We start from the raw sequence: 56365 nt of genomic DNA on the forward strand, positions 1-56365 counted from the left end.
GCAGCACCGGCGGCAACTTCCGACGCGACGACAACCGGCCCAGCAGCGGTGGCGGCAACTTCCGTCGCGACGAAAACCGTGGTGGTTCCTCCGGCGGCGGCTTCCGTCGTGATGACCGGGCTCCGCGTCGGGACGATGACCGTGGTGGGCGTTCCGGTGGTGGGTTCGAGCGTCGTGACGACCGGCCCCGTGGGCCGCGTCGCGACGACGACAACCGTGGCGGCTTCCGCCGCGACGACAGCCGTGGTGGTTCCTCGGGTGGTGGCTTCCGTCGGGACGACAGCCGGCCCAGCAGTGGTGGCGGCAACTTCCGTCGGGACGACAACCGTGGCGGCCGGGACCGTGCGCCTCGCCGTGACGACAGCCGGGGAGGCCCTTCCGGCGGTTTCCGTGGCCGGCGTGACGAGGGCGACCGGGGTGGCTACCGCGGCCGCGACGACCGTGGGGGGTACGAGCGTCGGGACGAGCGTGAGCGCGAGCCGATCAAGCGGCTTCCCATCCCCGACGAGGTCACCGGCCACGAGATCGACAAGGACGTCCGGCAGGAGCTGATGAGCCTGCCCAAGACCCTGGCCGAGGACGTCGCCCGGAACCTGGTCATGGTGGCCCGGCTGCTCGACGAGGACCCTGAGCAGGCGTACGCGTACTCACGCATCGCCCTGCGACTGGCCTCGCGGGTCGCCGCCGTTCGTGAGGCGGCGGGCTTCGCCGCCTACGCGACGCAGAAGTACGCCGAGGCGCTCGCGGAGTTCCGGGCGTCGCGTCGGATGACCGGTTCCGTCGAGCTGTGGCCGGTCATGGCCGACTGCGAGCGCGGACTCGGGCGGCCGGAGCGGGCGATGGCGATGGCCGGTGAGCCCGAGGTGCAGAAGCTGGACAAGGCCGGGCAGGTCGAGATGCGGCTGGTCGCTGCCGGTGCCCGTCGTGACATGGGGCAGATCGATGCCGCCATCGTGACGCTCCAGAGCTCCGAGCTGGCCTCCAGCGCCGTCCACCCGTGGACGCCGCGACTGCGCTACGCGTACGCGGACGCGCTGCTGGCCGCCGGTCGCGAGGATGAGGCGCGCGAGTGGTTCGGGAAGGCCCTGGAGGCCGACAAGGACGGCTCGACCGATGCGTCGGACCGCCTTGCCGAGCTGGACGGTGTCGAGTTCGTCGATGCTCTCGGCGACGATGACGAGGACGGCGCCCCTGCGGCCCCCGCCGCCGTCTCGGACGACCTCGGTGAAGAGGACGACGAGGACGACGAGGACGGTCCGGTCAAGGCGTAACGCTTGAGAAGAGGGCGGCACCCCGGTCGGGGTGCCGCCCTCTTCTGTGTGCCGGGGCCGGGGTCAGCCGAGGGGGAGACTGCGCAGGACGAGACCCGTGGCCGGCTTCGGGCCGAAGGATGTCGACTTGCGGGGCATGGTGACGCCCTGGCGGGCCAGGTCCCGGACGACTTCCTCGCGTACCGGATGCATCAGCACCGCCGTGGCGTTGTGGCGTTCGGCCTGTTCGACGGCGGCCGCGGTGTCGTGGATGTACGCGATGTGCGCCGGGTCGTCCGGGATGTGCCAGACATGGTCGAGCAGCGCCGAGTGCAGGACCGTCGCGTCGAGGGTGCGCCATGCCTCCGGCCGGTCGGCCGGGACTGTGCGGGCCAGCAGGGCCTCGTCGGGGCGGTCGACCAGATGGAATCCGCCGTCGCCCGCGAGTAGGAAAGCATTGCTCTCGGCCGCCGCCCCGGCCAGGGCGTCCAGGGCACGGGGGAGCGGACCTTCGACCGGGCGGACGCGGAAGAGGCCGGCCAGGGCGGCGAGTGCGTCGGTGACGGGCAGTCCGTGCAGCAGCCGGTGGATGGACCGTACCCGGAGCGGATACCTGGCCGTGTCGACCAGCAGGACCAGGCCGAAGTCCCACGGGCCGGGGTCCGTGTGTTCCCGCTGGAGTCTGAGATAGGTGGCCCAGCGGTGGTGGCCGTCGGCGATCAGGGCCTGGCGACGGGCCAGATCCGCCTGCACCACCGACCGTTCGGCCGCGTCCGTGAGCGCCCAGAGCCGGTGGCTGAAGCCGTCCTCCGTGGTGGTGGCGAGCAGCGGCGGGCGTTGGATCGTCCGCTCGATGACGCCGGCCGCCCCGGTGGCGTGGCCGTCGCTGCGGTAGGTCAGGAGCAGGGGTTCGAGATGGGCCTCGGCGGTCCGCATCAGGTCGGCGCGGTCCTCGACGACATCGGCCATCACGTCCTCGTGCGGGAGCACGATGCCGTCGGCAGGGGCGGAGAGGGCGAGGGCGCCGATCACGCCGCGCTGGAGCATGTCGCCGTTGCGCTGCTCGTACACGTAGAGCGCGGGTTCGGCATCGGGGGCGAGGATTCCCTCGGCCAGCCACCGGTTCAGGGTCGCGGCGGCCTGTTCGTGGCGGGCGGCCGGGGTGTCGGCCTGCGGGAGGATCAGGCGCACGATGTTGTGCGGATCCGCCGATTCCAGATGGAGCAGCCCGTCGGGCCGTACGACGACGTCGTACGGGGGCGAGGTCACCGCGGAGAGACTGCCGACCAGCTCGGGGACGTAGCGCAGTCCACGGAACGGAATCAGCCGCAGTCCCTGGTCCGCGGGGCCTCGTGAGTTCATTTCTGCATCGTAAGTGGGGTTCGCGGATGCGCGATGATCGGGGGAGACCCAGGCATTGAGGAGCGCAGGATATGAGTCAGGCGAGCAGGACCAGGCCGAGCGGGACCGGCACCGCGTTGAGTGAGGCGTACGACACGGCTCTGCTCGATCTCGACGGGGTGGTGTACGCGGGCGGGGAGGCGATCGACCATGCGGTCGAGGCGCTCGGCACCGCGCGGGACGGCGGGATGCACCTGGCGTACGTCACCAACAACGCGCTGCGGACACCCGACGCGGTGGCGGAGCATCTGACCGAGCTGGGAGTGCCGGCCGAGCCCGCCGACGTGATCACTTCGGCGCAGGCGGTGGCCCGGCTGATCGCTGATCAGCTGCCGGCCGGGGCCCGCGTGCTGGTGATCGGGGGCGAGGGCCTGCGGGTGGCGTTGCGGGAGCGCGGGCTGCTGCCGGTGGAGTCGGCGGATGACGAGCCGGTGGCGGTCGCGCAGGGATACGGCGGGCCCGATATGACGTGGGGGCGGTTCGCGGAGGCCGCCCACGCGGTCAATCGCGGGTTGCCGTGGTTCGCGTCCAACACGGATCTGACCATTCCGAGCGCCCGGGGCATCGCGCCCGGCAACGGGGCGGCCGTGGAGGTCGTGCGGATCGCGACCGGCGCCGAGCCGCAGGTGGCCGGGAAGCCGCTGCCGCCGATGCACCGGGAGACGGTGCTGCGGACCGGTGCCGAGCGGCCGTTGGTCGTTGGGGACCGCCTGGACACGGACATCGAGGGGGCGTTCAACGGCGGTGTCGACTCGCTGCTGGTGCTGACCGGGGTGGCGGACGCGGCCCAGCTGCTGGCCGCGAAGCCGGAGCACCGGCCGACCTATGTGGCCGCCGACCTGCGGGGGCTGCTGACCGGGCAGCCCGAGGTGACGCCGGTCGGCGAGGGCTTCGGCTGCGGCGGCTGGACGGCGTCCGTCCGGGACGAGCAGTTCGTGCTGGAGGGTGACGGTGAGGCGCTCGACGGTCTGCGGGCGCTGTGCGGGGCGGCGTGGTCGCACGCCGGAGCGGGTTCGTGCGGGCTGGACGCGGGGAAGGCCGTGGCCAGGCTCGGGCTGTAGCGGCTGTGCTTCGGCCGGTGGTCTGTTGCGCGTCAGCCGAGGTCGGCGAGGACCGCGAGGTCGAGGCGGCGCAGGCGTGCCGGGTCCGCGATGACGTCGTACTCGGTGATCAGGTCGTCCTCGATGGTGAAGGTGAGCGCGAACAGCAGGCGGCCGCGCGGGGCCACGACGACTCCGACCATGCCGTTGACCAGGGCGGGTTCGGCCAGTCGTGAGCGGTGGGCCAGGGCCGCCGTGCCCTCCGCGACGGCTCGCGCGCCGCGGGCCTCCGCCGAGCCGCCCGGCGGTACCGCGACCGGATCGGCGCGCCGCACCACATCGGGGGCCAGTACCGCGAGGACCGCGGTGAGGTCACCGGCCCGCGCGGCGGCCAGGAACGCCGAGACGACCCGTTGCTGCCGGGCGAGTTCGGCCGCCGGGACCACGGGCGTGCCCCGTACCTTGTGACGCGCACGGCTGGCGATCTTCTTCGTGGCGCCCGGCGTGCGTTCCACGACGGTCGCGATCTCGCTGAACGGTACGGCGAACATGTCGTGCAGCACGAACGCGATCCGCTCGACGGGGTCCAGGGTGTCCAGCACCACGAGCAGCGCCCGGCTCACCGAGTCGGCCAGCAGCGCCTCGTCCTCCGGCGGACGGCCCTGGGCGGAACCGGCGACCTGGTCGAGCACCTCCTGCTCGGCCAGGTCCTCCCGGCGCGACCTTCGGGTACGCAGCATGTCGAGGCAGATGCGGGTCACCACCGTCCGCAGCCAGCCGGTCAGGTTGTCCAGCTCGCCGGCGTCGACCCGGCACAGGCGCAGCCAGGTCTCCTGGACCGCGTCCTCCGCCTCGTCCAGCGAACCGAGCATGCGGTGGGCCACCGCGCGCAGCAGGGCGCGCTGTGCCTCGAAGCGTTCCGCCAGTGCCTCGCGCTCGTCCACCGGTCACCTTTCGCCGTGCTGTTCCGTCACCCCTCCTGACGAACGCAACGTAACCGAAGTGACAGGAGAGCAGCCGATGACGTCCTTGCTGCATCTGGATTGCGGTGCCAACCGCTCGGAGGAGTCGGTCAGCAGGCAGCTGACCGCACTGTTCGCCCGTACCTGGCGGACCGCGCACGGACCGGACGGATACCGCTACCGGGACTTGGCCGCAGACCCCGTGCCCCCGCTGGACACCGCCTATTGCACACTCGGCCGGAGAGCGGAGCGGACCGGGCTCGTACCGCCGGAGGGAGTGGACGCGCTGGTCGGGAGCGAGGCCGAGCGGCGGGAGTGGTCGCTGACCCGCCCGCTGATCACCGAACTGCTGGCGGCCGACACCGTGCTGGTCGGCGCCCCGATGTACAACTACTCGCTCTCCGCCTCGCTGAAGGCGTGGATCGACCGGGTCGGATTCCCCGGCGCGCTCACGGACCCGGACACGGGGGAGGGGCTGCTCCGGGGGAAGCGCGTCGTGGTGATCAGCGCGCGGGGCGGCGCCTACGGGCCGGGGACCCCTCGGGAGGGCTGGGACTTCCAGACGCCCTACCTGCGGGCGTACTTCGGTGAGAAGGGGGTGGCGGCGGAGGACCTGTGTTTCGTCAGCGCCGAGCTGACCATGGCCGGGCTGGTGCCCGCACTGGCCCCCTTCCGTTCGCAGGCGGCCGGTTCGCTGGCCGAGGCGCGGGCGGAGGTGATCGCGGCGGCGTCCCGCCCGGAGCCCGTGGGAGCCCGGATCAAGGGCACAGCAGGGTAGGCTAACCTAACCGGCGTGTTCGTTCAGAGTCCCCCGGAACCGAGTGCAGGCCCGACAGCCGCACCGGCCAAAACCGCGTCCCCCAGGCGCCATGCGGTTCGCGCCGCAGGGCTCCTGGTGGCCCTGGCGCTGCTGGTACTGGTGTGCCTGGCGAGTATCGGGATCGGCGCCAAGGCGCTGCCCCTCGCCGACGTCTGGCACGGCCTGTTCCACTACTCGGGCAGCGGCGACGACGTCCTGGTACGGAAGGTGCGGATTCCGCGCACCGTCCTCGGGCTGATCGTCGGCAGCGCGCTCGGCCTCGCCGGGGCGGTGATGCAGGCGCTGACCCGTAACCCGCTTGCCGAGCCCGGACTGCTGGGGGTCAACGCGGGGGCGTCGGCGGCGGTCGTCTCCGCGATCAGCTTCTTCGGCGTCACCTCGCTGACCGGGTACGTCTGGTTCGCCTTCGCGGGCGCCGCGATCGTCTCGGTGGCCGTGTACCTGCTCGGGGGCAGCCGGTCCGCCACCCCGGTACGGCTCGCGCTCGCCGGGACGGCGGTCACCGCCGCCCTGTACGGGTACGTCAACGCCGTACAGCTGCTGGACTCGGCGGCGCTGGACCGGCTGAGGTTCTGGACCGTCGGGTCGCTGGCCTCCGCGAACACGGAGACCGTCGGCAAGGTGTGGCCGTTCATCGCGATCGGCGTCCTGCTGACCCTGCTCATCGCCCGTCCGCTCAACGCCCTGGAGATGGGCGACGACACCGCGCGGGCCCTCGGCGCCCATCTGACCAGGACCCGGGTGCTGGCCATGCTCGCCGTCACCCTGCTGTGCGGGGCGGCGACCGCCGCGTGCGGGCCGATCGTCTTCATCGGGCTGATGATCCCGCACCTGGTGCGCACGATCACCGGGCCCGACATGCGGTGGATCCTGCCGTACGCGGCCGTGCTCTCCCCGGTGCTGCTGCTCGGCGCGGACGTGGTGGGCCGGATCGTCGCCCGGCCGTCCGAACTCCAGGTCGGCATCGTCACCGCGCTGATCGGCGGGCCGGTCTTCATCCACCTCGTACGACGCAAGAGGATGTCCCAGCTGTGAAGGCCACGCAGGAGACGACGGCAGCGGCGGGGACCGCGCGATCGGTGAAGGCCGTGCGGACGGCCGGCGGGTACTCGTTCCGGATGAACGTCCGGTCCTTCCTGGTGGTGGTGCTGCTCGCCGCCGTCGTGGCGGCGGCCGGGGTCGTCCTCATCGGCAGCGGCGACTTCTCCATGACCCCGGGCGAGGTCGTCACGACGCTCTTCGGACACGGCACCTTCCAGCAGGAGTTCATCGTCACGGACCTGCGGCTGCCGAGGGTGCTGGTGGGGCTCCTGGTGGGCGCGGCGCTCGGGGCCGGCGGCGCCGTCTTCCAGACCATCTCGCGCAACCCCCTCGGCAGCCCCGATGTGCTGGGCTTCGGCCAGGGCGCGACGGTCGGCGCGCTGACCGTGATCGTGGTGTTCCAGGGCGGGGCGACGGCGGTCGCGGGCGGTGCGGTGGCCGGCGGTCTGCTGACCGGGGTCGCCGTCTATCTGCTGGCGTGGAAGCGCGGCGTGCACGGCTTCCGGCTCGTGCTCGTCGGGATCGGCGCCGCCGCCATGCTGACCGCCGTGACCCAGTACCTCATCACCAAGGCCGACCTGGTGGACGCCACCCGCGCCGTCGTCTGGATGACCGGATCGCTCGACGGACGGGACTGGGCCCAGGTCTGGCCGCTGCTGGCGGTCTGCGCGGTGCTGCTGCCGCTGGTGTTCGGCCACGGCCGCGCCCTGCGGGTGATGGAGATGGGCGACGACGCCGCGTACGCGCTCGGGGTACGGGTCGAACGCACCCGGCTCGTCCTGATGGGAGCCGCGGTGCTGCTCGTCGCCGTCGCCACGGCCGCCGCCGGGCCGATCGCCTTCGTCTCGCTCAGCGCCCCGCAGGTGGCCCGCCGGCTGACCCGCTCGACCGGTCCCAACCTGGTGGCCGCGACCTTCATGGGCGCCGCCCTGCTGCTCGTCGCGGACTGGGTCGCGCTCGACGCCTTCGGCGACCGGCAGCTGCCCGTGGGCGTGGTGACCGGCGTCCTCGGCGGCTGCTACCTGCTGTGGCTCCTGGTGTCAGAGCGCAAGGCGGGCCGCATATGACATCCGGCACCGGGCTCCCGAAGCCCTCACCCGCCCCGCATTCCCCCAGCACCCCGACCGACCCACGGAGTACGACCATGCAGCGCCTCACCGCGGACTCGGTGACCCTCGGCTACGACCAGCGGGTCATCGCGGAGAACCTCTCGGTCGAGATACCCGACCACTCGTTCACCGTGATCGTCGGCCCGAACGCCTGCGGCAAGTCGACATTGCTGCGCGCGCTGTCCCGGATGCTCAGGCCGAGCCGGGGCCAGGTGCTGCTGGACGGACAGGACATTCACCGGATGCCCGCGAAGAAGGTCGCCAGGACGCTGGGGCTGCTGCCCCAGTCCTCGATCGCCCCGGACGGCATCACCGTGGCGGATCTGGTGGCCAGGGGGCGCTACCCGCACCAGGGGCTGCTGCGGCAGTGGTCACCGGAAGACGAACGCATTGTCGAGGAATCGATGGCCGCGACCGGCGTCGGTGAGCTCGGTGATCGCTATGTCGACGAATTGTCCGGCGGGCAGCGTCAGCGGGTCTGGATCGCGATGGCGCTCGCGCAGCAGACGCCGCTGCTGCTGCTCGACGAGCCGACGACGTACCTCGACATCCAGCACCAGATCGATGTGCTCGACCTGTGCGCGGAGCTGCACGAGACGCAGGGGCGCACGCTGGTCGCGGTCCTGCACGACCTGAATCACGCCGCGCGGTACGCCACGCACCTCATCGCGATGCGGGAGGGCGAGATCGTCGCGGAGGGCGCGCCCGAGGAGATCGTCAACGCGGGGCTGGTGGAGCGGGTGTTCGGGCTGCGGTGCCAGGTGATCCCCGATCCGGAGACGGGGACGCCGCTGGTGGTGCCGGCCGCGCGGGTGCGGGGGGCGCGGGTCGCGCCGGTTTAAGGGGTGCGGTGCGGTGCAGAGGGGCGCGTGACCTTCGGCCACGTTTTGTCCTCAATCGCCGGACAGGCTTGAAAGACGTCCTCAAGCGCCGGACGGGCTTGATTCGGCCCGGGCCGGCTACAGCAGGGATCTGAGTTTCAGGAGGTCGCGGAAGCCGGCTTCCAGGCGTACCCGGCCGGAGCCCCACGCCTTCGCGAAGTTCAGCTCGCCGTCGACCAGGGCCACCAGATCGTCCCCGGTCATCGCGAGACGTATCTCCGCCTTTTCCGCGGGCGGCCCCTCGACGGTGTCCAGGACCTGGATCCGGCCGCCGGCCAGCCGGCCGGTGAACGTGACGTCGAGGTCCTTGATGTGGCAGCTCAGCGAACGGTCCAGGGACGCCGCGCTGCGCACGTCGCCGTCGGCCCCCGCGAGGTTGTCCGAAAGTCTGTCGAGTGCGCTGCGGCACTCCGCCATGGTCGCCATCGTGATCGACGGTACCGCAGCGCCTCGGGGTAGCGTTTCCCGCATGAGCGACTCGACGCCGGGGCCGGGGACGGCCGCCGGAACCGCGCCCGGGGAGATCCCGCAGGACGCGCCGCAGGAGCCGCCCCGGGCTGCCCCGCACGATCCGGCGGCCCCCGCGCCCCTCGGCGTCGTCCGCGCGCCCACCGGGGACGCCGGGGTGGACGCGCGACTGGACCGGCTGGCCGACGCCGACCACCTCCCGGCGGACGGCCACATCGAGGTGTACGAGGATGTACACCGTGGCCTGCGCGACACGCTGACCGCGCTGGACGCGGCACCCGCACCCGTCCCGGGGGCCGCGCACAGCAAGCCGCACAACATTCCGTACAACGACTCGTCCAACAACAGGAGCTGAACCGAACGTGGCAGGAGTGGCCCGTCGCCGCCTCGACGCCGAGCTGGTACGCAGAAAGCTCGCCCGCTCACGCGAGCATGCCAGCCAGCTGATCGCCGCAGGACGGGTGACCGTCGGCGGCAACACCGCGGCCAAACCGGCCACCCAGGTCGAGACGAGCGCCGCGGTCGTCGTCACCAAGGACGACAGCGACCCCGAGTACGTATCGCGGGGCGGCCACAAGCTGTCCGGTGCCCTCGCCGCCTTCACGCCGCTGGGGCTGAAGGTGGAGGGGCGGCGCGCGCTGGACGCCGGGGCGTCCACCGGCGGGTTCACCGACGTCCTGCTGCGGGCCGGAGCGGCACACGTCGTCGCCGTGGACGTCGGCTACGGGCAGCTCGCCTGGTCGCTCCAGTCCGACGAGCGCGTCACCGTCAAGGACCGCACCAACGTGCGGGAGCTGACGCTCGACGCGATCGACGGCGAGGCCGTCGACCTGGTGGTGGGCGATCTGTCGTTCATCCCGCTGGGACTCGTCATGCCCGCCCTGGCGCGCTGCGCCGCAGCCGACGCGGACCTGGTCCTCATGGTCAAGCCGCAGTTCGAGGTGGGCAAGGAGCGGCTCGGCAGCGGCGGGGTGGTGCGCAGCCCCGAGCTGCGGGCCGAGGCGGTACGTGAGGTGGCGCGCCGGGCGTGGGCGCTCGGCCTGGGGGTCCGGGGCGTGACGGCGAGCCCGCTGCCCGGACCGTCGGGGAACGTCGAGTACTTTCTGTGGCTGCGGGCCGGAGCACCTGAGCTGGATCCCGCGGATGTCGACCGTGCAGTGGCGGAGGGGCCCCGTTGACGACGAATACGGCACGAACTGTCTTTCTACTGGCGCACACCGGCCGCCCGGCCGCGATCCGCAGCGCCGAGCTGGTGGTCCAGGGGCTGCTGCGCAACGGTCTGGGCGTACGGGTGCTGGCGACGGAGGCGGCCGATCTGCCGCTGCCGCCGTCCGTCGAGACCGTCACCGACGCCACCCTGGAGCCGGTGAACGGCTGTGAGCTGCTCATCGTGCTCGGCGGGGACGGGACGCTGCTGCGCGGCGCGGAGCTCTCACGCGCCTCCGGGGTGCCGATGCTCGGCGTCAACCTGGGCAGGGTCGGCTTCCTCGCGGAGGCGGAGCGCGACGACCTGGACAAGGTCGTCGACCGGGTCGTCACCCGGGCGTACACCGTCGAGGAACGCATGACGATCGATGTCGTCGTGCACAGCAACGGCAATGTCGTGCACACCGACTGGGCGCTCAACGAGGCGGCCGTGCAGAAGGTGTCGCCCGAGCGGATGCTGGAGGTCGTGCTGGAGATCGACGGCCGTCCGGTGACCGGGTTTGGCTGCGACGGCATCGTCTGCGCGACGCCCACCGGCTCGACCGCGTACGCCTTCTCGGCCGGCGGGCCCGTCGTGTGGCCCGAGGTGGAGGCGCTGCTGATGGTCCCGATCGGTGCGCACGCGCTGTTCGCCAAGCCGCTGGTGACCTCGCCCACGTCGGTGCTGGCCGTGGAGGTCCAGCCGCACACCCCGCAGGGGGTGCTCTGGTGCGACGGGCGCAGGACGGTCGAGCTGCCCCCCGGCGCCCGGGTCGAGGTGCGGCGCGGCACGGTTCCCGTCCGGCTGGCCCGGCTGCACCAGGCCTCCTTCACGGACCGGCTGGTGGCCAAGTTCGCGCTGCCGGTGTCGGGCTGGCGGGGCGCGCCGCACTGACGCCGGACCGGGCGCCGGGAAACTCCGCCGCACCCACCCGATCCGGTGCCCCGGCGGCGGCCCGTGTGCGCGGGGACCACGAAACCTCGTATGGTCATGTCCGTGTTGGAGGAGATGCGGATACGGTCGCTCGGAGTCATCGACGACGCGGTGGTGGAGCTGTCACCCGGTTTCACCGCCGTGACCGGTGAGACCGGCGCGGGCAAGACCATGGTCGTCACCAGCCTCGGGCTGCTGCTCGGCGGACGCGCCGACCCCGCCCTCGTACGGATCGGCGCGAAGGCGGCGGTCGTCGAGGGCCGGATCACGGTGTCCGAGGGCGACGCGGCGGCGCTGCGGGCCGAGGAGGCCGGTGCGGAGATCGAGGACGGTGCGCTGCTGATCAGCCGTACCGTTTCCGCGGAGGGGCGCTCGCGTGCGCACCTCGGCGGCAGATCCGTGCCGGTGGGCGTGCTGGCGGAGCTCGCCGACGAACTCGTCGCCGTGCACGGCCAGACCGACCAGCAGGGGCTGCTCAAGCCGGCCAGGCAGCGGCAGGCCCTCGACCGGTACGCGGGCGACGGCGTCGCCGTACCGCACACCACCTACGCGGCGGCCTACCGGCGGCTGCGCGAGGTCGCCGGTGAACTCGACGAGCTGACCACGCGCGCCCGCGAACGGGCCCAGGAAGCCGACCTGCTGCGCTTCGGGCTGAACGAGATCGCCGCCGTCGAACCGTTGCCCGGTGAGGACACCGAACTCGCGGCCGAGGCCCAGCGGCTCGGCCACGCGGACGCCCTCGCCTCCGCCGCCGCCCTCGCGCACACCGCGCTGGCCGGCAACCCGGAGGACCAGGAGGCGGTGGACGCGACGACCATCGTGGCAGCGGCCGGCCAGGCGCTGGAAGGGGTACGGGCCCACGACCCGGCACTCGCCGCACTCGCCGACCGGGTCGGCGAGATCTCCATCCTGCTCTCCGACGTCGCCGGCGAACTCGCGGGCTACGCCGATCAGCTGGACTCCGACCCGCTGCGGCTCGCCGCGGTCGAGGAGCGGCGCGCCGCGCTCACCGGACTCACCCGCAAGTACGGCGACGACATCACCGCCGTACTGGCCTGGGCGGAGGACGGGGCCGCGCGCCTCACGGAGCTGGAGAGCGACGACGACCGGATCGCCGAACTGACCGAGGAACGGGACGCGCTGCGCGGCGAACTCTCCGGACTCGGCCAGGCGCTGACCGACGCCCGGACGGCGGCGGCGGCGCTCTTCGCGGAGGCGGTCACCGCCGAGCTCGCCTCCCTCGCGATGCCGCACGCCCGGGTCTCCTTCGACATCCGGCAGACCGAGGCGCCCGACGAGGCGTCAGGCATCGACATCGGCGGGCGCAGTGTGGCCTACGGGCCGTCCGGCGCCGACGAGGTCGAACTGCTGCTGGCCCCGCACCCCGGCGCCCAGCCCCGGCCGATCGCCAAGGGCGCCTCCGGCGGCGAGCTGTCCCGGGTGATGCTCGCCGTCGAGGTGGTCTTCGCCGGTTCCGACCCCGTACCCACTTACCTCTTCGACGAGGTCGACGCGGGCGTCGGCGGCAAGGCGGCCGTCGAGGTCGGCCGGCGGCTGGCCAAGCTCGCGAGGTCCGCGCAGGTGGTGGTCGTCACCCACCTGCCCCAGGTCGCCGCGTTCGCGGACCGGCAGCTGCTGGTCGAGAAGACCGTGGACGGCTCGGTGACCCGGAGCGGTGTCACCGTCCTGGAGGGCGAGGAGCGGGTACGGGAGCTGTCCCGGATGCTCGCGGGCCAGGAGGACTCCGAGACGGCCCGCGCCCACGCGGAGGAACTGCTCGCCACGGCACGGTCGGACGGGTAGCGGCGGGTCGCGGGGCCCGGCCGCCGATCGCCGTGACCCCGCGATCTTCACCCGTGCGAGTGGTGCGCCACGCCCGGTTTGTCGCGGTGCGCACCGGAGTTACGGTCCGGTCGTGCCGGAACGTGCGTACGGACTGGCATCCTTGGCGGTGTACATACCGCCGACTCGGCAGCACCGGGAGCCATTCAACGTGTCACAGCTGCGTACGGTCCAAGTGCTGGGCGGAGGCAGTGCGGGAAGCAGCGCCCACGTCGGTTCGCTGGCCGCCGGACTGGTCGCGCGAGGCGTGCACGTCACGGTCTGCGCGCCCGCCGGGCTGGACCGCGCCTACGACTTCTCCGCGACCGGGGCGCACTTCGCGCCCGTGCCCAGGCGCGGCGACCCCGCCGCCGTCGCCGCGCTGCGCGGTGCCTGCGCGGGCGCCGACGTGGTCCACGCGCACGGGCTCAACGCCGCCGTACGGGCCGCCCTGGCGCTCGGCGGCCGCCGCGTTCCGCTGGTCGTCACCTGGCACACCCGGTCCCACGCCGAGGGCGCCCGCCGTCGGCTGCTGCACCTGCTGGAGCGAAGGGCCGTCCGCGCGGCGGCCGTTGTGCTCGGCGCCTCCTCCGAGCTGGTCGACCGGGCCCGCCGGCGCGGGGCGCGCGACGCCCGGCTCGCGCCCGTCGCCACCCCGCCGCCGCTGACCCCCGCCGCGCTGCCCGACGGTAAGGTCCGGGCCGAACTCGGCGCCGTGGAACGGCCGTTGATCGTGGCGGTCGGCAGCCTGGTGCCGCACCACGGATTCGGCACGCTGCTCGACGCGGCGCGCGCCTGGCGGCGGCTCGACACCGTGCCCCTGCTGGTCATCGCGGGCGAGGGGCGCGAGCGGGCGGCTCTGCAGCGCCGGATCAAGGCCGAGGACCTGCCCGTCGCGCTGATCGGCAGCCGGGCCGATGTCACCGAGCTGCTGGCCGCCGCCGACCTGGCCGTGCTGCCCAGCCGCTGGGAGGCCCGCTCGCTGCTGGCCCAGGACGCGCTGCGGATCGGCGTGCCGCTGGTGGCCACCGCGGTCGGCGGAGTGCCCGAACTCGTGGGTGAGGCCGCGGAGCTCGTGCCGTACGGGAACGCGGAGGCGCTCGCCCGCGCGGTCGCCCGGCTGCTCGGGGACCCGGCGGAACGGGATCGGCTGGCCGCCGCGGGGATCGCGCAGGCCGCGAGCTGGCCGACCGAGGACGACACGATCGCCCAAGTGCTCAGCGTGTACGACGAGTTGGCGCAGCCGCTGGCGGTGGCCAGGAACCGCTGAGGCGGTGGCGGTGCGGGCCGGGACCGCTGAGCAGGTGGTGGTGCGGGCCGGATCTCAGGCCGTGTGGCGGCGGGCACGCAGGGCCAGGCTGAGGGCCAGGACCGCCTGCGGGTCGTCCAGGTCGGTGCCGAGAAGTTCACCGATACGAGCGAGCCGGTTGTAGAGCGTCTGACGGTTCAGATGCAGTTCGCGAGCCGTCTCCGCCTTGCGGCCCGCGTGTGCGAGATAGGTCTCAAGGGTGGGCAGCAGCGGCGGGCGCGAGGTGCGGTCGTGGTCGCGCAGCGGGCCGATCGCCCGCTCGACGAACGCCGCCAGATCCGGGTGGTCCCGCAGCCGCCAGAGCAGCAGATCGATATCGAGGCGCCGGGCGTCGTACCAGGGCCGGTCGTCGAGCCCCTGTGCCGCCGTGGCCGTCTCCGCCGCGTGCCGGAGCCCCGCGCCGGCCGTCGCCCAGCTGCCCGCCACCCCGACCACCACGACCGGGGGATGGGAGCCGGCCCGTTCGAGCCCGGCCCGCTCCACCCCGGCCCGCAGCGCCGCGGCGACCCGGTCGGCCACCGCCGTGCGCTCCGTCTCGGTCCGCAGCGCCAGCAGCAGCGGCACCCGGCCCTCCACCGGCCGCACCCCGAGCAGCACCGGCACCCCCACGGAGGACAGCTCCTCCAGGACCGCGCGGGCCAGCAGCGCCCAGTTGCCGGACGGGGACAGCTCGGGGGCCAGTCGCATCACCACGGGCAGCAGCGGCATCTCGCCCGGTTTGAAGCCGAGCACCCGGGCCTGGGCCGGGGCGTCCTCCGGGGCGATCCGGCCCTCCGCCAGATCCGTCAGGAAGTCACCGCGGCCGCGTGCGGCGAGCTCCTCCTCCTGCCGGGCCTGCATCAGCACCACGGCGAGCAGCCCCGCCGCGCGCTCCGCCGCCATCCGGTGCACCGTTACCAGCGGACCGTCCACGGCCAGCAGCACCAGCCTGGCCCGTACAGAACCGGTCCCGGGACCGCCGCCCGGCACATCCGCCAGCACCGCGCCGACGGGCGGCGACTCCCGGGCCGCCCGTCCGCCGCGCATCCCGTCCCAGACCTGGAGCGGATCGGCGGAGACCGGTCCCGACTCGGTGCCGGCCGCGTACAGCAGCTGGCCGTCGGCCGTCTCCAGGAACACCGGATTGGCCGTGAAGTCCGCCAGGATGCCCAGCACCTGGGGCACCCCGCCGCCGCCGAGCAGCGCCTGGGTGCAGCGCCGGTGGACCTCCTCCGCCTGCTGGAGCAGCGCGTAGTGGCCGTTGACGATCTCGGTGTGGATCTCCTCGGTCACCGTCACGAACGGCACCTCGCGGTGCAGCTGGACCAGCGGAAGCCCGGCGGCGCGGGCGGCGTCCACTATCGAGGCGGGCAGCCTGCTGAAACGCGGACCGAGCTCCACCACCAGGGCGGCGATGCCCCGCTCCGCGAGTCTGCGGACGAACGCGCGCTGTTCGGCCGGGCGGGTGCCGAGCCCCAGGCCGGTGGTCAGGAGCAGCTCGCCGCCCTTCAGCAGCGAGGCGATGTTGGGGACCTCGCCCGCGTGCACCCAGCGCACCGTACGGCTGAGCCGGTCGGCGCCGGACACCACCTCGGGGAGCCCGCCGCGCAGCCCCGGCAGCTCCAGGGCACGCTGCACGGTGATACCGCCTTGGGTCTCCATCGACTCGGGCCTCGCGCTTCGCTTCGTTCGGACCGGGCGCGCGTACTCGCCGACGCCCTGGTCAGGAAGGTACCGGCCCGGAGCACCGGAGGCACCGCCGGGGCGGCGGGCCGTTGACAGGCCGGGGCCCCGCTGCGATCTTGACCCTTCGGCACCGGCACGGGGGAGGACCCGCCATGGACGACGCGGCACCTGCGTACGAGGACGGACCGCCCGGCCCGCTCGTGGGCCCGGACTGGCTCGCCGCCCGGCTCGGCCGGCCCGGACTGCGGGTCTTCGACGCCTCGGTCGGCGCCCACCGGGAAACCCCTGTACGGATCCCCGGAGCCCGCTCCTTCGACCTCGACGGCGCCCTGTCGGAGCCCGGTGGACCGCTGCCGCACACCATGCCCGGCGCGGCCCGGTTCACCGAGGAGATGCGCGCGCTGGGCCTCCGTGACGGCGACACGGTCGTGGTCTACGACGCGGTGGGCCTCTACTCCGCCGCACGGGCCTGGTGGATGCTCCGGGCGATGGGCCTGGACCGGGTCGCGGTGCTCGACGGCGGGCTGCCCGGCTGGACGGCCGCCGGACTGCCGATCCGGGAGGGCGCCCCCGACGGCATCCCCGCGCGCGGGGACTTCACAGCGAGGCCGCGCCCCGGAATGTTCGTGGACGCCGACGAGGTGGCGGCCGCGCTCACCGATCCGGCGGCCGTGGTGTTCGACGCCCGGTCCAGGGAGCGCTTCGGCGGCACGGCGCCGGAACCACGGCCGGGGCTGCGCGGCGGCCATATGCCCGGGGCGGTGAACCTGCCCTTCACCGAGGTCCAGCACGAGGGCCGGATGCGCCCGGCGGCCGAGCTGCGGGCCCTGTTCGACGCGCTCGCTCCGGGCCGGGACCGGCTGCTGTTCAGCTGCGGTTCCGGCGTGACCGCCTGTGTGCCCGCGCTGGCCGCCGCCCTGGCCGGCCGCGGGGCGGCCGCGGTCTACGACGGCTCCTGGAGCGAATGGGGACTGCCCTCGGGGAACCGTCCGGTCGTCACGGGCGGCTGAACGGGACCGGGTGCGGCGAGCCCACGCGGGGCCCGCCGCTGCCCGGACCGTCAGCCCACGTACGCCCCGCTCGCGGTCAGCCGCAGTGCCGTGTCGATCAGCGGCACGTGGCTGAAGGCCTGCGGGAAGTTCCCCACCTGGCGCTGCAGCCGGGAGTCCCACTCCTCGGCCAGCAGGCCCAGGTCGTTGCGCAGGGACAGCAGCCGTTCGAAGAGCTGGCGGGCCTCGTCTACCCGGCCGATCATCGCCAGGTCGTCGGCCAGCCAGAACGAGCACGCCAGGAACGCGCCCTCGTCGCCCTCCAGACCGTCCACCCCGGCGTCGCCGCCCGTGGTGGGGTAGCGGAGCACGAAGCCGTCCTCCGTGGACAGCTCCCGCTGGATCGCCTCGATCGTGCCGATGACCCGCTTGTCGTCGGGCGGCAGGAACCCCATCTGGGGGATCAGCAGGAGGGAGGCGTCCAGCTCCTTCGACCCGTACGACTGGGTGAAGGTGTTGCGCTCCTTGTCGTACCCGCGTTCGCAGACGTCGCGGTGGATGTCGTCGCGCAGATCGCGCCACTTCTCCAGCGGCCCCTCCGCGTCCCCGGCCTCGATCAGTTTGATCGTCCGGTCGACCGCCACCCAGGCCATCACCTTGGAGTGCACGAAGTGCCGGCGCGGCCCGCGCACCTCCCAGATGCCCTCGTCCGGCTCCTCCCAGTGCTTCTCCAGGTACTCGATCAGCTTGAGCTGGAGGCCGGTGGCGTAGTCGTTGCGGGTCAGCCCGGTCATGTGCGCGAGGTGCAGTGCCTCCGTGACCTCGCCGTACACGTCCAGCTGGAGCTGGCCCGCGGCGCCGTTGCCGACCCGGACCGGGCCGGACTGCTCGTAACCCGGCAGCCACTCCAGCTCGGCCTCGCCCAGCTCCCGCTCGCCCGCGATCCCGTACATGATCTGCAGGTTCTCCGGGTCGCCCGCGACCGCCCTGAGCAGCCACTCGCGCCAGGCACGGGCCTCCTCGCGGTAGCCGGTGCGCAGCAGCGAGGACAGGGTGATCGCGGCGTCGCGCAGCCAGGTGTAGCGGTAGTCCCAGTTGCGGGAGCCGCCGATGTCCTCGGGCAGCGAGGTGGTGGGCGCGGCGACGATGCCGCCGGTCGGGGCGTAGGTCAGCGCCTTCAGGGTGATCAGCGAGCGGACCACGGCCTCGCGGTAGGGACCGTGGTACGTGCACTGCTCGACCCACTCGCGCCAGAAGTCCGCGGTCGCCTCCAGCGAACCCTCGGGGTCCGGGAGCGCGGGCGGTTCGCGGTGCGAGGGCTGCCAGCTGATGGTGAACGCGATCCGGTCACCGGGGGCGACGGTGAAGTCCGAGTACGTCGTGAGGTTCTCGCCGAAGGTCTCGGCCGTGGTGTCCAGCCAGACCGAGTCGGGGCCCGCGACGGCGACCGTGCGGCCGTCCACCTTGTGCACCCACGGGGTGACCCGCCCGTAGCTGAACCGCATGCGCAGCTCCGAGCGCATCGGCACCCGGCCGCTGACGCCCTCCACGATCCTGATCAGCTGCGGGGCGCCGTCACGCGGCGGCATGAAATCGGTCACCCGGACCGTGCCGCGCGGGGTGTCCCACTCCGATTCCAGGATCAGTGAGTCCCCGCGGTAGCGGCGGCGGTCGGCCGAGGGCGGTTCCTCGCCCTCGGTGCGCGGCCCGAGGCGCCAGAAGCCGTGCTCCTCGGTGCCCAGAAGGCCGGCGAACACGGCGTGTGAATCGAAGCGGGGCAGGCACAGCCAGTCGGCTGTACCGTCCCGGCAGACCAGGGCGGCGGTCTGCATGTCTCCGATGAGTGCGTAATCCTCGATGCGCCCGGCCACGTGCATCTCCAGTCGAACGGCCATGTCGCCCCGTAGGGCGCTTACTGCGGGTCAAGAGGTCGTTGCTAGGGGTTGAGGTGGGGGAATCTGCGCGTCCATACCTCGCCCGGAGCGAGTGTCCGAGCAGGATACGACGCACCTGGGTGATCCGCGCGACGGTCCCGGCAAGAGAGATGAGCCGAACGGGTGGGGCGTGAGGGACCTGCGGGGAACATGTGTGGTGACTGTGCCGGGAGTGGCCGGAAGCAGGCTCCCCTGGTCGCTGATACCCTGGTAGCCCGTGGACCGGTGGTCGTCTGGCAACAGCAGACGAGGCCCCCGAACCGCAGCGACGGCGCCTCCGGAATCTCCGGACGGCAAAGCCGGTACGCACCTCACGATCGCGACCACGGGAGCCCCCTTTGGCTATGCAGCCCACATCCACGACGACCAAGCACATCTTCGTCACCGGGGGTGTCGCCTCTTCCCTCGGCAAGGGTCTGACTGCCTCCAGCCTCGGTGCCCTGCTCAAGGCGCGCGGCCTTCGGGTCACCATGCAGAAGCTCGACCCGTACCTGAACGTCGACCCGGGCACGATGAACCCCTTCCAGCACGGTGAGGTGTTCGTCACCAACGACGGCGCCGAGACCGACCTGGACATCGGACACTACGAGCGCTTCCTCGACGTCGACTTGGACGGCTCCGCCAACGTCACTACAGGCCAGGTGTACTCGCAGGTCATCGCCAAGGAGCGGCGAGGCGAATACCTCGGTGACACCGTGCAGGTCATCCCGCACATCACCAACGAGATCAAGCACCGCATCCGCCGGATGGCCACCGACGACGTGGACGTCGTCATCACCGAGGTCGGCGGCACGGTCGGCGACATCGAGTCGCTGCCGTTCCTGGAGACCGTCCGCCAGGTCCGCCACGAGGTGGGCCGGGACAACGTCTTCGTCGTCCACATCTCGCTGCTGCCCTACATCGGCCCGTCCGGCGAGCTGAAGACCAAGCCGACCCAGCACTCGGTGGCGGCGCTGCGCAACATCGGTATCCAGCCGGACGCGATCGTGCTGCGGGCCGACCGCGAGGTGCCGACCGCGATCAAGCGCAAGATCTCGCTGATGTGCGACGTCGACGAGTCCGCCGTGGTGGCCTGCCCGGACGCCAAGTCGATCTACGACATCCCCAAGGTGCTGCACTCCGAGGGCCTGGACGCCTACGTCGTGCGCAAGCTCGACCTGCCCTTCCGGGACGTCGACTGGACGACCTGGGGGGATCTGCTGGACCGCGTCCACAACCCCGACCACGAGGTCACCGTCGCCCTGGTCGGCAAGTACATCGACCTGCCCGACGCCTACCTCTCGGTCACCGAGGCCATCCGGGCCGGCGGCTTCGCCAACAAGGCCCGCGTCAAGGTCAAGTGGGTCGCCTCCGACGACTGCAAGACCCCGGCGGGCGCCAAGAAGCAGCTCGGTGACGTCGACGCCATCTGCATCCCCGGCGGCTTCGGCGAGCGCGGTGTGATCGGCAAGGTCGGCGCCATCCAGTACGCCCGTGAGAACAAGGTGCCGCTGCTCGGCCTCTGCCTCGGTCTCCAGTGCATCGTGATCGAGGCCGCGCGCAACCTCGCGGAGATCCCCGACGCCAACTCCACCGAGTTCGACGCCGCCACCGCCCACCCCGTCATCTCGACGATGGAGGAGCAGCTCGCGTTCGTCGAGGGCGCGGGCGACCTCGGAGGCACCATGCGGCTCGGCCTCTACCCGGCGAAGCTCGCCGAGGGTTCGCTGGTCCGTGAGGCCTACGACGGCCAGCCGTACGTGGAGGAGCGCCACCGCCACCGCTACGAGGTCAACAACACCTACCGCGCCGAGCTGGAGAAGAAGGCCGGTCTGGTCTTCTCGGGCACCTCCCCGGACAACAAGCTCGTCGAGTACGTCGAGTACCCGCGCGAGGTCCACCCCTACCTGGTCGCCACCCAGGCGCACCCGGAGCTCCGCTCCCGCCCGACCCGCCCGCACCCCCTGTTCGCGGGCCTGGTGAAGGCGGCCGTCGCGCGCAGGACGGGCGGCAAGCCGGAAGCCACGCCGAGCAAGTAACGGCACCCCCGCAGGCGTTACGGTTGACCGGGGTACGCGTCCTTCGAGGACACGTACCCCGGTCACTGTTTTTTGTGGGAGGACGTAGATGGGTTTCCAGGACACGCCCGAGGAATGGCCGGTCACCGCGACCGAGACTCCGTTCCGGGGCAACAAGACCAGCGTCCGCACCGACCAGGTGGTGATGCCCGACGGATCCGTCCACGGCCGCGACTACCAGGTCCACCCGGGTTCGGTCGCCGTGCTCGCGCTCGACGGCGAGGGCCGCGTCCTGGTGCTGCGCCAGTACCGCCACCCGGTGCGCCACAGGCTGTGGGAGATCCCGGCCGGACTGCTCGACGTCCCCGGTGAGAACCCGCTGCACGCCGCGCAGCGCGAGCTGTACGAGGAGGCCTACGTCAAGGCCGAGGACTGGCGGGTGCTGACCGACGTCTACACCACGCCCGGCGGCTGCGACGAAGCCGTACGGATCTTCCTCGCCCGCGACATCTCGGAGGCGGACGGCGAGCGTTTCGAGGTCGCGGAGGAGGAGGCCGACATGGAGCTGGCCCGGGTGCCGCTCCAGGACCTCGTACGCGGTGTGATCGCCGGGGACCTGCACAACAGCTGCCTGGTCGTGGGGGTGCTCTCGCTCGCCGCGGTGCTCGCGGGCGACGGGGTCGAATCGCTGCGGCCCGCGGAGGCGCCCTGGCCCGCCCGGCCGTTCGAGGCCTGACGGACCGACGGGACCGACGGGACCGACGGGGTTTCGAGGCCGTCGGGACCGTCGGGTAACCGGAATGTCCCCCAGTCGGAAAAAACGCTGATCCGATCGGGGGACCCGACCGCCGCGCTCCACCGGATTCGTCCACCCGCCTGAACTACGCTCGGAATGCCCTGACCGGAGTCCCGGCGGGCGACGCGTGCAGCGAAGTGGAGCGTGGCCCGTGACGGATCAGGCGGTGGACACCAGCGACCCGGCCGAGGCAGCGGGGACCGAGGAGCCGGCCACCGTCGAGCCATCCCAATTCTTCGGGCGCGAGCGCGAGTTGAAGGAACTCCGGGCCGACATCGAACGGGCCGGACTGGACACCATGGCCGGCCGCAAGAGCGGCCGGGCCAGGGTCCTGCTGATCGCCGGACGCCCCGGCTCCGGCCGCACCGCGCTGGCCGCCGAGCTCACCCGGCGACTGCTCGGCACCGGCGACTATCCCGACGGCCTGCTCCGCGTCCGGCTCACCGAACCCGGCGGCGCCCCCGTCCCCACCGAACGCGCCGCCCGGGACGTCCTCGGCCAGCTCGGCGTGGCGGGACCGCCCGGCGCCGACGAGGACGAGCTCTCCGAGATGGTCCGCGAGGCCCTCGCCGTGCGCCGGGCCCTGCTGCTGATCGACGACGCGCCGGACGCGGAACAGGTCGACCCGCTGCTCCCGGACAACCCGGACTGCCTGGTCGTGGCCACCGCGCAGGGCCCGCTGACCGGCATCCCCGGCGTCCGGCCCTGCACCGTCGGCGGACTGGAGACGGGCCCCGCCGTCCAGCTGCTGGCCCACACCATCGGGCAGGTCCGCATCACCGTCGACCCCCGGACCGCGGAGACGCTGGCCGAGGAGTGCGGCGGCCAGCCCGCCGCACTGGTCATGGTCGGCGGCTGGCTGGCCGCGCACCCGACGGCGTCGGTGGCCGACGTCACCAAGCAGCTGCGGGAACTCCCGGACGACGCGGAACAGTCCATCGGCGCCCGCCCGCTGGCCCGCGCCTTCCGGCTGATCCACGACTCGGCTCCGCCGACCGCCGCCCGGATACTGCGACTGCTCTCGCTGGCCCCCGCCGGACTCGCCGACGCCCACACCGCGTCGGCGCTGGCCGGCTGCTCCGTCTCGGCCGCCCAGACCACGCTCGACGACTTCGTGCGCCTCGGCGTGCTGCGGAGCGACGAGGCGGGCCGGCCGCAGTACGAGGTGCCCGGCTGCCTGGCCCCGCTGCTGCGGGCGCTGCTGGAGGACCGGGACCGGCCGGCCGAGATCCAGCTCGCGCGGGCGAGGATGCTGGAGCGGACCGTGCGCCTGCTCCAGTCCTGCCGCGCGGTCACCGAACCCGAGGGCTCACCGGCCCGGCGCAGACTCGCCGGGCTGCCGCGCTCCCTGCGCTTCCCCGGCCCGGAGGCCGCCGCCGAATGGCTGCGGATCCGCCGCCCCGCCCTGCTCGCCTCCGCCCGGATCGCCGTGCAGGACGGCGAACTCGACACGCTGGCAAGGCGGTTGGTGGCCGCCTTGGTGCGGGCGCTCGCGGTGCACGAGGGCACGGAGGCGGCCGCGCCCGAGCTGTACGGACTGCACGGTCTGGTACTGGCCGTCGCGGAGCGCCGCGAGCTGCCGCGCGAGCGGGCGGCCGCCCTGCTCAACCTCGCGGACCTGGACGCCGGGACCGGCCGGACCCGGGAGGCGCTGGCCCGCTACCGGGCCGCGCTGGACGCCGGACGGGCCGCGAAGGACCCGTACGCCACCGGGCGCGCGATGGAATCCGTGGGCGGCGCCTATGCGGAGCTGGGCGACTACCACCGGGCCTCCGACTGGTACGGCCGGGCGCTCGCGCAGCGGCTCACCCAGGGCGAGAAGGCCGACGAGGCACGGCTGTACGGCCGCCTGGGCACGGTCCACACCTACGCCGGGCGGTACGGCGAGGCGCTGCGGAACTGGCGGGCCGCGGCGGCCGGCTACCGCAGGCTCGGTGACCTGCCCGCCCAGGCGCGGGCGCTCAGCGAGGTCGCCAGGGTCCAGGAGTACGCGGGCCGTCCGCAGGAGTCGCTGCAGACCTGCCGGGAGGCCGTCCAGTGGGCCCGGCAGGCCAAGGACGTACGGCTGCAGGCCGCCCTTGAGCTGCGGCTGGCCGACACGCTGGACCGGCTCGGTGACCCCGCGGCCGCGGGTCTGCACCGGGGTACAGCCGACAGATTGCTGGGTGAGGAGAGCGCAGCCTACGAAATCCGTAGTGCGGCGACGGAAAATTAATGCTTTGTAAGGCTAGACAGCGGGAAGCCCTTCATTAGACTGGCTCTGCCGCGGGTGTTCGCGGTGTCTCCATTTATGCTGCGTCTATCCGGGTATGTATGGCTATGCCTGGGTGACCCCTCTGAGTCAAGGACCGTGATCGACGTGAAGGTCGGCATCCCCCGCGAAGTCAAGAACAACGAGTTCCGCGTGGCGATCACGCCTGCCGGTGTGCACGAGCTCGTCCGCCACGGCCACCAGGTCGTCGTCGAGCAGAGCGCCGGCGCCGGCTCGTCCATCACGGACGAGGAGTACGTCGCGGCCGGGGCGCGGATACTGCCCACCGCCGACGAGGTCTGGGCCACCGCCGACCTGCTGCTGAAGGTCAAGGAGCCGGTCGCGGAGGAGTACCACCGCCTCCGCAAGGGCCAGACCCTCTTCACCTACCTCCACCTCGCCGCCTCCCGCGCCTGCACGGACGCGCTGCTGGAGTCCGGCACCACCGCCATCGCCTACGAGACGGTCGAGACCGCGAACCGCGCGCTGCCGCTGCTCGCCCCGATGTCCGAGGTCGCGGGCCGGCTGGCCCCGCAGGTCGGCGCGTACCACCTGATGCGCTCGGTCGGCGGCCGCGGTGTGCTGCCCGGCGGCGTCCCGGGTACGGCGGCCGGGCGGGCCGTCATCATCGGCGGCGGCGTCTCCGGCTGGAACGCCACCCAGATCGCCGTCGGCCTCGGCTTCCACGTCACGCTGCTCGACAAGGACATCAACAAGCTCCGCGAGGCCGACCGGATCTTCGGCACCAAGGTGCAGACGGTCGTCTCCAACGCCTTCGAGCTGGAGAAGGCCGTCGTCGAGGCGGACCTGGTCGTCGGCGCCGTACTCATCCCCGGCGCCAAGGCCCCGAAGCTGGTCACCAACGAGCTCGTCGCCAAGATGAAGCCCGGAAGTGTACTTGTCGACATTGCAATTGATCAGGGTGGCTGCTTCGAGGACTCCCACCCGACGACGCACGCCGAGCCGACCTTCATGGTTCACGACTCGGTCTTCTACTGCGTCGCCAACATGCCCGGCGCGGTGCCGAACACCTCCACCTACGCCCTCACCAACGCGACGCTGCCCTACATCGTGGAGCTCGCGAACCGGGGCTGGGCCGAGGCGCTGCGCCGTGACGCCGCACTCGCCAAGGGGCTCAACACCCATGACGGGCAGGTCGTTTACCGTGAGGTGGCGGAGGCGCACGGCCTCGACCACGTCGAACTGAGCACGCTTCTCGGCTGACGGTCAACCCCTCCCGTCAACCTCGCGCACCCGGCCGGACCTTGCCGAGCAAGGTCCGGCCGGACGCATGCCGGGCCCCTGCCGGACCCCGCGCAACTCGCCTCGAACGTAACCCTTTAACCGATTCGTGCACCCGCGAAAAGTACGCCCGGAGGGCTGCGCGCCCTTGACAGCGGGGTGTTCGATTGCCGACACATCGGGCCGGGTCCGGCGGATTGTGTTGCTGCGAACCGGTGACACGCCATAGAGTCGCCAATCGTCGGCATGGTGCCACGCTGACCTATCGATAAGTTTCCTGGTCACGTCCAAGGAGGTAAGACGACTTGTGAATGAGTCGACATTTACTCCCGGGGGTGTTCAACCAGGGATGCCTGCACGGGGCCAGGGCCCGAACGGGCTGGAGGCTGTCGGCTCCGTCGCTGTCCGCACCTTCGCCACCCACCAGCACATGACGACAGCCCCCCAGATGATGGACGGCCTACACGTGAACGCCATGGCCGGCAACGAGAGTGGCCGGGACACCGCCCACTTCGCCGACTTCGACGAGGCGCCCCAGGGGCGCTTCTACGACCCCGACGCCGAGTACGAGCCCGATCCGGAGTACGCGGCCACTCTCGCGCCCGACGCCGCCCGGCAGCGCCGCGAGCGGGTCGGCCCCACCGGCCGGCCCCTGCCGTACTTCCCGATCCCGGGCCCGCTGACCGATCACGGCCCCGCCAAGATCATCGCGATGTGCAACCAGAAGGGCGGCGTCGGCAAGACCACGTCGACCATCAACCTGGGTGCCGCGCTCGCGGAGTACGGGCGGCGGGTCCTGCTCGTCGACTTCGACCCGCAGGGAGCCCTGTCGGTCGGTCTCGGCGTGAACCCGATGGAGCTCGACCTCACCGTGTACAACCTGCTCATGGAGCGGGGCATGGCGGCCGACGAGGTCCTCCTGAAGACCGCCGTGCCCAACATGGACCTGCTGCCGAGCAACATCGACCTGTCGGCCGCCGAGGTCCAGCTGGTCAGCGAAGTGGCCCGGGAATCCACCCTGCAGCGCGCCCTGAAGCCGCTGATGGCCGACTACGACTACATCGTGATCGACTGCCAGCCCTCGCTCGGCCTGCTCACCGTGAACGCCCTGACCGCCGCGCACAAGGTGATAGTGCCGCTCGAATGCGAGTTCTTCGCACTTCGAGGTGTGGCCCTGCTCACCGAGACCATCGAGAAGGTCCAGGAGCGGCTCAACCCGGAACTGGAGCTCGACGGCATCCTCGCCACCATGTACGACTCCCGTACGGTGCACAGCCGCGAGGTCCTCGCGCGCGTCGTCGAGGCCTTCGACGATCACGTCTACCACACGGTCATCGGGCGCACGGTCCGCTTCCCGGAGACCACGGTCGCCGGCGAGCCCATCACCACGTACGCCTCCAACTCGGTCGGTGCCGCCGCCTATCGCCAGCTCGCCAGGGAGGTGCTCGCCCGGTGTCACGCCGAGTGAGTCTGCCGGGGGCCGACGAACTGTTCCGTACCACCGGGGGGATGGGGCTGCAGTCCTCGTCCCCCGCGGAACGACGGCGCAAGGCGAACGGCGAGGCCCCCCGGGTGCCCGCACCGGCCGGCGGCGAGAGCGACTCCGGGGCCGATGCCCCGGCGACGGGCTCAGAGGCCCCGGCCGCCCCCTCCGGCCAGGAGGAGCACTCGGCGGCCAGGGCCGACGCGGGCGATTCGCGCAGCCGTAGCGGCGAGAACGACCGGATGGCGGTGGCCGCACAGGCCGGACGCCGTCAGCAGCCGCCGTCCTCGCAGGAGCCGGTTCCGGCGCCCGTGGTCCAGCAGCAGCGCAGACGCGGTGGCGGGCGCGGCGCGAACCGGCGGCCCAGCGGCCGGGAGCGCCACGACGAGAAGATCACGGTCTACGTCTCCGCCGAGGAGCTGATGGACCTCGAACACGCGCGGCTGGTGCTGCGCGGCGAGCACGGGCTCGCCATCGACCGGGGCAGGATCGTCCGTGAGGCGGTCGCCGTCGTCCTGGCCGACCTGGAGTCCCGGGGCGACGCGAGCATCCTCGTACGGCGGCTGCGCGGCCGCTGACGGGCCCGGCGCCGGTAGCCTGCCCCGGAGGGCGGGCCGCCGTCCGCCCTCCCCGTGTCCCGCCGCACCCTGGATCCCGATGCCCTCACCCGACGAGCCCGCCCGCACCTCCCGCCGCCCACTGGGCCGCGGGCCGGGCGGCGGGCCCGTGCCGGTGCCGGTGCCGGTGCCCGAACCCGATCCGGTGCCCGCGCCCGTCCCCGTACCGGAACCCGTACCGGAGTCTGTACCGGACCCCGATCCGGTGCTCGCGGAAGCGCCCGTCCCGGAGGCCGGTCCCGGGCCCGTCCCGGAGGCCGACGACGGTCGGTTCACCGTGCGGCTGGCGAACTTCGAGGGGCCGTTCGATCTGCTGCTCCAGCTCATCTCCAAGCACAAGCTGGATGTGACAGAGGTCGCCCTGTCCAAGGTCACCGACGAGTTCATGGCCCATATCCGGGCCATGGGTCCTGACTGGGACCTGGACCAGACCACCGAGTTCCTCGTCGTCGCCGCGACCCTCCTGGACCTCAAGGCGGCCCGGCTGCTGCCCACCGCGGAGGTGGAGGACGAAGGGGACCTCGCGCTGCTGGAAGCCAGGGACCTGCTCTTCGCGAGGCTGCTCCAGTACCGCGCGTACAAGCGCATCGCGGAGATCTTCAGCGAGCGGCTCGAATCGGAGGGCCGCCGCTTCCCCCGTACCGTCGGGCTGGAACCGCACCACGCCGAGCTGCTGCCCGACGTGGTGATCAGCATCGGGGCGGAGGGCTTCGCGAAGCTGGCCGTGAAGGCGATGCAGCCCAGGCCCCGGCCCCAGGTCTACGTCGACCACATCCACGCCCCGCTGGTCAGCGTGCGGGAGCAGGCCGGGATCGTGATGGCCCGGCTCCGGGAGGCGGGGGAGATGAGCTTCCGGGAGCTGGCCGGGGACGCCCCGGACACCCTCACCGTCGTCGCCCGGTTCCTGGCGCTGCTGGAGCTCTACCGGGAGAAGGCCGTCGCCCTGGACCAGGACGAGGCGCTGGGGGAGCTGATGGTGCGCTGGGCCGGGGAGCACGGGGCGGAGCCGGTCGTCACGGACGAGTTCGACCAGGAGGCACCGGACATGCGGGACGAGCGGCAGGACGTGAAGGCATGAGTGAGCAGGACGTCACCGGATCGGCCGTCGCGGGCCTCGGTCTCAAGCCCGCCCTGGAGGCCGTGCTGATGGTCGTCGACGAGCCCGCCACGGTGGAGCACCTGGCCAAGGTGCTGGAGCGGCCCCGGCGGGCCGTCGCGGACGCGCTGCGGGAGCTGGCCGACGAGTACACCGCGCAGCGCCGCGGCTTCGATCTGAGACTGGTCGCGGGAGGCTGGCGCTTCTATACCCGCCCGGAGTACGCGGCGGCGGTCGAGGGCTTCGTCCTGGACGGCCAGCACGCCCGTCTCACCCAGGCGGCGCTGGAGACCCTGGCGGTCGTCGCGTACCGGCAGCCGGTGAGCCGTTCCAGGGTCTCCGCGGTGCGCGGCGTGAACTGTGACGGGGTCATGCGGACCCTGCTCCAGAGGGGCCTGGTCGAGGAAGCGGGCGCGGAACCCGAAACAGGTGCGATCCTGTACAGGACGACGAACTACTTTCTGGAGCGAATGGGCCTGCGTGGCCTGGACGAGCTCCCGGAGCTCGCGCCCTTCCTACCGGAGGCGGACGCGATCGAGGCTGAGACGCTAGAGGGTGTGCCGTCGTTCGATCCGGACGCACCGGACACCCCGGATACTCACGCAGACGACAAGACGGAATTTTGATGCGAAGCAGTGGCAGGAACAGCGGAAGCGGCAGCGGCGGCGGCAGGAGCGGCGGCGCCGGCGGAGGCGCGGGCCGGAGCGGCGGCGGCTCCCGGAGCGGCGGCGCGGGCCGGCCCGGCGCCAGGAACAACATGGGCACCGGCCGGAACAGCAACCCCAGCCCCCGGGTCTCCGGCTCCGAGCGCGACGACAAGCAGGAGCAGCGCCCCCGCCGGCCCCGCCCCGAGGAGCGCCGCTACGACGTGGGCAACGACAAGCCGGGCGGCGACGGCGGCACCCGCAAGGGCCGCGGCGCCTCGGCCCGCGGTGGCGCCAAGGGCGGTCCGAAGGCGGCTTCCGGCGGCTCGAAGAGCACCGGCAGGCGCGCCCCGTACGGCGCCCCCGCCCGCCCGCGCGAGCTCGACGCCAAGATCGAGCAGCGCAACCGCGACCGGTACGCCAACAAGCCCGCGATCTCGACGCCCAAGACCCACCCGGGCGCCGAGCAGGAGGGCGAGCGGCTGCAGAAGATCCTCGCCAGGGCCGGCATGGGCTCACGCCGGGCCTGCGAGGAGCTGATCGAGCAGTCCCGCGTCGAGGTGAACGGCGAGATCGTCGTCGAGCAGGGCATGCGCGTCGACGTGCACAAGGACGAGATCAAGGTCGACGGCCTGACGGTCGCCACCCAGTCGCACCTGTTCTTCGCGCTGAACAAGCCGGCCGGTGTCGTCTCCTCCATGGAGGACCCGGACGGCCGCCAGTGCCTCGGCGACTACGTCACCAACCGTGAGACGCGGCTCTTCCACGTCGGCCGGCTGGACACCGAGACCGAGGGCATCATCATGCTCACCAACCACGGCGAGCTGGCCCACCGTCTCACCCACCCCAAGTACGGCGTGAAGAAGACCTACCTGGCCGCCATCCAGGGCCCGCTCCCGCGCGACCTGGGCAAGCGGCTCAAGGACGGCATCCAGCTGGAGGACGGGTACGCCCGCGCCGACCACTTCCGCGTCGTCGAGAACACCGGCAAGAACTACCTGGTCGAGGTGACCCTCCACGAGGGCCGCAAGCACATCGTCCGCCGGATGCTGGCCGAGGCCGGCTTCCCGGTCGAGCGGCTCGTGCGGACGTCGTTCGGCCCGATCCCGCTGGGCGACCAGAAGTCAGGCTGGCTGCGCCGGCTCACCAACACCGAAGTGGGCATGCTGATGCGCGAGGTCGGTCTGTAGACCTCGGCCCCCACCGCGCAAGGCCCGCGGCCGGTTCCCGGATTCCGAATTTCGGACAGGAACCGGCCGCGGGTCTTTTGCTACCTGCGTTCGACCTTTATAGTCAGAATGACTATTAAGGAGATGGGTGTGAGTCTCGCGGACGTCCTCGACCCCCTGCGGCAGCCCCTGGTGACGGTCCTGGGCACCCCGGTCAGCTGGACCGAGGTGCTGGGCTTCGGCAGCGGGGCGCTGTGCGTCTGGCTCGTGGCCCGCCAGCACCTCGCCAACTGGCCGGTCGGCATCGCCAACAACGTCTTCTTCGTCCTGCTGTTCGCCCAGTCCGGCCTGTACGCCGACGCCGGGCTCCAGTTCGTCTTCATCGCCCTTGCCGCGTACGGCTGGTGGACCTGGACCCACGGGGGTGGATCAGGGCCGGACAGCCTGCCGGTGCGGAACACCACCCGCGCCGAATGGGGCCTGCTACTCGCGGCGGGGGTGGTGGGGACCCTCGCGCTGACCGTCCTGCTGGACCGGGCCACCGACTCCACGGTGCCCTTCTGGGACGCCCTGACGACGGCGCTGTCGCTGGCGGCGACGTACGGGCAGTGCCGGAAGCTCGTCGAGTCGTGGTGGCTGTGGATCGCCGCCGACGTGGTGTACATCCCGCTCTACGCGTACAAGGAGCTCTACCTCACCTCGCTGCTGTACGTCGGTTTCCTGACGCTGTGCCTGTTCGGCCTGCGCAACTGGCGGCGCGGTCTCACCGTCCGGCAGCGGGAGTTCACGGAGGCCCCGGCATGAAACGCTTCGCGCACGGCCTGGTGCTCGGCAAGTTCTACCCGCCGCACGCCGGTCACCACCATCTCGTCCGCACCGCGCAGGACCGCTGCGAGCGGGTGACCGTGCTGGTCTGCGCCGCCTCGGTGGAATCCGTCCCGCTCGCGGACCGGGTCGCCTGGATGCGCGAGGTGCACCCGGAGGTGACGGTGGTCGGCGCCGTCGACGACACCCGGATGGATCTCCACGACCCGGCGGTCTGGGACGCCCACATGGCGGTCTTCACCGCGGCCGTGCCCGAGCGGGTGGACGCCGTCTTCACCTCGGAGTCGTACGGGGACGAGCTCGCCCGCCGCTTCGGCGCGGAACCCGTCGCCGTCGACCCGGACCGCACGGTCTTCCCGGTCTCCGGCACCGCCGTGCGCGCGGACCCGGCGGGCTACTGGGACTTCCTCGAACCGCCGGTCCGGGCCGCGCTGGCCCGCCGGGTCGTCGTCCTGGGTGCCGAGTCCACCGGCACCACCACCCTCGCCCGCGCGCTGGCCGCCCAGTACCGCAGGCGCGGCGGCGTCTGGGCGCTCACCGGATACGTCGCCGAGTACGGGCGCGAGTTCAGCGAACAGAAGCTGGCCGAGCTGCGCGCCCGCCGGCCCCGCGCCCAGTGGGAGGACGTCACCTTCACGACCGACGACTTCCCGCTGATAGCCGAGGCCCAGAACGCCCGCGAGGAGGCGGCCGCCCGCACCGGATCGCCGGTGCTCGTCTGCGACACCGACTCCTTCGCCACCACGGTCTGGCACGAGCGGTACGTCGGCGGCCGCAACCCGCTCGTCGAGCGCACGGCCGACCGGGCAGCCCATCACCTGTGGCTGCTGACCGACCACGAGGGCGTCGCCTTCGAGGACGACGGGCTGCGCGACGGCGAGGAGCTGCGGCCCTGGATGACCGACCGTTTCCGATCCGAACTCATCCGGACAGGAAGGAACTTCATCGAAGTATCCGGAAGCCGCCAGCAGCGCCTGGCCACAGCCGTCGAGGCGGTCGACGCCCTGCTGGCCAGGGGCTGGCACTTCGCCGACCCCCTTCCGGAGCGGCGATGAGCAACGCCGCACCCGAGGGCTACGACCCGCACGCCTTCGAACCGTTCGCCGTCACCGTCGACCTGGCCGTCTTCACGGTCCGCGAGACCCGGCTGCACGTCCTGCTCGTCGAGCGGGGCGAGGACCCGTACAAGGGCCGGTGGGCGCTGCCCGGCGGCTTCGTCCTGCCCCGCGAGTCCGCCGAGGACGCGGCCCGCCGGGAGCTGGCGGAGGAGACCGGGCTGAGCGACGACACCGTCTCGGCCCTCCACCTGGAACAGCTCGCGACGTACAGCGACCCGGACCGCGATCCGAGGATGCGCGTGGTCTCCGTCGCCTACGCCGCGCTCGTACCCGATCTGCCCGAACCACGCGGCGGCGGCGACGCGGCCAGCGCCGGATGGTGGGACGCCGGACAGCTCGGCGCGCTCGCCTTCGACCACGACCGCATCCTCGCCGACGCACAGATCAGGATCGGCGCCAAACTCGAATACACCTGCCTGGCCACCGCGTTCTGCCCGCCCGAATTCACCCTGGGAGAGCTCCAGCAGGTGTACGAGACGGTCTGGGGCGTCGAGCTGGACCGGCCCAACTTCAGGCGCAAGGTCCTCACCACGCCCGGCTTCGTCCAGGCGGCACAGGGGTCACCGCGCCGAACCGGCGGACGGGGAAAGCCGGCCGCCCTCTACCGGGCGGGCGCCGCGACCGCCCTGCACCCCCCACTGCTGCGACCGGAAGGAAGAAGCACGTGATCGTGACCAGGATCATCACCAAACAGGCCGCCACCGGCGCGCTGACCGGGCTCGCGCTCGGCGACGCGCTGGGCTTCCCGACCGAGTTCAACAACGTCCCCTCGATCCTCGCCAAGTGCGGGCCGTGGCGCCAGATGCGGCTGCCGAACCCCGCGGTCGTCAGCGACGACACCCAGATGACCCTCGCCCTCGGCCGCGGCATCCGTACCGCCATGGACCGCGGACTGCTCACCCCGCTGCGCCTCGCGCGGCCGGTGCGCGACGAGTTCGTCGACTGGTACCACTCGCCCGACAACAACCGCGCCCCCGGCCGCACCTGCATGACCGCCTGCCGGATGCTCGACAGCGAACGTGTCTGGCAGGAGGCCAGCCAGACCGGCTCCAAGGGCTGCGGCGCCAACATGCGGGTCGCCCCCATCGGACTCGTACCCGGACTCAGCGACGAACAGCGCGCCGGTGCCGCCCAGTTGCAGGCGGCCCTCACCCACGGACACCCCACCGCGCTCGCCGCCTCCGACCTGATGGCCCGCGCGGTGTACCTGCTGGCGCAGGGCGCGGACCCGGTGGGGCTGATCGGACAGCTGCGCAGCTACGCGTACGAGAACAGCGGCACCTACCTCACCCGCTGGCTCGGGGACCTCTGGCGCTACGCCGGGGACTCCTCGCCCGAGCTCTACATCCAGCGGGGCTGGGAGGAGTGCCTCACCGCACTGGAGCGCGTCCAGGACGCGCTGCGCGACCCGTCCCCGGAGACCGACCCCTGCGAGGCGACCGGCGACGGCTGGATCGCCGAGGAAGCCCTGGCCACGGCCCTGCACTGCTTCCTGCTCTTCCCCGGCGAACCGGTCACCGCCCTGCGCCGGGCCGCCTGCACCCGGGGCGACTCGGACTCGCTCGGCTGCCTGACCGGCGCGCTCGCCGGGGCGCACCTGGGCTCCAGTGCCTGGCCCAAGGAGTGGTCGGAGCGGATCGAGTACCGGAGCGACCTGCTGTCCCTGGGGGCGCTCTGGGACTCTTGAGCCATGCGTACGGACATGATGTGTCTCAAGGAAGCCGGGCTGCCGGTCACAGACCTCGGCCCGGTCGTCGCCGGGGAACGCAACCCGCTGCTGTTCGCCACGGTCTCCGGGGCGCATCTGTACGGGTTTCCCTCCAAGGACTCGGATGTGGACCTGCGGGGGGTCCACCTCCTGCCCGCGGCCGATCTCCTCGGCCTGCGCGAGCCCGAGGAGACCCGATCGCGGATGTGGGACCAGGACGGCGTGGAGATGGATCTGGTCACCCATGACCTGCGCAAATTCGTCCGGCTGATGCTGAAGCCGAACGGTTACGTTCTGGAGCAGCTGCTCTCCCCGCTGGTCGTGCACACCAGCGCGGCCCACGCGGAGCTGGTGGCTCTCGCCCCGGCAGTTCTCACCCGTAACCACGCGCACCACTACCGGGGATTCGCCAACACCCAGTGGCGGCTCTTCGAGAGAACCAGTGAGCTCAAACCGCTGCTCTACACCTTCCGGGCGCTGCTCACCGGCATCCATCTGATGCGCAGCGGTGAGGTGCTGGCCCATTTGCCTACGCTGCTGGACCGGGTGGCCGCGCCGGCCGCCCTGCCCGGCCTGATCGCGGCCAAGGCCGAGGCCGAGCACGGGGGAGCGGAGGGCGTGGACCGGGCGGAGGCGGCGCGGGACGTCGAGTCGCTGCACCAGGTGCTCGACGCGGCGCAGGAGGGCACGGCCCTTCCGGACGCGCCAGGCGGGTTCGACGCGCTGCACGAGCTGGTGGTGCGGGCGCGGCTCGACACGGCGTCAGCCGGCTGAACCCTCCCAGGCCAGTGCCGACGCCCGCCGGGCGCGGATCAGGAAGTCCTCGATCCGCGCCCGGTCCGGCTCGGCCGGCAGCGGGGAGGCGGTGGCCGCCGCGTCGTTCTCCTCGGCCAGCCGCGCCATGCGCCGCTCCACCTCCGGCCAGGGCACCTCGCCCCGCTTGACGGCGAGCAGTCCCTCGCGGGCCGCGCCCACCTCGATCGTGAGCTCGCCCGTACGCAGCAGGTCACGGCCGCTCGTCAGCAGCCGCAGCAGATGCATGGCGTGCTTCCAGCGCGGCGCCCCGTGCAGGCGTACGTCCGCCTCCAGCTTCTTGCGCTGGCCCAGCGCGTAGCGGACGAAGGTTCCGTGGGCCTGCCGGGACAGGAACGCGCCGCGCAGCGAGAGGAGCTCGCGGCCGGTCGCGTCGGTCCGCTCCACCAGCGGCGAGTGCAGGCACTCCAGCACATTGGGGTTGGCCCGCAGCGCCAGTTCGCAGAAGCGTTCCAGCTCCCAGGAGAACTGTTCGTCGGCCGGTCCCTCGACATGGGCCGGCGGCTTGTCGAACCGCCAGAACAACGGGGTCGGTGCGAGGTAGACCCCCCGCAGGTCGGTGTCGCTGCCGTCCGTGGCCAGCCCGAAGGCGCGCGAGCCCATCACACAGGAGTAGACGGTGTGGTCGCGCACCAGCGCCTCGCCGGACGGAGTGATCATGCCGGGAGGGTACGCGAGAGCCCGGCGCCGCCGCCGGGGAATTCGGCGCCACCGACGCGTCTCACGGACAGGGCGGACCGGCGCGGGACCCCGCCACCCCTCTACGCTGAAACAGCCGGAACACAGGCGGCGAACACAAGCAGCACGAAGCGGTACGGATAAGCAAGGAGCACGACGTGGCGGTACGAGCGGTCCGAGGAGCCGTCCAGCTGGAGCGGGACGAGGCCGGGCACATGGGCGAGCAGGTCGGCGCTCTCCTGACAGCCGTCCTGGAGCGCAACAGCCTCGTCCCGGACGACCTGATCAGCATCTGGTTCACGGCCACCACCGACCTGCACAGCGACTTCCCGGCCGCCGCGGCGCGCGGGATCGGTATCGTCGACGTACCGCTGATCTGCGCCCAGGAGCTGGACATCGAGGGATCGATGCCCCGAGTGGTCCGGATCCTCGTCCACATCGAGACCTATCTCCCCAAGTCCGAGATCGCCCACGTCTATTTCGGCGCCACCGCCGCCCTGCGCAAGGACATCGCCCAGTGAGAAACGCCGTCGTCATCGGAACAGGCCTCGTCGGCACCTCCGCGGCCCTCGCCCTCGCCGGCCGGGGCATCACGGTGCACCTCGTCGACCACGACCCGGAGTCGGCCCGGACGGCGGCCGCGCTCGGCGCGGGCACCGACGAGGCGCCGGACGGCCCGGTCGACCTGGCGATCGTCGCCGTACCGCCGGCCCACACCGCGGCCGTGCTCGCCACCGCCATGCGCGAGGGCGTCGCCCGCGGCTACCTCGACGTGGCCAGCGTCAAGGGCGGCCCGCGCCGCGAGCTGGAGGCGCTCGGCGTCGATCTCGCCCCGTACATCGGCACGCACCCGATGGCCGGCAAGGAGCGCTCCGGTCCGCTCGCCGGTACCGCGGACCTCTTCGAGGGCCGCCCCTGGGTGCTCACGCCGACCCGCGACACCGACACCGAGGTCCTCAACCTCGCCCTGGAGCTGGTCGCGCTCTGCCGGGCCGTGCCGGTCGTCATGGACGCCGACGCCCACGACCGGGCCGTCGCGCTCGTCTCCCACACCCCGCAGCTGATCTCCTCGATGGTCGCCGCCCGGCTGGAGGAGGCCGACGAGACCGCGGTACGCCTGTGCGGGCAGGGCATCCGGGACGTCACCAGGATCGCCGCGTCCGACCCCCGGATGTGGGTGGACATCCTCTCCGCCAACCCCGGACCGGTCGCCGACGTCCTCGCCGGGGTCGCCGCCGACCTGGAGGAGACCGTCACCGCGCTGCGCGGGCTGCAGTCCGCCGACGAGGACAAGCGCCGCGCGGGCACGGAGGGCATCCAGGACGTGCTGCGCCGGGGCAACGCCGGCCGGGTCAGGGTGCCCGGCAAGCACGGCGCGGCCCCCGCCTCCTACGAGATCGTGGCCGTCCTGATCAGCGACCGGCCCGGCGAGCTGGCCGGGATCTTCGCGGACGCGGGCCGGGCCGGGGTCAACGTCGAGGACGTACGCATCGAGCACGCCACCGGCCAGCAGGCGGGCCTCGTACAGCTCATGGTCGAACCGAGCGCCGCCCCCGGCCTCAGCGCCGCACTGCGCGAGCGCGGCTGGTCGATCCGCCAGTAGCCCGAGGGCCTGTCGTCGAACTGCCGTCGCCGCCCGGCGGCCCTTCGGGCGACGACGGCAGTTCGACGACAGGCCCTTGGGGCACCCGGCCGGGAGCCAGTTGTCCACAGGGGTGGTCGGGCCCGCTCCGACACTCGGTAACCTTGTGCGGGGCGGGTTCGCGCGTCCCGTCCCGCCCACCCCGTGTACCAGGAAGGTGTCCACCACCGTGGAAACCGTAAGCGCCGCCGCCCGGACCGCCCCGGCCGCAGTGATCGTCGCCATCGACGGGCCCTCCGGCACCGGCAAGTCCAGCACGTCCAAGGCCGTCGCCGCCCAGCTCGGCCTGAGCTATCTGGACACCGGTGCCCAGTACCGGGCGATCACCTGGTGGATGCTGAACAACGGCATCGACGTGCACGACGCGCTGGAGGTGGCCACCGCGGCCGCCAAGCCCGTCATCGTCTCCGGCACCGACCCCGCCGGCCCGACGATCACCGTCGACGGCGAGGACGCCTCCGGCCCGATCCGCACCCAGGAGGTCACCTCCAAGGTCAGCGCCGTCAGCGCCGTCCCCGAGGTGCGCACCCTGATCACCGAGTTGCAGCGCACCATCGCCCGGGGCGCGGAGAAGGGCATCGTGGTCGAGGGCCGGGACATCGGCACGACCGTGCTGCCCGACGCCGACATCAAGATCTTCCTGACCGCTTCACCGGAGGCGCGCGCCGCCCGTCGCAGCGGAGAGGTGCAGGGCTCCGATCTCGCCGCCACCAAGGAGGCGCTGATCAAGCGGGACGCCGCCGACTCCGGACGCAAGACGTCTCCGCTCGCCAAGGCGGCCGACGCCGTGGAGGTGGACACCACGGAGCTGACCCTCAAGCAGGTCATCGAGTGCGTCGTCACCCTCGTCGGGGAGAAGCAGGCGGCGAAGTGAGCCCAGCCGCGGGCGCGCCCACGCTGCGCGGAGCGGCGGTCGGGCGCTCCATCGGGATCGGGCTGATGTACGGGCTGTTCAGGCCCCGTGTGCTCGGCGCGTGGCGGGTCCCCGCCTCCGGACCCGTCATACTCGCGGTGAACCATTCGCACAACGTCGACGGTCCGATGCTGATGGGCACCGCGCCCAGGCCCGTCCACTTCCTGATCAAGAAAGAGGCGTTCGTCGGCCCCCTGGACCCGTTCCTGCGCGGAATCGGTCAGCTCAAGGTGGACCGTACGACCGCCGACCGCACCGCCATCACCCACGCCCTCGGCGTGCTGGGGGACGGCGGGGTGCTCGGGATCTTCCCCGAGGGCACCAGGGGCGAAGGAGACTTCGCCTCGCTGCGCGCCGGGCTCGCGTACTTCGCGGTACGCAGCGGGGCGCCGATCGTGCCCGTGGCCGTACTGGGAAGCACCGAGCGCCGCGGACGGTTGATATCGGCACTGCCGCCGCTGCGCAGCCGCGTCGATGTCGTCTTCGGCGAGGCGTTTGACGCGGGCGACAAGAGCGGCCGGCGCACCCGCAAGGCGCTGGACGAGGCGACGGTGCGGATCCAGGGCCGGCTGACCGGCCACCTGGAGCAGGCCAGACGCCTCACCGGGCGCACTGGGTAAGACTTGAGTAGTGGACCGCGTGCTGCGTGGTCCATCGATGATGATGCAAAGAGGAACGGACTTCATGAACGACCAGATTCACTCCGGCGGCTCGGACCACGAGCACGGAGCGCTTGGCGATGCCGAGTACGCGGAGTTCATGGAGCTCGCCGCGCAGGAGGGGTTCGACCCCGAGGACGTCGAGGGCGCGATCGGTGAGGCCGGTCACGGACCGCTCCCGGTGCTCGCCGTCGTCGGCCGCCCCAACGTCGGCAAGTCGACGCTGGTGAACCGGATCATCGGCCGTCGTGAGGCCGTCGTCCAGGACAAGCCCGGCGTCACCCGTGACCGCGTCAGCTACGAGGCCGAATGGGCGGGCCGCCGCTTCAAGGTCGTCGACACCGGCGGCTGGGAGCAGGACGTGCTGGGGCTCGACGCCTCCGTCGCCGCCCAGGCCGAGTACGCCATCGAGACGGCCGACGCGGTCGTCTTCGTGGTCGACTCCACCGTCGGCGCCACCGACACCGACGAGGCCGTCGTCAAGCTGCTGCGCCGGGCCAAGAAGCCCGTCGTGCTCTGCGCCAACAAGGTCGACGGACAGAGCGGCGAGGCGGACGCCACCGCGCTCTGGTCGCTCGGCCTCGGTCAGCCGCACCCGGTCTCCTCGCTGCACGGCCGGGGCACCGGCGACATGCTGGACGCGGTCCTGGACGCGCTCCCCGAGGCCCCGGCCCAGACGTTCGGCAACGCGGTCGGCGGACCGCGCCGCATCGCGCTGATCGGCCGCCCCAACGTCGGCAAGTCCTCGCTGCTGAACAAGGTGGCCAACGAGGACCGCGTCGTCGTCAACGAGCTGGCCGGCACCACCCGTGACCCGGTCGACGAGCTGATCACGCTCGGCGGCATCACCTGGAAGTTCATCGACACGGCCGGTATCCGGCGCCGGGTCCACCTCCAGGAGGGCGCGGACTACTACGCCTCGCTGCGTACCGCCGCCGCCGTGGAGAAGGCCGAGGTCGCCGTGATCCTGATCGACTCCAGCGAGTCGATCAGCGTCCAGGACCAGCGCATCGTGACCATGGCCGTCGAGGCCGGGCGCGCGATCGTCGTGGCCTTCAACAAGTGGGACACCCTCGACGAGGAGCGCCGCTACTACCTGGAGCGCGAGATCGAGACGGAGCTCGCGCAGGTCGCGTGGGCCCCGCGGGTCAACGTCTCCGCGCTCACCGGCCGCCACATGGAGAAGCTGGTCCCGGCGATCGAGACCGCGCTGGACGGCTGGGAGACCCGCGTTCCGACGGGCCGGCTGAACGCGTTCCTGGGCGAGATCGTCGCCTCGCACCCGCACCCGATCCGCGGCGGCAAGCAGCCCCGTATCCTCTTCGGCACCCAGGCGGGCACCAAGCCGCCGCGCTTCGTGCTCTTCGCCTCCGGCTTCCTGGAGCACGGCTACCGGCGCTTCGTCGAGCGCCGGCTGCGCGAGGAGTTCGGCTTCGAGGGCACCCCGATCCACATCTCGGTGCGGGTCCGCGAGAAGCGCGGGCGCAACAAGTAGCCGACGGGCGGGCGGCCCGGCCGCGCCGTCGGGCCCCGGACACGACTGAGCCCCGGACACGACTGAGCCCCGGACCACTCGGAGAACGAGCGGTCCGGGGCTCAGTCGTACGCTCAGGCCCCTCGGGAGCCCGGCGGCAGCGCGGCCTGTACCCGCCCGGCGTGCCGCCCCACGCGCTGCCAGGAGCCCAGGCTCCCGGTGGTGTGCGTACCGGGGCTGCCGCTGCCGTGCCCGGCGGCCCCGCCCGTGCCACCGGACGCGCCGCCCGCGCCGCCGTGGCCCGAGTGGCCGTTCAGCGGGGCGCGGGAGCCGAAGAACCCGCTGCCGAAACTCGGGAGCCCCAGGCTCTCCTCCCCGGTCCGGTCACCCGGCAACGCCCTGAACGAACGGCGGTACTCGGAGTACAGCGCGTCGTAGATCGGGGTGCGGGACGGGCCACCCGATGGGTCCTGCGCGGGGCGCATGGCAGGGATCGGGCTCGGACGCTGGTGGGAGGGGTCGTATGAGTGCACGTATGTGCCAACGACCCCACCGCCCGTGAGATGCGGGCGCGCCGGAGAATTCGCTGTCCGCTCCGGGACCCAGGAGTGCCCGGACACGGTCAGGTACCGGCCAGCGGCATCGCCGCGGCGACCAGGATGCCGCCCGCCGAGGCCTTCTCCAGGGCGTCGCGCAGCAGGTCCTCGCGGGGCTGCTGGCCGATCGAGCCGGCCGGGGCCGCGTAGACGAGCACGGTCTGCGACTTGTTGGCCGCGGTCCGCCAGCCCTCGGTCACCTGGAGCGGCGCGTGCGCCTGCCACCAGGCCACCGGGGCGCCACCGCCGGTGCCCGGCTGGAGCACCGCGTGCAGCTGGCCCATGGCGAGCAGGATCGACCAGCCGTGCAGTACCTCGGGGACCTGACCCATCTGCTGGACCGGGTGGAAACCCTGCTCCAGCAGCAGCTGCAGGAACTCGTCGCCGCCGCTGCCGTCCGTGCCGGGCCTGGCGATCGCCCCGGTCGGCTCGACGACCAGGGCCGGGTGGAGTTCGTCGTCGATCAGGACGAGGCCGCTGGTGATCCCCAGCACGGCCTGCTCGGGGCCCGGGTTCGGCCCGTCCTGGGCCTCCTGCTCGCTCCCGGTGATGCTGCGCACGGCGCCCTGCAGCTGCTCCTCGGCCACCTGGACGACCTGGGAGGGGATGCAGGTCGCGTGGGCGAAGGCGAGGACCGCCGTCTCGTCACCGACGAACAGCACCGTGCTGGTGCGTTCCTGTTCCGAGTCGCCTGGGGTGCGGCAGGAGGTGCAGTCGTAACTGCCGGGGGCGTTGTCGCCGACGAGCAGCCGGTCGGCTTCGGCGTCGCCGATCTCGGCGCGTACGTCCTCGCTGACGTCGAGCATGCGCGGCACGGGTGGCTCCTCGAACTCGGTACGTGCGCCGGGCGGTTCCCGGCTCATGAAGAAGACAACGGGTGAGTCGCTGCCGGGGTCACGCGAGAAGGCGAACGGAATCGAACCGGAGATCCGGCCGGTCGGTGATACGCCGACAAGTCGGGAAATCGTGGCGCTCGATCGTGGCCGTGGCCCGGACCGGACGGCGCCAGGGCCCTGCGGGAGCCCCGCCCGTGCCGTCCCGGGGTGCCGGTGGCCGGGGCGGCCGCGCCGACGTCGGAAAGCGGGGTGATTCGGGCCGTCTGCTATACGGCGGAACGGTGCTGCCGCACCCGGTGCGATGGTGTGGATATTGTGAGCATGAGATAAGGGTGCGATAAGGAAGGATGAATTCCTGACGGGTCTCTCGATTACGGGAGGTTATTCAGCAGGGAAAGCGAGGCCGTCCGGCAGTGGAAATCCAGCCCGTTTCTCCTTCCTCTCGGCTGATCGTTTTCCGGCCTGTGTGATTACTGTGCGTCCAGTTCCGAATCGTGCGATCGGGTGACGGAGCACGGCCGGAACGTGTGTGGTGATCCTGTGACACAAGCGTGACCGGTGAGGGACGTGAGGATGCGGTGCGACCGGCCCGCGCCCCGGCTTCCGTCGCTGTCCCGGGCCGCCTACGGTGAGAGGCATGGCACCCATACCGACCCCTTCCGCCCAGCCCGACGACACACCCGGCGCGTATGTCGGCCTCGGCGCCGAGGCCGCAGAACGCAGGGCCCGGGAGCGTGGCTGGACCACGGTCAGAGCTCTGCCGCCGGGCACCGTCATCACGATGGAGTTCCTGGGCGGTCGCATCAACTTCGAGGTCGACGGCGGCGTCGTGAAGCGCTGCTGGGTCGGCTGAGCACCCTTACGGCCCCCTGCGGCCCCGTACGCATGGCTGAAGGCCCCGACCGGAGTCGGGGCCTTCAGTGGTGCCGGAGCCTTCACCCGTGCGGGGGGAGTCCGTCCGCGCGTACCGGTCAGCCGCCCGCCACCGGCCGGGCCGGGGTCGTGCCGCCGCGCGGTGTGCGGTCCGCGTGCGGGGGCCTGCGGCTGCCCGCCGGGGTGACCGGCGTGCGCTCCGAGCGGGCCGGGTGGCCCTGGTGCGCGGGGGGTGTGGTGTGGGCGCGGGTGCGGCCGCCGGCGGCCGTCGTGACCACCACCGCCGCCGGGCGGCTGCCCGTGGCGACCGGCGTGCGGGCCGCCTGGCCCTGTGCAGAGGCCGCGTCCTGTGCCGCGTCCGCCGTGTCCTGCGCCGAGGACGCGGCCGGCTGTCCGGCCGGAACCGGCTGGGGGTCGCCCGCCGCGACGGGCGGGGCCGGTACGAGCCTGCTGCGGGCGCTGAGCCGCTCCCGGGCCGCGAAGATCCAGTTCTCCGCCCGGGTGATCATCGGCTCGCACCACGGCAGGCCGAGCAGGATCAGCAGACCGGCCGCCCAGCCGAGCACCACGTCGCTGAGCCAGTGCGTACCGAGGTAGACGGTCGTCAGGCCGACGCCGAGCGACACGACCGCGGACATCGCGGAGAGATAGCGCCTGGCCCTCGGGGTGGCGGCCAGATAGGCGAGGATTCCCCAGGTCACGACCGCGTTGGCGGTGTGCCCGGACGGAAATATATCGCCGCCGGCGAAGAGCTCGGCCGATCCGATCTGGGTCGCGTAGTGCGGGCCGAGCCGGCCGAGGCCGTACTTGACCGCTCCCACCGTCGCGTTGAGCAGCAGCAGTGAGGCGCCCAGCGTCAGCAGGGGGCGCAGGGTGTGCTGCCGCCAGGACCGCCAGCCGAGCCAGCAGGCGACCATGACGGCGGTGGGGCCGCGCTGACCGAGTACGACGTAGTAGTCGAGGAAGGCATGGATCTCGGGCCACTGCTGGTAGGGCCGGAAGAGCATGACCTTCCAGTCCAGGGTCACCAGCCAGGACGACATGAGCACGGCAATGACGATGGCGAGATAGAACGCCAACGTCCCGCCGAAGAGAGCGATGCGGTGACGGCTCATCCGCGGTGTCTCTATCTTCGGCGGTTCCGGCTCCCGGTCCAGGCGGGCGAAGATGTCGGTACGCACCCAATCGACGTTACAGCGAGTGAGTGGGTGACCTGGTCGATCCGGCCGCTTTGTGATGACGATGTGATGTGGACTATGTCTCAGTGTGGCCGGTTTTTCTGACCCTCCGGAGAATCCGGTATTCCTTCTGTTCTATTACTTCGGCACTCGCGGCAGACGGGTTTTTGGATATTGGCGTAAAAGCGCACGGGATATCGAAGTGCATTCACCGGGAGTCCTGGAGAGACCGAACGGACGGTACCGGTCCGGTTACTCGACGCCTTCATCCGTCGTCCGGCAAGCGCTCCGCACCCGCCCCCCCGGCCCGGCCCGCGCGCCGCCGGACAGCCGGTCCGCGCAGGTCGGGAGGGGTCTGTCGGCCGGCCGGTGAGGCCGCGGGGAGTGGCGTACACCACAGGCGGGGGCCGTCGGCGGTATGAGATGGGCCACGTGTAGCCCTGCCGAACTCGCGTACGCTGACGCATCACTCGCCCGTCGATGCCGGGCCCGGAGGGACAAGCGGACGCCGAATCCCCGGGGGGCCTGCCGAGCGCGAGGGACCTTCTGGGAGGTAGATGCATGTCCGGGACGACCACAGCCCGAGCCCGTCTGCGCGCAGCCGCCGACGGTGCCAACCGATGGGTCGTCCTGGTCGTCCTCTGTCTCAGCCTGCTGCTCGTGGCGCTCGACGCGACGGTGCTGCATGTCGCCGTCCCGGCCGTCACCGAGGACCTGCGGCCCAGCGCCGTCGGCCTGCTCTGGATCGTGGACGCGTATCCGCTGGTCTGCGCCTCCCTGCTGATCCTCTTCGGCACCCTCGGGGACAAGGTCGGGCGGCGGCGTGTCCTTCTGCTCGGCTACGCCCTCTTCGGGATCGCCTCCGCCGTCGCGGCGGTGGCCGACAGCGCGGGCGTGCTCATCGCGGCGCGGGCCCTGCTCGGCGTCGGCGGCGCGATGATCATGCCGGCCACGCTGTCGATCCTCCGCCAGGTCTTTCCCGACCGGCGCGAGCGGGCCGTGGCGATCGGCGTGTGGTCGGCGGTCGCCGCGGTCGGCGCCGCCACCGGACCGGTCATCGGCGGGTTCCTCGTCGAGCACTTCTGGTGGGGATCGGTCTTCCTGATCAACATCCCGCTGATGGCGCTGCTCCTCCCGGTCGGCCGGCTGCTGCTCCCGGAGTCCCGGGGCAGCGACGACGGCCCCTGGGACGTGCTCGGCGCGCTGATGGCCGCGGCCGGTGTGCTCGGAGTGGTGCTGGGCGTCAAGCGGGCGGGCACCGGCGAGGGCGTCCTCGGACCGGCCACGCTCGTCCCCCTGCTCATCGGGGCCGCGCTGCTCGTCGCGTTCGTCCGGCGTCAGAAGCGGCGCACGCATCCCCTGATCGACATGGGGATGTTCGCCAGGCCGGCCTTCTCCACCGCCGTGGGCTGCATCGTCCTCGCCATGCTGGCCCTGGTCGGCCTGGAGCTGATCGCCGTCCAGTACCTCCAGCTCGTCCTCGGGCTCAGCCCGCTGGAGACCGGCCTGCGGCTGCTGCCGCTCACCTTCGCCGCGATGGCGGCGGGCGCCACCGGCTCGTACACCCTGCGCAGGGTCGGGCCCCGCCGGATGGTCGGTCTGGGCTTCGTCCTGACGGCCGTCGCGGTGCTCATGCTGACCGTGATGGGGCAGCACGACCGGCCCGGCCTGCTCACGGTGTCCTTCGTCGTCCTCGGCTTCGGCCTCCAGTCCACGCTCTTCGGCGCGTACGAGTCGATGCTCAGCGAGGCCCCCGCGGACCGGGCCGGCGGGGCGGCCGCGATCGGTGAGACCTCGTACCAGCTGGGCGCGGGCATGGGGATCGCGCTGCTCGGCAGCGTCATGAACGCCGCGTACACCCCGGGCCTGGCGCGGCTCCCCGACGCGGGCGTCCCGGCCTCCGCCGGTGCCGCCGCCTCCCACTCGCTCGGCGAGGCCTACCAGGTGGCCGCGCGACTCGGGGGTCCGCTCGGCGGGGTACTGCGCTCCACGGCCCGGCACGCCTTCATCCACGGACTGCACATCACGCTCCTGGTCAGCGCCGCCCTGCTGCTGCTCGGCGCCCTCGCCGCGCTCCGGCTGCCCAGGGCGATGGAGTGCCCGCCGCCGCTCCGCGAACCCGCCGAAGCCCCGGACGCCCGCCGGGCCGCCGAGCCCGGCGAGGCCGGTGACTCCCGCGGCCACCGGGGCCACGAAGCGCCGGCGGCGGACCGGCCGGGGGCCCTGCTCCCGCTGCCCGGCGCGCGGCGCGCGGCGGAGGCGACCGGCTCTGGACGCACGGCACGCTGAGCCGTACCGTCGGCACGACGCCCGTAACTAACACTGCTAGGGCCTGTCGTCAGACTGCCGTCTGCCGGGCGACGGGGCCTGGGGCCGGCACACCGAGAGCACGCACCTGACGCCGCCCGGCCGCCCTCCGGGCCACGACGGCAGTCTGACGACAGGCCCTGGTTTCCGGTGCCGGGCCGTACCGTCGGCACGACGCCGTAACCCACTCCGCTGGTTTCCGGTGTCCCGTACCGACCTCTCCGTACCGTTGCGAGCAGCCGGAGGCACACCCTCATGTCCACCGCTCCGTCCTCGAAGCTCCCGCCCTTCGACCCCCGCGACCCCATCGGCATCGACGACCTCCTGAGCCCGGAGGACCTGGCGATCCGCGACACCGTCCGGGCCTGGGCCGCCGACCGCGTCCTGCCGCACATCGCGCAGTGGTACGAGGACGGCGAACTGCCCGGCATCCGCGAGCTGGCCCGCGAACTCGGCTCGCTCGGCGCCCTCGGCATGTCCCTGGAGGGCTACGGCTGCGCGGGCGCCACCGCCGTCCAGTACGGGCTGGCCTGCCTGGAGCTCGAAGCGGCCGACTCCGGCATCCGCTCGCTCGTCTCCGTACAGGGCTCCCTCGCCATGTACGCCATCCACCGCTTCGGCTCCGAGGAGCAGAAGCAGCGGTGGCTGCCGGGCATGGCGGCAGGCGAGATCATCGGCTGCTTCGGCCTGACCGAGCCCGACCACGGCTCCGACCCGGCCGGCATGCGCACCCACGCCAAGCGCGACGGCGAGGACTGGGTGCTGAGCGGCCGCAAGATGTGGATCACCAATGGCTCGGTCGCCGGGGTCGCCGTCGTCTGGGCGCAGACCGACGACGGCGCCGCCGGCACCGGCATCCGGGGATTCCTGGTGCCCACCGACGCGCCCGGCTTCTCCGCGCCCGAGATCAAGCACAAGTGGTCCCTGCGCGCCTCGGTCACCAGCGAGCTGATCCTCGACGGGGTACGGCTGCCCGCCGACGCGGTGCTGCCCGGAGCCACCGGTCTGCGCGGACCGCTCAGCTGCCTCAGCCATGCCCGCTACGGCATCGTCTGGGGAGCCATGGGCGCCGCACGGGCCGGCTTCGAGGCGGCCGTCGACTACGCCAGGACCCGTGAGCAGTTCGGCAAGCCGATCGGCGGCTTCCAGCTCACCCAGGCCAAGCTCGCGGACATGGCCGTCGAGCTGCACAAGGGCATCCTGCTCGCCCACCACCTGGGCCGCCGGATGGACGCGGGCAGGCTCCGCCCGGAACAGGTCAGCTTCGGCAAGCTGAACAACGTGCGGGAGGCCATCGAGATCTGCCGCACCTCGCGCACGATCCTCGGCGCCAACGGGATCTCACTGGAGTACCCGGTGATGCGGCACGCGACGAATCTGGAATCGGTGCTCACCTACGAGGGAACCGTGGAGATGCACCAGCTGGTGCTGGGCAAGGCGCTCACCGGTCTCGACGCGTTCCGGTGAGCACCCTGCTCAGCTCTGGTTGAAGAAGCCGTCGGCCGGCCGGCCGGCGGCTTCGCCGTTGACGACATCGGTGTCGGCGGGGGTCAGCAGGAAGACCCGGGTGGCCACGCGGTCGATAGACCCGCGCAGTCCGAAGATCAGCCCTGCGGCGAAGTCCACGACGCGCTTGGCGTCGGCGGAGTCCATGGAAGTGAGGTTCATGATCACCGGGACGCCGTCCCGGAAGAGCTCACCGATGCTCCGGGCGTCCCGGAAGCTGTCCGGGGTCACGGTGGCGATCCGGCGGCCCGTCTCCTCGGCCGTCTCCGACGCCACCCGCACCCGCGGATCGGTCACCCAGGCCTGTCCGGTCCCGGTCCGTGCACCCTCGGAGTACTCGTCGTCGTCGTAGTACCGCTCGTCGTTGTCCTCTACGAGGCCCAGCCAGGCACTCGCCTTGCGCACCGATCCCATGGACGCCTCCTCTCACCGCGGTTCCTTGGCGTTCCGCATCTCTTTCGTATCCCTATGGTCGTCCATGATGCGGATCGTGCGCCAAGGGGATAGGCGGCGCGCAGGCCATTCGTGACGGTACTGGTGCAGAGGATGTGGCGATTCGTCAAGGTTCCTCCTGCTAAAGGACCCTGGAGAAAGAAAATATGATGCTCCGGGCCGTACGGGTGACATGGGGGACGTACGGGTGAACGGAGCGCTCGATACGATGCACGGCGCGCCCTCGCCCGAGCGCGGCGCACAGCTGAACGAGACCCGGGGGATCGTCGTGTTCGGAATAGTCAGGCCCTGCGTCCACCGATTGCCGGATGGGCTCAGGGCCGAGTGGATGGCTCATCTCTGCGGGCTCTGTCTGGCACTTCGGTCCGATCACGGACAGTTCGCCCGGATTGTCACGAACTATGACGGCCTGATCGTCTCGGTCCTGACGGAGGCTCAGACCGAACGCACCCCCGCACAGCGCCGCACGGCGGGCCCCTGCCCGCTGCGCGCCATGCGGACCGCCCCGGTCGCACGGGGCGAGGGGGCCAGGCTGGCGGCTGCCGTCTCGCTGGTGCTGGCGTCGGCCAAGGTGCGCGACCACGTCGCGGACCGGGACGGGCTGTTGAGGCGGCGCCCGGTGGCGGCGGCGGCGCGCAGAGTGGCGGCGGGCTGGGACCGCGCCGGCGCGCGGACCGGCGCACAGCTCGGCTTCGACACCGCGTTGCTCGTGGACGCCGTCGACCGGCAGACCGGCATCGAGCTGCTCGCGGGCCCCGGCACCCCGCTGCTGACGGTCACCGAGCCCACCGAGACGGCCACCGCGGCCGCCTTCGCGCACACCGCCGTACTCGCCGGCAAGCCGCAGAACGCCGAGCCGCTCGCCGAGGCGGGCCGCCTCTTCGGACGCCTCGCGCATCTGCTGGATGCCGTGGAGGACCAGGAAGCTGACGCCGCGTCGGGTGCCTGGAACCCGCTCACCGCGACCGGCACCTCGCGCGCGGAGGCCCGCCGGCTGTGCGACGACGCGCTGCGCGGCGTACGGCTGGCGCTGCGCGACGCGGAGTTCACCGACGGCAAGCTGGCCCATGTGCTGCTCGCGCACGAACTGCGGCGCTCGGTGGACCGGGCCTTCGCCACGGACGTCTGCTCCCATCGGTCGGGAGGCCTGCTGACCGCGGGGCACACCGGCCCGGACGGAGCCGGTCATCCTTCGGCCGATGGGCCGTCAGGAGGACGCCACACGGCGTCGTTCGGACCGCCGCCGGGCAACCCGTACGCGCCCTCCGGCCCCGGCGCCCCCTTCGGCCCGCCGCAGCCGCCGCCGGAGCCGCCGCGCGACCGGCGGGGGCTCGTCGTGGGGTGCCTGGTGTGGGCCGGAATGGCCTGCACCTGCCAGATGTGCTGCGGCACCTTCGACGATCCGTGGACCCGGCAGCGCCGCGAGGGGCTGTGCAACGACTGCGACTGCGGTGACTGCTGCGACGGCTGCGACTGCTGCAGCAACTGCGGCGACTGCTGTGACGGCTGCGATTGCTGCGACTGCGACTGCGGGTGTGATTGCGGCTGCTGATGTGGCGTCATGGGTGCCGTCCCGGACGGCACCCATGACGGGCCTGATGGTCCGTCACCCGAGATCGGGCGTCACCTGATCTCGGGCGGCGAGATCTGCGAGGTCTCGATCGCCGACTCGTCGATGCCCCACTTCTTCAGGATCCGGTCGTAGGTGCCGTCCGCCTTGAGGGCGCTGACCGCGGCCTGGAACGCGGGCGCCAGCGGAGTGCCCTTCTTGAACGCGAAGCCGACGTCGAGACGCGCGAACTCGTTGAGGAAGCGGACGCCCTCCTGCTGCTTCACCGCGTACCGCAGCCCGTTGATGGTCGACATCACGATGTCGGTCCGCCCCTGCTGGAGGGAGCTCCAGACCGCGGCCAGGTCCGAGTACGTCTTCACGTCGTACGGCTTCTTGCCGGCGTCCGCGCACCGGTGCCGGTTCTCCTCCAGCGTCACCTCGAACGTGGTGCCGGCGGCGGTGCCCACCGTCAGACCGCAGAGCTGGGTGAGATCGGTGACCTTGGCCAGCTTGCTGTCGTCGCGGACCGCGAAGCCCTGGCCGTCGTTGAGGTAGGTGACGAAGTCGATCGTCTTCCGGCGCTCGTCGGTGACCCCGAAGTTTCCGGTGCCCACGTCGTACTTCCCGCTGCCGAGCGCGGGCAGGATCGCCTCGAACGCGGCGACCTCCCGCTTCGGCTTCAGGCCGAGCACCCTGGCGACGGCGTCCGCGAAGTCGATGTCGGTGCCGGCCAGGGTCTTGCCGTCGGCCAGATAGGTGGCTCCGGGCGGGGTGCCGACGCTGGAGGCGATGTTCAGGGTCCCGGCGGAGCGGACGGCGGCCGGCAGCAGGGCGGCCGCGGCCTTGTCCCGCTTCACCCCTGACACGACGTCGGCCGTGGGGATCGCGCTCTCGGCGGCGGGACCGGCCGCGCCGGCGGGGGCGGTCGCCGGATCGCCGGAACCGCACGCGGTGAGAGCCAGCATGGCCGCGGTGATCAGCGCGAAGGCAGCGGTGTGCCGGGTACGGGGCATCAGGGATGGTCTCCAGTTTTCGGCGGCCGGGGACGGGTGCGGGTGCGGTGACCGGCAGGCGCTGCCGCTCACCGCACCTGGGCAGCGCGAGGCAGCCCGCGGCCGGGACGGAGGAAGACGTGCCGAGGCGTCGCAGGGCACGGTGTGGTGATGAGGGGAGGGTGGAGCGCTGTCGCGTGCACGAGGGCACACAGAGGGAAAGGGTTCAGGCGCCGCTCACGGCGCGAGAAAAGCAGGAACGCAGCGGGGTCAGCTCAACAGGAACAGGACCACACGCGACCGAAGTCGATGTGGGAGCGCTTGACCAGCCATTTCTGCGAATGCATGGCCCAAGTGGAACAGGCATCCGGTAGTCCGTCAACTGGCCCTGTGGGTACGGCTCACAGTGTGGACAGGCTTGACATCCCGTCGCGAACAGCGCTTACCTCGGAGGCGGATCGCGCTGAGGGGCCCGGTCCATGCCGTTCCGCGAGCTGTCGCGTTCCCAGCTGCCGTGTTTCCAGCTGTCGTGTTCCGTGCCGAGGGCACGCCCCGTGTTCGATCACCGTATCCACGGAGCCCTCGCATGTCCGCACAGACAGACATCCTCCCGCCGGCCAGTCCGGCCCCATCGCTCAAGGACGACGACGCCGCCGGCCGGCTGCGCATCGTCCCGGCCCGCCGGACCGGCCAGTGGACCGCCGCCGTCGCCGTACTCGTCCTGCTGGCCCTCGCGCTGAACTCGGTCATCCGCAACGACGCCTTCCAGTGGGACGTCGTCGGCGACTACTTCCTGACCACCGCCGTGCTGCGCGGTCTCTGGCTCACCCTCTGGCTCACCGCGCTCGTCATGGTGCTCGGCTTCGCGCTCGGCACCCTGCTCGCCGTTCTGAGGCTCTCCGCCAACCGTGTTCTCCAGGCCGTCGGCTGGGGATACGTCTGGCTCTTCAGGTCCACCCCGATCCTGGTCCAGCTGCTGTTCTGGTTCAACATCGGCGCCCTCTACCCGGAGATACTCGGCGTCCGCACGGTGAACCTCCTCGGCCCCGTCACCGTCGCCGTCATCGGACTGACGCTCCACGAGGCGGCCTACGCCGCGGAGGTCGTACGCGGCGGCATCCTCTCGGTGGAACGCGGACAGCTGGAAGCCGCCCAGTCGCTGGGCCTCGGTCCGTGGCGGCGGCTGCGCCGGATCGTGCTGCCGCAGGCGATGCGCTCCATCGTGCCGCCCGCCGGGAACATGCTGATCGGCACCCTCAAGGGCACCTCGATCGTCAGCATCATCGCCGTACAGGACCTGCTGTACTCCGTCCAGCTCGTCTACCACCGCACCTACCAGGTCATCCCGCTGCTGCTGGTCGCCACCCTCTGGTACGTCGTGGTGACCTCGGTGCTCAGCATCGGCCAGCACTACGTCGAACGGCACTACGCCCGGGGCTCGGCGGACCCCCGGTGAACGGCCGCCCCTCGCTGGTCGTCATAGGCGCCGGACCGCGCGGCACCGGCCTGATCGAGCGCATCGCCGCCAACGCCCCCGAGCTGTACGGACACCGGCCGCTGGACCTGCACCTCGTCGACCCGTACCCGCCGGGCGCCGGGCGGATCTGGCGCCACGACCAGTCGCCGCTGCTGTGGATGAACTCCATGGCGGAGGACGTCACCATGTTCACCGACGACACCGTCCGCCAGGACGGGCCCATAAGACCGGGGCCCGCGCTGGACGCCTGGGCGGCGGACGTGCGCGAGGGCCGGATCCAGCCACCCGACGAAGCGGCCGAGCCCGGACTCCGCGCCGAGATCGAGGCGCTGCGGGGGCAGGACTTCCCCAGCCGGCGGCTCCAGGGCGCCTATCTGCGCTGGGTGTACGAGCAGTCCGTGGCGGCCCTCCCGCCCTCGGTCACCGTCCATGAACACCGGGGCCGGGCGCTGGACGTCACCGGCCCGCCCGACGGACCCCAGCGCGTCCGGCTGGAGGGCCGCGCCGAACCACTGCTCGCGGACCTGGTGGTCCTCACCATCGGCCACCTGGATGCCGAACCGGACGACGGACAGCGGGCCCTCTCCGCCTTCGCCGGCCGGCACGGTCTCGTCCATCTGCCGCCCGACTTCACCGCCGACAGCGACCTCACCGCCCTGCGCGCCGGCGAACCCGTCATCGTCCGGGGCTTCGGGCTCGCCTTCATCGACCTGATGGTGCTGCTCACCGAGGGCCGCGGCGGACGGTACGAGAACGGCGCCTACCTGCCCTCGGGCCGGGAGCCCGTCCTGTACGTCGGATCGCGGCGCGGCGTCCCGTACCGCTCCAAGATCGGTTACGGCTGGCAGGGCGAACGCCCACCGCTGCCCCGGTTTCTCGGGCCCGAGCGCACCGAGGAACTGCTCGGCCGGACCGAACCGCCCGACTTCCGCCGCGACATCTGGCCACATGTCGACAAAGAGCTCGGGTACGCCCACTACCATCGGCTCTTCACCGCCCACCCCGAGCGGACCGCCGCGGACCGGACCGCCTTCGAGGAGAAGTACGCGGCGGCGGAGCCGGGCAGCGACGAACTGCGGGCGCTGATCGACGCCGCCGTCCCCGACCCGGCCGACCGGCTCGACATCCGGGCACTGGACCGCCCGCTGGACGGCGTACGGCACTCCTCGTACGACGCCCTCCAGGAGGCGACCCGCGACCACATCGCCGCCGACCTCGACCGGCGGCACGACCCCGGGCACAGCGAGGACCTCGCCGTCTTCCTCGGACTGCTCTCCGCCTACGGCCAGCTGATCCGGTTCGGTGACATCGGGGAGTGGTGGCACGGCTTCTTCAGCTACCTCGCCTCCGGCCCGCCCGGCCCCCGGCTGCGGCAGCTGCTGGCGCTCTCCCGGGCCGGCGTCGTCCGCTTCCTCGGCGCAGGGATGACCGTCGAGACCGACGAACGGCACGGCGTCTTCCGGGCCGGCAGCGCCACCGTGCCCGGCGAACGGATCGAGGCCCGCGCACTCGTCGAGGCCCGGCTGCCCGACCCCTCGCCGGAACGCACCCGCTCCACCCTGCTGCGGACCCTGCACCGGGACGGGGCCGCCGCCACCGCCACCGGACTGCTCGCCGTCGACCCCGACGACGGCCGGATCCTGGACCGTGCGGGCCGCCCGCACCCGCGCCGTTTCGCGCTCGGCCCGCACACCGCCGCCCGCAGCAGCGGCGCGTTCACCCGGCCGCGCACCGGCGGCCCGGCCTTCCGGCAGAACGACGCCACCGCGCGTACCGCCCTCACCCTCCTGCGCGGACTCACCGGCGGCAACGGTCCGAACCGATGACCGACCGGCCCGCGCACCTCCGCCACGAACCGCCAGAGGAACCCATGACGACGACCAGCCGCCCGCCGAAGACCGAACCGGCCGCCGACCACACCAGGGGCCCCGCCGAGGCCATGGTGGAGATCCGGGGCGTGCACAAGAACTTCGGCCCCCTGCACGTGCTGCGCGGGATCGATCTGTCGGTGCGCCCCGGCGAGGTGACCGTGATCCTCGGCCCCTCCGGCTCCGGGAAGTCCACCCTGCTGCGCACCGTCAACCACCTGGAGAAGGCGGACCGCGGCTCGATCACCGTGGACGGCGACTACGTCGGCTACCGCCGCAAGGGCGACAAGCTGTACGAACTCCCCGAGCGCGAGGTGCTGCGCCGCCGCACCCGGATCGGCTTCGTCTTCCAGAACTTCCACCTCTTCCCGCACCTCACCGTCCTGGAGAACATCACGGAGGCCCCGGTCGCCGCGCTCGGCCGCCCCAAGGAGCGGGCCGCCGCCACCGCGCACGAACTCCTGGACCGGGTCGGCCTCGCCGACAAGGCGCACACCTACCCCCGGCAGCTCTCCGGCGGCCAGCAGCAGCGCGTCGCCATCGCCCGCGCGCTCGCCCTGGAACCGAAGCTGCTGCTCTTCGACGAACCCACCTCCGCGCTCGACCCCGAACTGGTCGGTGAGGTCCTCGACGTCATCAAGGACCTGGCGGACCGGGGCACCACGATGATCGTCGTCACCCACGAGATCGGGTTCGCGCGCGAGGCCGCGGACACCGTGGTCTTCATGGACGAGGGACGCGTCGTCGAACAGGGCCCGCCCGCCGAGGTGCTCGACCGCCCCCGCCACGAGCGCACCCGCGCCTTCCTCTCCAAGGTCCTGTGACCCGGGACCGGTGACCCTCGAACCGTGCCGAAAGGGCCCGTACATGCCTCCCATCCGCCCCCTCCACCTCGCCGCCGAAATCGGCGGCCCGCCGCGTTACGAGCCGGAGCACTACACCGCCCTGGCCCGGCTCGCGGAGCAGGGCGCCCTCGACTTCGTCACCCTCGGCGACTCGTTCGCCCGGCCAGGCCCCGACGCTCTCGCCGTGCTGTCCCGGGTGGCGCCGGCCACCCGCCGGATCGGGCTCGTGCCGACGGTCACCACCACCCACACCGAGCCGTTCCACGTGTCGTCCGCCGTGGCCACCCTGGACTGGGTGAGCCGGGGCCGGGCGGGCTGGCAGGCCGACGTGTCGACGACCGGCGCGGAGGCCCGGCTGTTCGGCCGCCGCCGGGCCGCGCCCGCCGCCGAACTCTGGCGCGAGGCCGGCGAGGTGGCGGACGTGAGCGCGCGGCTCTGGGACAGCTGGGAGGACGACGCCGAGATCAGGGACACCGCCACCGGGCGGTTCATCGACCGGGACAAGCTGCACCACGTCGACTTCGAGGGCGCCACGTTCGGCGTCCGCGGACCGGCCATCGTGCCCCGGCCGCCGCAGGGCCACCCGGTCGTCGTCATCGACGGCACGGCGGAACCGGCCAGGGAGGCCGCGGCGCGCCACGCCGATGTCGTCCTCGTCCGGGCCACCACGCCCGAGCGGACCGCCGGAATCCGCGACGACGTGCGCCGCCGCGCCGGGGCCCACGGCCGCGACCCCGACACCCTCCGGGTGCTCGCCGCGCTCACCGTGGACCTCGGGGACGCCGAATCCGCCCCGGAACCCGGACTGGCGAGCGGTCCGCCGCTCGCCGCGCACGGCACGTACTACCGGGGCGGCCCGGTGGACCTCGCCGATCTGATCGGCCGGTGGCACCGGGCCGGGGCGGTGGACGGCTTCCACCTCACCCCGATCACGCCGGGCCGCGATCTCGAACGGATCGTCAACGGCACGGTGGCCCTGCTCCAGCACCGCAGCCTCTTCCGCACCTTCCACCCCGGCGGAACCCTCCGTGAGCACCTGGGCCTGGCCCGCCCGGCCAACCGGTACGCGAGGGACCGCGTCCTCCGAGGAGAACGGGCATGACGACCGCACCGAAACAGCTGCACCTCGCCGCACACTTCCCCGGGGTGAACAACACCACCGTCTGGGCGGACCCCCGCTCCGGCAGCCAGATCGACTTCTCCTCCTTCGAACATCTGGCGCGCACGGCGGAACGCGGACTGTTCGACTTCTTCTTCCTCGCCGAGGGGCTGCGGCCGCGCGAGCACAACGGGCTGATCCACGACCTGGACGTGGTCGGCCGCCCCGAGTCCCTCACCATGCTGAACGCGCTGGCCGCCGTCACGGAGCGGCTCGGCCTCGCCGCCACCGTCAACACCACCTTCAACGAGCCCTTCGAGCTGGCCCGCAGGCTCGCCACCCTCGACCACCTCAGCGAAGGCCGGGCCGGGTGGAACGTCGTCACCTCGTCGGACGCCTTCACCGGGGAGAACTTCCGCCGCGGCGGCTACCTGGACCGGGCCCATCGGTACACCCGCGCCGCCGAGTTCGTCGCCACCGCCCGCGAGCTGTGGGACTCCTGGACCCCGGACGGGGCCCCGCGCCCCTTCGCCCACCACGGCGAGCACTTCTCCGTCGAGGGCGAATTCACCCTCCCGCGCTCCCCGCAGGGCCATCCCGTGGTCATCCAGGCCGGGGATTCCCCCGAGGGCCGTGAGTTCGCCGCCTCCGCCGCCGATGTCGTCTTCACCCGGCACGGCACCCTGGAGGCGGGCCGCACCTTCTACGCGGACGTCAAGGGACGGCTGGCGAAGTACGGCCGGGAGCCCGGCGAGCTGAAGATCATGCCCGGCGTCGGCTTCGTGCTCGGGGACACCGACGCCGAAGCGCGGGAGAGGGCCGCCCGGATCCGGCTCCAGCAGGTCTCCC

The 56365-nt window shown here is 72.3% G+C and carries 51 protein-coding genes and 1 pseudogene (1 of these 52 cut by a window edge); 40 read left to right on the forward strand and 12 right to left on the reverse strand.

Features of this window, described 5'->3' with window-relative positions; translation table 11 throughout:
• Nucleotides 1–521, reverse strand: a pseudogene (locus ACFVQ0_RS31510) (hypothetical protein); the annotation flags it as partial.
• 30 nt (nucleotides 522–551) lie between these two features.
• Between ACFVQ0_RS31510 and ACFVQ0_RS31515 the strand changes: the two are divergent.
• Nucleotides 552–1271 carry a tetratricopeptide repeat protein gene (locus ACFVQ0_RS31515; protein WP_390092608.1) on the forward strand — a complete coding sequence of 240 codons (720 nt, stop codon included), beginning with the start codon at nucleotides 552–554 and terminating at the stop codon, nucleotides 1269–1271.
• 63 nt (nucleotides 1272–1334) lie between these two features.
• Here ACFVQ0_RS31515 and ACFVQ0_RS31520 read toward each other — a convergent pair whose 3' ends face one another.
• Entirely contained in the window at nucleotides 1335–2612 is a 1278-nt protein-coding gene (locus ACFVQ0_RS31520; RefSeq protein ID WP_390092609.1) for a DUF1015 domain-containing protein, read from the reverse strand.
• A gap of 71 nt (nucleotides 2613–2683) precedes the next feature.
• Between ACFVQ0_RS31520 and ACFVQ0_RS31525 the strand changes: the two genes are divergently transcribed.
• Nucleotides 2684–3712 carry an HAD-IIA family hydrolase gene (locus ACFVQ0_RS31525; RefSeq protein WP_390092610.1) on the forward strand — a complete coding sequence of 343 codons (1029 nt, stop codon included), beginning with the start codon at nucleotides 2684–2686 and terminating at the stop codon, nucleotides 3710–3712.
• 32 nt (nucleotides 3713–3744) lie between these two features.
• On the opposite strand, the gene ACFVQ0_RS31530 is transcribed toward ACFVQ0_RS31525, so the two are convergent.
• Nucleotides 3745–4635 (reverse strand): sigma-70 family RNA polymerase sigma factor, encoded by an 891-nt coding sequence (locus tag ACFVQ0_RS31530; RefSeq protein WP_390092611.1) that lies wholly within the window; start codon nucleotides 4633–4635, stop codon nucleotides 3745–3747.
• Between the two features lie 76 nt (nucleotides 4636–4711).
• On the opposite strand from ACFVQ0_RS31530, the gene ACFVQ0_RS31535 reads away from it, so the two are divergent.
• From ACFVQ0_RS31535 to ACFVQ0_RS31550, 4 genes are all read left to right on the forward strand, one after another.
• Entirely contained in the window at nucleotides 4712–5431 is a 720-nt protein-coding gene (locus ACFVQ0_RS31535) for an FMN-dependent NADH-azoreductase (protein ID WP_390092612.1), read from the forward strand.
• A 117-nt stretch (nucleotides 5432–5548) separates the two neighbouring features.
• Nucleotides 5549–6508 (forward strand): FecCD family ABC transporter permease, encoded by a 960-nt coding sequence (locus tag ACFVQ0_RS31540; RefSeq protein ID WP_390092613.1) that lies wholly within the window; start codon nucleotides 5549–5551, stop codon nucleotides 6506–6508.
• A gap of 83 nt (nucleotides 6509–6591) precedes the next feature.
• The gene (locus ACFVQ0_RS31545) at nucleotides 6592–7581 is read left to right on the forward strand and encodes a FecCD family ABC transporter permease (RefSeq protein ID WP_390092751.1); all 990 of its coding nucleotides are present in this window, start codon (nucleotides 6592–6594) and stop codon (nucleotides 7579–7581) included.
• A gap of 77 nt (nucleotides 7582–7658) precedes the next feature.
• Nucleotides 7659–8465 (forward strand): ABC transporter ATP-binding protein, encoded by an 807-nt coding sequence (locus ACFVQ0_RS31550; RefSeq protein WP_390092614.1) that lies wholly within the window; start codon nucleotides 7659–7661, stop codon nucleotides 8463–8465.
• A gap of 117 nt (nucleotides 8466–8582) precedes the next feature.
• On the opposite strand, the gene ACFVQ0_RS31555 is transcribed toward ACFVQ0_RS31550, so the two are convergent.
• Nucleotides 8583–8930, reverse strand: coding sequence for an SCP2 sterol-binding domain-containing protein (locus ACFVQ0_RS31555; RefSeq protein ID WP_390092615.1), 348 nt, complete (start codon nucleotides 8928–8930; stop codon nucleotides 8583–8585).
• Nucleotides 8931–8973: 43 nt separating this feature from the next.
• On the opposite strand from ACFVQ0_RS31555, the gene ACFVQ0_RS31560 reads away from it, so the two are divergent.
• From ACFVQ0_RS31560 to ACFVQ0_RS31580, 5 genes are all read left to right on the forward strand, one after another.
• The gene (locus ACFVQ0_RS31560) at nucleotides 8974–9327 is read left to right on the forward strand and encodes a hypothetical protein (protein ID WP_390092616.1); all 354 of its coding nucleotides are present in this window, start codon (nucleotides 8974–8976) and stop codon (nucleotides 9325–9327) included.
• Between the two features lie 7 nt (nucleotides 9328–9334).
• A complete protein-coding gene (locus tag ACFVQ0_RS31565) occupies nucleotides 9335–10150 on the forward strand; it encodes a TlyA family RNA methyltransferase (protein ID WP_390092617.1) in 816 nt (271 codons plus the stop codon).
• A complete protein-coding gene (locus ACFVQ0_RS31570) occupies nucleotides 10147–11052 on the forward strand; it encodes an NAD kinase (RefSeq protein WP_390092618.1) in 906 nt (301 codons plus the stop codon). Before ACFVQ0_RS31565 ends, ACFVQ0_RS31570 begins: the two co-directional genes overlap by 4 nt.
• A 96-nt stretch (nucleotides 11053–11148) precedes the next feature.
• Nucleotides 11149–12894, forward strand: coding sequence for a DNA repair protein RecN (gene recN, locus ACFVQ0_RS31575; RefSeq protein ID WP_390092619.1), 1746 nt, complete (start codon nucleotides 11149–11151; stop codon nucleotides 12892–12894).
• A 190-nt stretch (nucleotides 12895–13084) separates the two neighbouring features.
• Nucleotides 13085–14182 carry a glycosyltransferase family 4 protein gene (locus tag ACFVQ0_RS31580; protein ID WP_390092620.1) on the forward strand — a complete coding sequence of 366 codons (1098 nt, stop codon included), beginning with the start codon at nucleotides 13085–13087 and terminating at the stop codon, nucleotides 14180–14182.
• A gap of 54 nt (nucleotides 14183–14236) precedes the next feature.
• Here ACFVQ0_RS31580 and ACFVQ0_RS31585 read toward each other — a convergent pair whose 3' ends face one another.
• Nucleotides 14237–15862 carry a PucR family transcriptional regulator gene (locus tag ACFVQ0_RS31585; protein WP_390092621.1) on the reverse strand — a complete coding sequence of 542 codons (1626 nt, stop codon included), beginning with the start codon at nucleotides 15860–15862 and terminating at the stop codon, nucleotides 14237–14239.
• A 176-nt stretch (nucleotides 15863–16038) separates the two neighbouring features.
• Between ACFVQ0_RS31585 and ACFVQ0_RS31590 the strand changes: the two genes are divergently transcribed.
• The gene (locus ACFVQ0_RS31590) at nucleotides 16039–16896 is read left to right on the forward strand and encodes a sulfurtransferase (RefSeq protein WP_390092622.1); all 858 of its coding nucleotides are present in this window, start codon (nucleotides 16039–16041) and stop codon (nucleotides 16894–16896) included.
• Nucleotides 16897–16946: 50 nt separating this feature from the next.
• On the opposite strand, the gene ACFVQ0_RS31595 is transcribed toward ACFVQ0_RS31590, so the two are convergent.
• Nucleotides 16947–18746, reverse strand: a complete 1800-nt coding sequence (locus ACFVQ0_RS31595) for a glycoside hydrolase family 15 protein (RefSeq protein ID WP_390092752.1) — start codon at nucleotides 18744–18746, stop codon at nucleotides 16947–16949.
• A gap of 407 nt (nucleotides 18747–19153) precedes the next feature.
• Here ACFVQ0_RS31595 and ACFVQ0_RS31600 point away from each other — a divergent pair, with 407 nt between their 5' ends.
• The 14 genes from ACFVQ0_RS31600 (at nucleotide 19154) to ACFVQ0_RS31665 (ending at nucleotide 34529) form a co-directional block, all read left to right on the forward strand.
• A complete protein-coding gene (locus ACFVQ0_RS31600; RefSeq protein ID WP_390092623.1) occupies nucleotides 19154–20827 on the forward strand; it encodes a CTP synthase in 1674 nt (557 codons plus the stop codon).
• Between the two features lie 88 nt (nucleotides 20828–20915).
• The gene (locus ACFVQ0_RS31605) at nucleotides 20916–21542 is read left to right on the forward strand and encodes an NUDIX hydrolase (protein ID WP_311306515.1); all 627 of its coding nucleotides are present in this window, start codon (nucleotides 20916–20918) and stop codon (nucleotides 21540–21542) included.
• Between the two features lie 211 nt (nucleotides 21543–21753).
• A complete protein-coding gene (locus ACFVQ0_RS31610) occupies nucleotides 21754–23817 on the forward strand; it encodes a tetratricopeptide repeat protein (protein ID WP_390092624.1) in 2064 nt (687 codons plus the stop codon).
• A 144-nt stretch (nucleotides 23818–23961) separates the two neighbouring features.
• On the forward strand, nucleotides 23962–25077 hold the full coding sequence (ald, locus tag ACFVQ0_RS31615) for an alanine dehydrogenase (protein ID WP_390092753.1): 1116 nt from the start codon (nucleotides 23962–23964) through the stop codon (nucleotides 25075–25077).
• Between the two features lie 367 nt (nucleotides 25078–25444).
• Entirely contained in the window at nucleotides 25445–26563 is a 1119-nt protein-coding gene (locus ACFVQ0_RS31620) for a ParA family protein (RefSeq protein WP_073739286.1), read from the forward strand.
• The gene (locus tag ACFVQ0_RS31625; RefSeq protein ID WP_390092754.1) at nucleotides 26560–27156 is read left to right on the forward strand and encodes a hypothetical protein; all 597 of its coding nucleotides are present in this window, start codon (nucleotides 26560–26562) and stop codon (nucleotides 27154–27156) included. Before ACFVQ0_RS31620 ends, ACFVQ0_RS31625 begins: the two co-directional genes overlap by 4 nt.
• A gap of 79 nt (nucleotides 27157–27235) precedes the next feature.
• Entirely contained in the window at nucleotides 27236–28273 is a 1038-nt protein-coding gene (locus ACFVQ0_RS31630; protein ID WP_390092625.1) for a segregation and condensation protein A, read from the forward strand.
• The gene (gene scpB, locus ACFVQ0_RS31635) at nucleotides 28270–28917 is read left to right on the forward strand and encodes an SMC-Scp complex subunit ScpB (RefSeq protein ID WP_390092626.1); all 648 of its coding nucleotides are present in this window, start codon (nucleotides 28270–28272) and stop codon (nucleotides 28915–28917) included. Before ACFVQ0_RS31630 ends, scpB begins: the two co-directional genes overlap by 4 nt.
• Nucleotides 28917–30125, forward strand: coding sequence for a pseudouridine synthase (locus ACFVQ0_RS31640; protein WP_390092627.1), 1209 nt, complete (start codon nucleotides 28917–28919; stop codon nucleotides 30123–30125). Before scpB ends, ACFVQ0_RS31640 begins: the two co-directional genes overlap by 1 nt.
• A gap of 129 nt (nucleotides 30126–30254) precedes the next feature.
• Nucleotides 30255–30908: a nicotinamide riboside transporter PnuC gene (gene pnuC / locus ACFVQ0_RS31645; protein WP_390092628.1), complete on the forward strand. Its 654-nt coding sequence runs from the start codon at nucleotides 30255–30257 to the stop codon at nucleotides 30906–30908.
• Nucleotides 30905–31984, forward strand: a complete 1080-nt coding sequence (locus ACFVQ0_RS31650) for an AAA family ATPase (protein WP_390092629.1) — start codon at nucleotides 30905–30907, stop codon at nucleotides 31982–31984. Before pnuC ends, ACFVQ0_RS31650 begins: the two co-directional genes overlap by 4 nt.
• On the forward strand, nucleotides 31981–32715 hold the full coding sequence (locus ACFVQ0_RS31655; protein WP_390092630.1) for an NUDIX domain-containing protein: 735 nt from the start codon (nucleotides 31981–31983) through the stop codon (nucleotides 32713–32715). Before ACFVQ0_RS31650 ends, ACFVQ0_RS31655 begins: the two co-directional genes overlap by 4 nt.
• Entirely contained in the window at nucleotides 32712–33734 is a 1023-nt protein-coding gene (locus ACFVQ0_RS31660; protein ID WP_390092631.1) for an ADP-ribosylglycohydrolase family protein, read from the forward strand. The genes ACFVQ0_RS31655 and ACFVQ0_RS31660 overlap by 4 nt, the downstream gene beginning before the upstream one ends.
• Before the next feature lie 3 nt (nucleotides 33735–33737).
• Nucleotides 33738–34529 (forward strand): DNA polymerase beta superfamily protein, encoded by a 792-nt coding sequence (locus ACFVQ0_RS31665; protein ID WP_390092632.1) that lies wholly within the window; start codon nucleotides 33738–33740, stop codon nucleotides 34527–34529.
• Here the strand turns inward: ACFVQ0_RS31665 and ACFVQ0_RS31670 are convergent.
• Nucleotides 34518–35228: a DNA polymerase beta superfamily protein gene (locus tag ACFVQ0_RS31670; RefSeq protein ID WP_390092633.1), complete on the reverse strand. Its 711-nt coding sequence runs from the start codon at nucleotides 35226–35228 to the stop codon at nucleotides 34518–34520. The genes ACFVQ0_RS31665 and ACFVQ0_RS31670 overlap by 12 nt on opposite strands.
• A gap of 176 nt (nucleotides 35229–35404) precedes the next feature.
• Here ACFVQ0_RS31670 and aroH point away from each other — a divergent pair, with 176 nt between their 5' ends.
• The 5 genes from aroH (at nucleotide 35405) to der (ending at nucleotide 39955) form a co-directional block, all read left to right on the forward strand.
• Nucleotides 35405–35767, forward strand: coding sequence for a chorismate mutase (gene aroH, locus ACFVQ0_RS31675; RefSeq protein ID WP_390092634.1), 363 nt, complete (start codon nucleotides 35405–35407; stop codon nucleotides 35765–35767).
• A complete protein-coding gene (locus ACFVQ0_RS31680) occupies nucleotides 35764–36849 on the forward strand; it encodes a prephenate dehydrogenase (protein WP_390092635.1) in 1086 nt (361 codons plus the stop codon). Before aroH ends, ACFVQ0_RS31680 begins: the two co-directional genes overlap by 4 nt.
• Nucleotides 36850–37045: 196 nt before the next feature.
• Entirely contained in the window at nucleotides 37046–37762 is a 717-nt protein-coding gene (cmk, locus tag ACFVQ0_RS31685; protein ID WP_390092636.1) for a (d)CMP kinase, read from the forward strand.
• Complete coding sequence (locus tag ACFVQ0_RS31690) at nucleotides 37759–38421, forward strand: lysophospholipid acyltransferase family protein (protein ID WP_389214353.1); 663 nt, start codon at nucleotides 37759–37761, stop codon at nucleotides 38419–38421. Before cmk ends, ACFVQ0_RS31690 begins: the two co-directional genes overlap by 4 nt.
• Nucleotides 38422–38485: 64 nt before the next feature.
• Nucleotides 38486–39955, forward strand: coding sequence for a ribosome biogenesis GTPase Der (gene der, locus ACFVQ0_RS31695; RefSeq protein WP_390092637.1), 1470 nt, complete (start codon nucleotides 38486–38488; stop codon nucleotides 39953–39955).
• 113 nt (nucleotides 39956–40068) lie between these two features.
• Here the strand turns inward: der and ACFVQ0_RS31700 are convergent, their stop codons facing one another.
• A complete protein-coding gene (locus ACFVQ0_RS31700; RefSeq protein WP_390092639.1) occupies nucleotides 40069–40419 on the reverse strand; it encodes a hypothetical protein in 351 nt (116 codons plus the stop codon).
• A 137-nt stretch (nucleotides 40420–40556) separates the two neighbouring features.
• The gene (locus ACFVQ0_RS31705; RefSeq protein WP_390092640.1) at nucleotides 40557–41345 is read right to left on the reverse strand and encodes a hypothetical protein; all 789 of its coding nucleotides are present in this window, start codon (nucleotides 41343–41345) and stop codon (nucleotides 40557–40559) included.
• Between the two features lie 658 nt (nucleotides 41346–42003).
• Between ACFVQ0_RS31705 and ACFVQ0_RS31710 the strand changes: the two genes are divergently transcribed.
• Complete coding sequence (locus tag ACFVQ0_RS31710) at nucleotides 42004–42219, forward strand: I78 family peptidase inhibitor (RefSeq protein ID WP_390092641.1); 216 nt, start codon at nucleotides 42004–42006, stop codon at nucleotides 42217–42219.
• Between the two features lie 118 nt (nucleotides 42220–42337).
• On the opposite strand, the gene ACFVQ0_RS31715 is transcribed toward ACFVQ0_RS31710, so the two are convergent.
• Nucleotides 42338–43420 carry a phosphatase PAP2 family protein gene (locus ACFVQ0_RS31715; protein WP_390092642.1) on the reverse strand — a complete coding sequence of 361 codons (1083 nt, stop codon included), beginning with the start codon at nucleotides 43418–43420 and terminating at the stop codon, nucleotides 42338–42340.
• 558 nt (nucleotides 43421–43978) lie between these two features.
• Here ACFVQ0_RS31715 and ACFVQ0_RS31720 point away from each other — a divergent pair.
• Entirely contained in the window at nucleotides 43979–45706 is a 1728-nt protein-coding gene (locus ACFVQ0_RS31720; protein ID WP_390092643.1) for an MFS transporter, read from the forward strand.
• A gap of 273 nt (nucleotides 45707–45979) precedes the next feature.
• The gene (locus ACFVQ0_RS31725) at nucleotides 45980–47191 is read left to right on the forward strand and encodes an acyl-CoA dehydrogenase family protein (protein ID WP_390092644.1); all 1212 of its coding nucleotides are present in this window, start codon (nucleotides 45980–45982) and stop codon (nucleotides 47189–47191) included.
• Nucleotides 47192–47200: 9 nt separating this feature from the next.
• On the opposite strand, the gene ACFVQ0_RS31730 is transcribed toward ACFVQ0_RS31725, so the two are convergent.
• Nucleotides 47201–47644, reverse strand: coding sequence for a cell division protein SepF (locus ACFVQ0_RS31730; protein ID WP_390092645.1), 444 nt, complete (start codon nucleotides 47642–47644; stop codon nucleotides 47201–47203).
• A gap of 367 nt (nucleotides 47645–48011) precedes the next feature.
• Between ACFVQ0_RS31730 and ACFVQ0_RS31735 the strand changes: the two genes are divergently transcribed.
• Nucleotides 48012–49235 carry a DUF5685 family protein gene (locus tag ACFVQ0_RS31735; RefSeq protein ID WP_390092646.1) on the forward strand — a complete coding sequence of 408 codons (1224 nt, stop codon included), beginning with the start codon at nucleotides 48012–48014 and terminating at the stop codon, nucleotides 49233–49235.
• 71 nt (nucleotides 49236–49306) lie between these two features.
• Here the strand turns inward: ACFVQ0_RS31735 and ACFVQ0_RS31740 are convergent, their stop codons facing one another.
• On the reverse strand, nucleotides 49307–50248 hold the full coding sequence (locus tag ACFVQ0_RS31740; RefSeq protein ID WP_390092647.1) for an ABC transporter substrate-binding protein: 942 nt from the start codon (nucleotides 50246–50248) through the stop codon (nucleotides 49307–49309).
• Between the two features lie 565 nt (nucleotides 50249–50813).
• Between ACFVQ0_RS31740 and ACFVQ0_RS31745 the strand changes: the two genes are divergently transcribed.
• The 5 genes from ACFVQ0_RS31745 to ACFVQ0_RS31765 all read left to right on the forward strand — a co-directional run.
• Nucleotides 50814–51683 (forward strand): amino acid ABC transporter permease, encoded by an 870-nt coding sequence (locus ACFVQ0_RS31745; protein ID WP_390092648.1) that lies wholly within the window; start codon nucleotides 50814–50816, stop codon nucleotides 51681–51683.
• On the forward strand, nucleotides 51680–53530 hold the full coding sequence (locus ACFVQ0_RS31750; protein ID WP_390092649.1) for an FAD/NAD(P)-binding protein: 1851 nt from the start codon (nucleotides 51680–51682) through the stop codon (nucleotides 53528–53530). Before ACFVQ0_RS31745 ends, ACFVQ0_RS31750 begins: the two co-directional genes overlap by 4 nt.
• 113 nt (nucleotides 53531–53643) lie before the next feature.
• Complete coding sequence (locus ACFVQ0_RS31755; protein WP_390092755.1) at nucleotides 53644–54396, forward strand: amino acid ABC transporter ATP-binding protein; 753 nt, start codon at nucleotides 53644–53646, stop codon at nucleotides 54394–54396.
• Between the two features lie 43 nt (nucleotides 54397–54439).
• The gene (locus ACFVQ0_RS31760) at nucleotides 54440–55519 is read left to right on the forward strand and encodes an LLM class flavin-dependent oxidoreductase (RefSeq protein WP_390092650.1); all 1080 of its coding nucleotides are present in this window, start codon (nucleotides 54440–54442) and stop codon (nucleotides 55517–55519) included.
• Nucleotides 55516–56365: the 5' portion of an NtaA/DmoA family FMN-dependent monooxygenase gene (locus ACFVQ0_RS31765; protein ID WP_390092651.1), read on the forward strand. It continues 452 nt past the right edge of the window; the window shows 850 of its 1302 coding nt (coding positions 1–850); its start codon is at nucleotides 55516–55518; its stop codon lies off the right edge, out of view. The genes ACFVQ0_RS31760 and ACFVQ0_RS31765 overlap by 4 nt, the downstream gene beginning before the upstream one ends.

The sequence above is a fragment of the Streptomyces sp. NPDC057900 genome (genome assembly GCF_042887885.1).
GTDB lineage: Bacteria > Actinomycetota > Actinomycetes > Streptomycetales > Streptomycetaceae > Streptomyces.

Excerpts from the sequence above, each read along its gene's own strand:
- ACFVQ0_RS31515 (WP_390092608.1), top strand. The coding sequence starts at position 552 with ATGAGCCTGCCCAAGACCCTGGCCGAGGACGTCGCCCGGAACCTGGTC.
- ACFVQ0_RS31520 (WP_390092609.1), bottom strand. The coding sequence starts at position 2,612 with ATGAACTCACGAGGCCCCGCGGACCAGGGACTGCGGCTGATTCCGTTC.
- ACFVQ0_RS31525 (WP_390092610.1), top strand. The coding sequence starts at position 2,684 with ATGAGTCAGGCGAGCAGGACCAGGCCGAGCGGGACCGGCACCGCGTTG.
- ACFVQ0_RS31535 (WP_390092612.1), top strand. The coding sequence starts at position 4,712 with ATGACGTCCTTGCTGCATCTGGATTGCGGTGCCAACCGCTCGGAGGAG.
- ACFVQ0_RS31545 (WP_390092751.1), top strand. The coding sequence starts at position 6,592 with ATGAACGTCCGGTCCTTCCTGGTGGTGGTGCTGCTCGCCGCCGTCGTG.
- ACFVQ0_RS31550 (WP_390092614.1), top strand. The coding sequence starts at position 7,659 with ATGCAGCGCCTCACCGCGGACTCGGTGACCCTCGGCTACGACCAGCGG.
- ACFVQ0_RS31555 (WP_390092615.1), bottom strand. The coding sequence starts at position 8,930 with ATGGCGACCATGGCGGAGTGCCGCAGCGCACTCGACAGACTTTCGGAC.
- ACFVQ0_RS31560 (WP_390092616.1), top strand. The coding sequence starts at position 8,974 with ATGAGCGACTCGACGCCGGGGCCGGGGACGGCCGCCGGAACCGCGCCC.
- recN (WP_390092619.1), top strand. The coding sequence starts at position 11,149 with ATGTCCGTGTTGGAGGAGATGCGGATACGGTCGCTCGGAGTCATCGAC.
- ACFVQ0_RS31585 (WP_390092621.1), bottom strand. The coding sequence starts at position 15,862 with ATGGAGACCCAAGGCGGTATCACCGTGCAGCGTGCCCTGGAGCTGCCG.
- ACFVQ0_RS31590 (WP_390092622.1), top strand. The coding sequence starts at position 16,039 with ATGGACGACGCGGCACCTGCGTACGAGGACGGACCGCCCGGCCCGCTC.
- ACFVQ0_RS31600 (WP_390092623.1), top strand. The coding sequence starts at position 19,154 with ATGCAGCCCACATCCACGACGACCAAGCACATCTTCGTCACCGGGGGT.
- ACFVQ0_RS31605 (WP_311306515.1), top strand. The coding sequence starts at position 20,916 with ATGGGTTTCCAGGACACGCCCGAGGAATGGCCGGTCACCGCGACCGAG.
- ACFVQ0_RS31620 (WP_073739286.1), top strand. The coding sequence starts at position 25,445 with ATGCCTGCACGGGGCCAGGGCCCGAACGGGCTGGAGGCTGTCGGCTCC.
- ACFVQ0_RS31630 (WP_390092625.1), top strand. The coding sequence starts at position 27,236 with ATGCCCTCACCCGACGAGCCCGCCCGCACCTCCCGCCGCCCACTGGGC.
- scpB (WP_390092626.1), top strand. The coding sequence starts at position 28,270 with ATGAGTGAGCAGGACGTCACCGGATCGGCCGTCGCGGGCCTCGGTCTC.
- ACFVQ0_RS31640 (WP_390092627.1), top strand. The coding sequence starts at position 28,917 with ATGCGAAGCAGTGGCAGGAACAGCGGAAGCGGCAGCGGCGGCGGCAGG.
- ACFVQ0_RS31650 (WP_390092629.1), top strand. The coding sequence starts at position 30,905 with ATGAAACGCTTCGCGCACGGCCTGGTGCTCGGCAAGTTCTACCCGCCG.
- ACFVQ0_RS31655 (WP_390092630.1), top strand. The coding sequence starts at position 31,981 with ATGAGCAACGCCGCACCCGAGGGCTACGACCCGCACGCCTTCGAACCG.
- ACFVQ0_RS31665 (WP_390092632.1), top strand. The coding sequence starts at position 33,738 with ATGCGTACGGACATGATGTGTCTCAAGGAAGCCGGGCTGCCGGTCACA.
- ACFVQ0_RS31670 (WP_390092633.1), bottom strand. The coding sequence starts at position 35,228 with ATGATCACTCCGTCCGGCGAGGCGCTGGTGCGCGACCACACCGTCTAC.
- der (WP_390092637.1), top strand. The coding sequence starts at position 38,486 with ATGAACGACCAGATTCACTCCGGCGGCTCGGACCACGAGCACGGAGCG.
- ACFVQ0_RS31700 (WP_390092639.1), bottom strand. The coding sequence starts at position 40,419 with ATGCGCCCCGCGCAGGACCCATCGGGTGGCCCGTCCCGCACCCCGATC.
- ACFVQ0_RS31710 (WP_390092641.1), top strand. The coding sequence starts at position 42,004 with ATGGCACCCATACCGACCCCTTCCGCCCAGCCCGACGACACACCCGGC.
- ACFVQ0_RS31720 (WP_390092643.1), top strand. The coding sequence starts at position 43,979 with ATGTCCGGGACGACCACAGCCCGAGCCCGTCTGCGCGCAGCCGCCGAC.
- ACFVQ0_RS31725 (WP_390092644.1), top strand. The coding sequence starts at position 45,980 with ATGTCCACCGCTCCGTCCTCGAAGCTCCCGCCCTTCGACCCCCGCGAC.
- ACFVQ0_RS31730 (WP_390092645.1), bottom strand. The coding sequence starts at position 47,644 with ATGGGATCGGTGCGCAAGGCGAGTGCCTGGCTGGGCCTCGTAGAGGAC.
- ACFVQ0_RS31735 (WP_390092646.1), top strand. The coding sequence starts at position 48,012 with ATGGCTCATCTCTGCGGGCTCTGTCTGGCACTTCGGTCCGATCACGGA.
- ACFVQ0_RS31740 (WP_390092647.1), bottom strand. The coding sequence starts at position 50,248 with ATGCCCCGTACCCGGCACACCGCTGCCTTCGCGCTGATCACCGCGGCC.
- ACFVQ0_RS31745 (WP_390092648.1), top strand. The coding sequence starts at position 50,814 with ATGTCCGCACAGACAGACATCCTCCCGCCGGCCAGTCCGGCCCCATCG.
- ACFVQ0_RS31755 (WP_390092755.1), top strand. The coding sequence starts at position 53,644 with ATGGTGGAGATCCGGGGCGTGCACAAGAACTTCGGCCCCCTGCACGTG.
- ACFVQ0_RS31760 (WP_390092650.1), top strand. The coding sequence starts at position 54,440 with ATGCCTCCCATCCGCCCCCTCCACCTCGCCGCCGAAATCGGCGGCCCG.